The following is a 56,054-nucleotide window of genomic DNA, read 5'->3' as shown; positions in this document are numbered from 1 at the left end:
CTGGTCGACGATTGCCGCCATCGCGGCCTGAGCGAGATCTGGGGCTATGTGCTTCTGGAAAATCGCCCCATGCTGGAACTGTGCAGGGACCTGGGCTTCGTTCGCCGCCTGATCCCGGAAGAGCCCGGCGTGACGCAGATTTCGCTGCAGCTCTGAGAGCCAGGGCAACACTGATCAAGTCTCGCCGTCGTCATGATGCCTGGAAGGTCCGCAGGCGGAGGTGCGCGGCGCAGGGAAGACTGGCCGTCTTGCCAAGCCGCGCGCCTTCGTCTGCGGACCTTCCAGGCATCACCCCTTTCATTGAAATGCTTATGTGGGGCCGTCCCTGTCTGCCCGCATCTCTTCGGGGCGTCGACTCGACAGACGGCCAGTCTGCCTTCGCCGCCGCCCCTGTGATCTGCAGGCAGACAGGGACGGTGACGACGGCGAGACTTGATCAGTGTTGCCCTAGCCCCACACGCTGATGTGAACCACCGCCCCGGTCTTCCGGGGCGGTCGCGTTACACTTGCCCGCTTTCCAGGTGTGGCCAGGCCATGCCCCTCGAATCCAGCGTCCGCATGGCTAATACGATTCCTCATCCGTCCCTGCCCTCCACCCCCAAGCAGCGCCGTTTCTGGACGTCGCCGCACGGCTCGTCGCGCGCGCTGCTGGTGGCCGAAGCCGCCCGCTCGCACCAGGGCCTGCTGGTTGCGGTGACCCGCGACACCCAGCGTGCCCATGCGCTGGAGGACGAACTGCGCGTATTCGCGGGCAATCTGCCGGTGCTGCATTTCCCGGACTGGGAAACCCTGCCCTACGACGTGTTCAGTCCGCACCCGGATATCGTTTCGCAACGCGTCGCCACCCTGTACCAGTTGCCCAGCACCGAACGCGGCGTGCTGGTGGTGCCCATTGCCACGCTGATGCAGCGCATTGCGCCGCGCAGCCATATCACTGGCGCCGGGCTGGTGATGAAAAAGAAACAGAAGCTGGATCTCGCCGCCGAACAGCGTCGGCTGGAAGCAGCCGGTTACCGCAACGTGCCGCAGGTGGCCGAACCGGGCGACTTCGCCGTGCGTGGCGCACTGATCGATATTTTTCCTATGGGCGCCGGCGAGCCGTATCGCATCGAGCTGTTCGATGACGAAGTGGAGTCCATTCGCAGCTTCGACCCGGAAACCCAGCGTTCGCAGCAGCAAGTGGAGAGCATCGAGCTGCTGCCGGCGCGCGAATTTCCGCTCACCGAGAACGCGGCGAAAGATTTCCGCACGCAGCTGCGCGAGCGCTTCCCCATCGACGTGCGCCGCTGCCCGCTCTACCAGGACATGAAGGAAGGCGTCACGCCGGGCGGCATCGAGTATTACCTGCCGCTGTTCTTCGAGCAGACGGCCACGCTGTTCGACTACTTGTCCGACAACGCCGTGTTCCTGCTCACCGAAGGCGTGCTGGAATCGGCCGAGCAGTTCTGGACACAGACTGGCGAGCGCTATGAACAACGGGCGCACGATATCGAGCGCCCGGTGCTGCCGCCAGCCGAGCTGTATCTGCCGACCGAGTTGCTTCGCGAACAGCTCAACAGGCGCTTGCGCGTGGAAGTGGTGGAAGGTGGCCACGAACACGCGATGTCTGTCGGCACGCAGCCTGCGCCCGAGTTGCCGCTCAACCGCAAGGGCGAGGAGCCGGGCACGTCGCTGCGTCACTTTCTGACCAGCTATCCGGGGCGCGTACTCATCACCGCCGACTCGGCAGGCCGCCGCGAGGCGCTGATCGAGCAGTTGGCCAGTGCGGGTCTGAAGCCGGAAACGGTGGATGGATGGCAAGCCTTCCTGAGCGGGACGGACGAACCACGCCGGTTCGCCATCACCATCGCCGGTCTCGAACAAGGCTTCGCGCTCAACGAACCTGCAGTCACCGTGCTCACCGAGCGCGAGCTGTTCGGCGAGCGCGTGCGTACGGAACGCAAGCGCCGGCGCGGCGCGGCACGCGATCCCGAAAGCATCATCCGAGATCTCACCGAGCTGACCATCGGCGCGCCCATCGTGCACGTCGACCACGGCGTGGGCCGCTACCAGGGTCTGGTGTCGATGGAACTGGGCGGCATGGAGGGTGAGTTTCTCACCATCGAGTACGCCAAGGGCGACAAGCTCTACGTGCCGGTCGCCCAGCTCGGCCTGGTGAGCCGCTATACCGGCACCGCGCCGGAACTCGCTCCTTTGCACTCGCTGGGTGGCGATGCGTGGGAACGCGCGCGCCGCAAAGCCGCGGAGAAGGTTCGCGACGTGGCCGCCGAACTGCTGGCCATTTACGCGCAGCGCGAAGCACGCGGCGGCGAATCGATGCCGATCGACCGTCAACTTGTCGAGGAGTTCGGCGCCAGCTTCCCGTTCGAGGAAACGCCGGACCAACTGCACGCCATCGATTCCGTACTCAAGGACCTGGCCGCGCCGCGCGCGATGGATCGCGTGATCTGCGGCGACGTGGGTTTCGGCAAAACCGAAGTGGCGTTGCGCGCGGCTTTTGCGGCAGCCACCGCGGGCCGCCAGGTCGCCGTACTGGTGCCCACGACCCTGCTCGCTCAACAGCATTACCGTAACTTCGCGGACCGCTTTGCCGACTGGCCGGTACGCGTCGACGTGCTATCGCGCTTCAAATCCACCAAGGAAGTGAACGACGCACTCAAGCGCCTGGCCGATGGCCAGATCGACGTCATCGTGGGCACACACAAGCTGCTGGCCCCTGAGATCAAGTTCAAGAACCTTGGCTTGGTCGTGGTGGATGAAGAACAGCGCTTTGGTGTGCGCCAGAAGGAACAACTGAAGAAGCTGCGCGCGGAAGTTGATCTGCTGACCATGACCGCTACGCCGATTCCCCGCACGCTCAATATGGCAATGAGTGGCCTGCGCGATCTTTCGCTGATCGCCACGCCGCCCGCGCATCGCATGGCGGTGCGCACCTTTATCGCCGCATGGGAGCCCGCACTGATTCGCGAGGCGTTCCAGCGCGAGCTGGCGCGCGGTGGTCAGGTGTACTTCCTGCACAACGAGGTGGACACCATCGAGCGCACGGCGCGCGAACTGCAGGAACTGATTCCTGAAGCGCGCATAAGCATCGCCCACGGCCAGATGCCCGAGCGCGAACTCGAACGCGTGATGGCGGACTTCCACCGTCAGCGTTTCAACGTGCTGGTGTGCACCACCATCATCGAGACCGGCATCGACATCCCCACGGCCAACACCATCGTCATCAACCGCGCGGATCGTTTCGGTCTGGCCCAGCTGCATCAGCTGCGCGGGCGTGTGGGCCGTTCGCACCATCGCGCATACGCCTATCTGGTGGTGCCGGACCGCAAGGCCATGACGGCCGATGCCGAAAAACGTCTGGAAGCACTGGCCTCGCTGGAAGAGCTTGGCGCTGGCTTTACGCTGGCCACGCACGATCTGGAAATTCGTGGCGCAGGCGAGCTATTGGGCGACGAGCAATCCGGCCAGATCCAGGAGATCGGCTTCGGTCTCTACACCGAGCTGCTGGAACGTGCGGTACGAGCCCTGAAGTCAGGCAAGCTGCCCGACTTCGATCTGAGCAGCGAGCACGAAACCGAAGTGGAACTGCACCTGCCGGCGCGGATCCCCGACGACTACCTGCCCGACGTGCATACGCGTTTGACGCTGTACAAGCGCATCGCCAGCGCGCGTAACCCCGACCATCTACGCGACCTGCAGGTGGAAATGATCGACCGCTTCGGCCTGCTCCCTGATCCGGCCAAGCAGCTGTTCGCCGTTGCCAGCCTGAAGCTGATGGCCACCCCGCTGGGTATCCGCAAGCTCGATTTCGGCGCCAATGGCGGACGTATTACGTTCCGCGACAAGCCCGAGGTCGACCCGATGGCGATCATTCGCCTGATCCAGGGCCAGCCACGTGTCTACAAGTTGGATGGGCAGGACAAGCTCAAGGTGAACCTGGAGCTGCCCGGCGCCAGCGAACGCATTCGTTCCGCGCAGGAAGTGCTGGTGCAGTTGGGGGCGAGGCGTCCTGCCTAAGCTCCCGTCCGCGAGCTTTACATAGCTTCGTTGCTGCCTCATCGCGAGCACCCGCCCCTCACCCCGGCCCTCTCCCCGAAGGGGAGAGGGCGAAGTGGGGTGCCTCGCGAAAAGCCCAGGGTGGCGGTCAAGGGCGAGCGAAGCGACTACCTGCTTTAAGTCCTCTTCGCATTGGCGCGTTGCGAAGCGCATGGAAGTACCCGCTGTGTAGCGGCGGAGGTTGCCAAGCAACAACGCGCCTCGCGCGTTCGGGCTTATCCCTGCGCAATGCTGCCAGCTCTTCAGGCCATTTTCTTTGGGTTACTTTTCTTTGACTCCGGGCATCCTGCCCTACGCCCTTCGGGCCGGCTTCGCCGTTCGCACGCGCTCCTGCGCGTGCGTGGGCCAGCAAAAGAAAAGTGACTCGGCCTCAGGCAGGAGGTCGAAACGCCCGCCGCGTAGGCGGCACGCTGGCGGGATCGCATGAGGCGACAGCCGACAACTGCGGAAACTGGATCCCGGCCTGCGCCGGGATGACGGTGAGGCTCCACAGCGCATCTTGGAGAAACACCAAGAACCAGCCCTGCGCTCCAATGACGGTAGTCGAATCACCGACCAACCACGCGACATGCGCCAGAGTGGACACGCGACGCAGGACACCAGTGGCCACCGCTGGGTATTCTCACCCTCCATAGCCGATGCGAACCCAGCGACCCGGGGCGATGCCAGGCCGGCAATTCAGCAAGCAGGAGACCTTATGACGCACGACGCACTGTCATCCACCGAGGGACGCTGGCAGTTTCGGCCCAAGATGCTGATCCGCCCCATCGTCGCCTGGGGCACGGTCGGCCTGTTCCTGATCTTCGGCTCGGACTGGATGCAGCACCTGAGTCGCCATGAGATCGGCCTGTCCCTGTTTGCGTGGCTGTTCTTCGTGATCGTGTGGGGCTCGTTCGGCGTGGTGCACGAAGCGGAAGAACTCGCCGGCCTGCTCGGCGAACCGGTAGGCACACTGGTGCTGACGCTGTCGATTGTGCTCATCGAAGTGGTGCTGATCTCCGCCGTGATGCTTGGCGCCGGAGATACGGCGACCCTGGCACGCGACACCATGTTCGCGGTGCTGATGATTGTGCTCAACGGCGTCGTTGGACTTGGACTGCTGATCGGCGGCATTCGCCATCACGAACAGGCCTTCAACCTGCACGGTGCTTCGGCGTTTCTCGCGGTCATCATTCCGCTGGCGACCATCGCGCTGGTGTTACCCAACTTCACGACCTCAACCTCCGACGGCTCGCTGACATCGATACAGGCCGTCAGCTTCTCGATTCTCACCATCGCACTCTACGGCCTGTTCCTGTGGCTGCAGACGGGCCGCTACAAGGGCTACTTTGTCGCGCCGCGATCCGATTCGGATATGAATCTGCCGGAAGCCCCGCCGCCGCCGCCGCGCAAACCGCGCAAAGGCGAGCTGTTGTTTCACGTGCTGCTGTTGCTGGTCAACATTCTGCCGATCGTGATTTTGTCCAAGAGCCTGGCCAAGGTGCTGGACTACGGCATCGCCGCCACCGGTGCGCCGCATGCGCTGGGCGGCATCATCATTGCCATGCTGGTGTTCACACCGGAAGGCATCTCGGCGCTTATCGCCATTCGGCGCGACGAGCTCACCCGCGCGATCAACCTCTGCCTCGGCGGCGCGGCCTCCACGGTGGGCCTTACCGTGCCTGCGGTACTCGCCATTGGCCTGTTCACCGGCAAGCCGGTGGTGCTCGGCCTGCCACCCGCCAGCATCGTGCTGCTCGCCTCCACGCTCGTGTTGAGCTCGCTAACCTTCTCGGGCTGGCGCACCACCATGCTGGAAGGCGCCGTCCACCTGTCGATGTTCGCGGTATTTCTGGTGCTTGTATTCAGCCCCTGAGGGCTGGGCGATCAACCGTGCGGCGTCGCTCTGGCGCCAGCGCGCACAAGGTAATAGACGGCGAACATGTTCTGAGGGTCCGTCCATGACTGCGCCACGTCCAGACCGGCCTTGCCGGCCAGCGTGGCGAAGTCGTCGTGCGAATACTTGCAGCTGTATTCCACCTGCATGGCTTCCTCAGAGCCGAAGTTCACCTGCTGCTTGCCGATGCGTACCCTCTGGTCGCTCTTGCTGATCAGGAAGGTTTCGATACGGCCCGCCATGGCGTTGTAATGCGCCGCATGCCGGAACTGGCCAATATTGAAGTCACTACCGATTTCCCGGTTGAGGCGCACCAGCATGTTCAGAGTGAACTCGGCCGTGACGCCTGCGCGGTCGTTGTAGGCAGCCTCGATGGTCGCGACGTCTTTCTTCAGGTCCGCACCGATAAGGATGCCGCCGTTGTCACCCATCTCAGCGCGCATTTTGCGCAACAGCTCCGCCGCCTCGCGCGCCTCGAAGTTGCCAATGGTGGAACCGGGGAAATACAACACCGTGTGCCGCGGCACGCGCGGAGGAATCGGCAACCGCAGTGGCCGGGTGAAATCCCCCAGCAAGGGCTGTACCGGCAGCGCGGGGAACACTTCAGCAAGGTCCTGGACACAGCGGCGCAGTGGCTCAGGCGAAATTTCCACCGGCACATAGGACACCGGTGTGCGCAGGTGCTCCAGCAGCATGCGTGTTTTCACACCGCTACCGCTGCCGTATTCTACCAGCCGCACATCCTCGCCCAGCGCTCGCGCCATCTCGCCCGCATGCACGGACATCAGGTCGATTTCGCAACGCGTGAGGTAATACTCCGGCTGCTCGCAGATGGCCTCAAATAGTTGAGAACCACGCTCGTCGTAGAACAACCACGATGGCAAACGCTTGGGCTGCATACGCAGACCGCGCTGCACGATGCCGATGAGACTGTCGGCAGGTGGACGACGATTGTCGTCATGAAGTTCGAATGCTCGTACATTCATCGGTCTTGACCCAATCGAATCCCCATGAATTGCCAGCGTGCATGGGGCGGAAAGAAATTCCGGTAACTCGCGCGAATGTGTTCGCGCGGCGTGACACACGAGCCACCGCGCAGCACCCATTGCCCGCACATGAATTTGCCGTTGTATTCACCCAGTGAGCCCGAGAGCGGCCGAAACCCGGGATAGCTGACGTAGGGCGAAGCGGTCCACTCCCACACGTCGCCAAACATCTGCAGCAAGCCCGTCCCCGACGCAGCCGACTGCGGATGCAAGGCGTGCGCATCGAGAAGATTGCCCTGCACCGTCAACCCCGATGCCGCACTTTCCCACTCCGCTTCAGTGGGAAGACGCGCACCGGCCCAACGTGCGAAGGCATCGGCCTCGTAATAGCTGATATGACTTACCGGCGCGTCGGGGTCGATGGGTTGCACACCCGCGAGAGTGAACTCGCTGGACAGGTCTTCCTGCCAGTACAGCGGGCGTTGCCACTGCTCACGGCACACCGTGTCCCATCCATCGGAGAGCCACAGCGACGGTTCGCGATAACCGCCGTCGTGCACGAAGGCAGCGTATTCGGCATTGGTCACGAGCCGGTTCGCCAGCGCGTGCGGCGACAATAGTGCGCAATGCCGGGGCGACTCGTTGTCGAACGCAAAGTCTGCCCCTTCGTGACCGATGTCTGTCACGCCTTCGCGACCCGGCAAGAATTCCAGCGTCACCGGCGAACGGTTTTTCGCCGGTGCCAGTGGCGCCGTGTAAGCCGGCAGCAGCGGGTTGGAAGCAAACGCGTGCTTGATATCGGTGAGCAACAACTCCTGGTGTTGCTGCTCGTGTTCAAGACCCAGTTCGATGATCGCCTGAGTGGTTGCATCGACGCCACGCAACAGCCGCTCGCTCACGGCGTCGTCGACGCGCTCGCGATAGTCACGAATCTGCGACACACCGGGACGCGACAACAACCCGCGTCGCGGCCGCGCATGCATCGGCCCGACGGTCTGGTAGTACGAGTTGAACAGGTAGTGCCACTCCGGATGCAACGACCGATACGCAGGGTCGCGCTCGAGCACGAACTGTTCGAAGAACCATGTGGTATGGGCCAGGTGCCATTTGGCCGGACTCGCCTCCGGCATGGATTGCACCATCATGTCTTCGGCACTGAGCGGTGCGCATAAGGCGATGCTGCGGGAGCGGATTCGCCGGAATCGCAGCATCAGCGCCTCGGCTTGAACGGCCGATTGCGCCAATGTCATTGCCGCCTCCTGCTAAGGACGGCCTCGCACTCCGCACCATGGAGCGTATGCGCATAACTCGAACGGCGGACGTCGCACTGTGACATGCGCGCACCATGCCGCAGCGACCGTTCAAATCGTGTGATGTGAAGATGGCGGCTGGCTGACAATGCGCATCTCGTCATCCATCGAATCCGTTATCCGACCGGTGCATCGCATGGCATCGGCTGCCTCGGAAACGACGAAGCCCGGCATAAGCCGGGCTTCGTACCATGGGCGTATAACCCTGGCGCGGATCAGTGACCGTAGTGACGGTAACCGTCGCGATAGTAGTAGCGATCATGATCGTGACGGTAGTAGCCGCCGCGACCACCATAAATGACCGTGGCGCCTACGCCCGGGCCGTAATACACCGGGGCCGGAGCGTAATACACCGGAGCCGGCGCGTAGTAGACCGGCGGCGGCGGTGCATAGACCACCGGTGCCGGCGCGTAGTAACCAACGCCCACCGCTGGCAGACCCACGCCAATGTTCACGCTTACGTGGCCGGCGAAAGCTGGGGCAACGGCAGCACAGCCGACCAGCATGGCAGTTGCCACAACAACGCGCTTGACGATGGAAGTCTTTGTTTTGTTCATGAGGTTGTCTCCCTAGGGAGGCTTGATTCCGGTAGAAGGACTCGAACTGCCTTCCACCGCTCTTTGCCGTGCACCATGCTCTGACTTTCGCGCTGAATCCGCACTGAGTAGAACGCGTGAAAGCGTTTAGCGCCTACCCTGATTGCGGACGTGGTTCACACTGTCGCCCCAGGGCGACGCCTGGGCGTGCAAACGCAGCAACCAGCAGCCATGGATATCCGAACGCCGGGTGAAGTCGAACGGGATGCTTGGCGCGCTCCAGTCATCCACGCTGAACCGTTCAGCCAGCGCTTCATGATCCAGCTTGAAGCGTCGGAAATTGTTCGAAAACACGATGACGCCGTCTGCGGTGAGGCGGTCGGCACACGCCAGCAGCAACTGAACGTGATCGCGCTGAACGTCAAAATCCTCCGCTCTTTTGGAGTTGGAGAACGTCGGCGGATCGACGTAGATCAAGCCATAGCGTTCGCGGTCCCGTTGCAGGAACGTCATCGCATCCGCCTGCATCAGGCGGTGTCCCGCGCCGGTGTATCCGTTCAGCGACAGGTTACGCGAGGCCCAGTCCAGATAGGTGGCCGAGAGGTCCACGCTGGTGGTGTCGCGCGCCCCGCCAGCGGCCGCATAGACGCTCGCAGTCGCGGTATAGGCAAACAGGTTGAGGAAGCGCCGGCCGGACGCCAGCTCGCGCACCTTGGCGCGCACCAGCCGGTGATCGATGAACAATCCCGTATCCAGATAATCCGTGAGATTGACCAGGAAGCGCAGGCCGCCTTCGGCCACCTCGATGAACTCGCCGCGCTGGTCAAACTGGCCGTATTTGGAGCCGCCCTTGCCGCGCTCGCGCGTCTTCAGGGCGATGCGCTCGCGCGGCACCCCAAGCACCTCGCCTGCCACCCGTACGATCTCGCGCAGGCGGTGCCTGGCGGTTTCCGCCGGGATATCGGCCGGCGCGCGGTACTCCTGGATATGCAGCCAGGGCCCACCCTTCACCTGGCCGTACACGTCGATGGCCGCCGCGTATTCGGGCAGATCCTGATCGTAGGCGCGCCAGCAATGAATCTCTTCGCGCTCCAGCCGCTTGCGCAGGTGGCGCACGTTTTTCTCCAGGCGGTTGCGCAGCATCTGCGCGCCTTCGGACAACGGCTTCACTTCGCGCGGCGCTTCGCTGCGCGCATGCAGTTCGAAGACCAGCAACACGGTTTCCAGCGCGCCGTTGTAGAGCGCGTATTTCTTCTCGGCCCGGAGCGGGATGGCTTGGCCAAGCTCCGTGTCGCCCGCCAGCACAGCGGCGCGCCAGCCGGCGAAGCGTTCGCGCAACGTCTCGCCCAGTGCCCGGTAGAGGCGAGGCATGTCGGCCCGGTCGCCAAGGCGTTCGCCGTAAGGCGGATTGGTGATGACCAGACCCCGGCCACAGCCGGGCGGCGGTGACACGTGCGTGACGTCGTGCTTGTCCAGCGTGAAGAAGCCGGCCACGCCTGCTTCCTGCGCGTTGCGCTTGGCCGTCTGCACCATGCGCGGGTCGGCATCGCTGCCGAAGAAGCAGCTGCGCAGCGCGCGCAGACCGGCTTCGGCGCGTTGCCGCGCGTCGTCCAGCAAGGCACGCCACACGGCAATGTCGTGCTGGGCCCAGCCGAGGAAGCCGTAATACTCGCGATGCAGACCCGGCGCCACATCGGCAGCCATCCAGGCGCCCTCGATCAGCAGGGTGCCGGAGCCGCACATGGGGTCGAGCAAGGCGCCGCCCTCGGCATACACCTCCGGCCAACGCGCACGCAGCAGCATGGCGGCGGCCAGGTTTTCCTTGAGCGGTGCCTCGCCCTGTAGTTCGCGCCAGCCACGGCGATGTAAAGGCGCACCTGCGAGATCAATCGACAGCGTGGCGCGATCGCGGCGCAAGCGCAGGTTGATGCGTACGTCGGGCTCGTCGGTGTCCACACCCGGGCGCGAACCGTCGCGCTGCCGGAACTGATCGACTACGGCATCCTTCACGCGCTGCGCAATGAACTGACTGTGCGTCAGCTTGCTCTGCGCCGAGTTGGCGTCCACCGCCAGGGTGGCGTGCGAGGCGAGGTGTTGCGACCAGTCGATGGCTTGCACGCCGGCATAAAGCGCGTCATCCGTGGCTGCATCGAACTCCGCCAGCGGCATCAGCACGCGACTGGCCAGACGCGACCACAAACAGGCGCGATAAGCGGTTTCCAGTGTGCCGGAGAAATGCACGCCAGCCAGCGCTTCCCTGACGTCCGCTGCGCCCATGGCAGCCAGTTCGTCGCGCAGCAGGTATTCCAGCCCCTTCGGGCAAGTGGCGAAGAAGGCGCTCATGCGGCATCCAGCTGGGTAAGGAACAAGCCGAACTGCTCGACAATGCGCTCGACGCTGTCGCCCAGACGATGGTCGTCATCGACCATGATCAGCGGCAAACGGCGGCGGCCGGCGAAAGCCAGCACGCCCTCCGGCGGACACACGTCATCCTTCCAGCCGTGATAGAGCATGGTAGGCACGCCTTCACTCAGGTCGAAAGGTTGGCGGTAACCCGGTATCTCGCTTGGGGTCGCCAGCAGGAACAGACCGGCCACAGGACGCTGCAGCGAGACCAGGCCGGACACGAACGAGCCCATGCTCGAGCCCACCAGTACGGGTGGCGCATCCAGGCTATCGATGGCCGCTGTGAGGCGTTCAAGGCGCGGATCGACCGAACCGGCGAAGCCCCGGACATCATCGTTGCGGTAATCCGGGCGCAGGGTCTTCCAGCCCAGCGACTCGGCGAAAGCGGCCAGCACGCTGACCTTGGTGGCGTCCGGACCGGAGTCCGAACCGTGCGAAAGAATGATCTGGCCGCGCATAGCGGTCTCCGAAACTGCATCCATCAGGCCGCGCATCGTAACAGGCGAGCATGAGAGACTCCCTGTATGACCGTGAACGTTATCGACCAGCCCCTGCCCTACGTTCCCCTGTTGCCCGAGCGCCCTGCCAGCGCGGTGGAGATGGTGGTTATCCACTGCACTGAGCTGCCCGATCTCGCCACGGCCCGTGAGTACGGTGAGCGCGTGCTGTACGAAAGCGGCGCGGGGGCCAGCGGCCACTACTACATCGACCGCGACGGCAGTATTTACCGCTATGTGCCGGGTACCCGGGTGGCCCACCATGTGCGCGGCCACAACCCCAACTCGATCGGCATCGAGCTGGTGAATCTGGGCCGGTACCCGGACTGGTGGCACGCCGGGCGCCAGACCATGACCGAGCCGTACCCCCCGGCTCAGCTCGCCGCCCTGCGCGCCCTGCTCGCGCAGCTCCGCCAGGACTACCCGCAGCTGCGCCTGATCGCCGGCCACGAAGATCTGGACCTCGCCCGCCTGCCCGCCACCGACGACCCGTCAGTGGAGGTGCCGCGCAAGCTCGACCCGGGCCCGATGTTCCCCTGGGCCGAGGTGCTGGATGGCAGCGGATTGCAGCGGATCACCGCCGCGGGTCTCTGACGCGGCACCATGGGCCGCCCGCTATAATCGCGCGTCTTCTTTGCCCCGAGCACCTTTCCATGACGGAAACCCACGTCCGCGAACTCGTCGACCTGCTTGAACTGGAGCGGTTGGAGGACAACCTGTTCCGCGGCCAGAGCCGGGATATCGGCACGCATTTCGTGTTCGGCGGCCAGGTGCTGGGCCAGGCTCTGGCGGCCGCGCAGCAGACGGTAGAACCGGAACGCGAAGCGCACTCCATGCACGCTTATTTCCTGCGTGCCGGCGACATCAACGCGCCCATCGTCTACAACGTGGAACGCGCCCGTGACGGCGGCACGTTCTCCGCCCGGCGCGTAGTGGCGATCCAGCATGGCCAGCCCATTCTCAATGGCTCCATCTCGTTCCAGGTGCCTGAGACCGGTTTCGAGCACCAGTCGTCCATGCCCGAAGTGCCCATGCCCGAGGACATCGACCCAATGAGCCCGTTGCCGCCGGAACAGCTGGCCAAGCTGCCCGAAAAGCTGCAGCGCTGGCTGGGCGTGGACGCACCGTTCGAGTTCCGCCATGTGTGGCCGCAGGACAAGCTGCATCCGGTGAAGCGCCCGCCGTTCCAGCACATCTGGTTCCGCCTGACCGCGCCGATCGGCGACTCGCCGGGCCTGCACCGCGCCATGCTGGCCTACGCCTCGGACTTCAACCTGATTGGCACGGCCACCCTGCCGCACGGCATCTCGTACTACACCCACAACGTGCAGATGGCGAGCCTGGACCATGCGCTCTGGTTCCACCGGCCGTTCCGCGTGGACGACTGGCTGCTCTACTCCTTCGACAGCCCGACCGCCCAGGGTGCCCGTGGCCTAGCCCGCGGCCAGATCTTCAGCCGTGACGGCCGCCTGGTGGCCTCGACCGCGCAGGAAGGCCTCATCCGTCTGCGCAACTGAGGCGAGAGCCCAGCGTAGTAAAATCGGCCCATGCCATAGGCGCGACCACCGTCGCGCCATGAGGCTGGCCGGGCCAGCACATCCCCGCCACGCGCCCCGGCGACGAACGAAAGGCTTTCACCATGCGTCAGCTCTACACCTCGCCCCGCCCGGAAAACATCGATCGCGTTGTCGCGCTGCTCACTGAGAAAGGCATCGACTGCACGGTCGAGAACCGCTCCAACTGGAAAAAGGCCAGCTACCAGCGCTTCAGCTACTCGCAGCGTCAGGAGAACCGCGACAACTGGGCCCAGGTATGGGTGAGCAAGGCGGACGACTACACGGCGGCTCGCGCCGTGCTCAAGGAGCTGGGTATCGAGCCGGTCATCCGCCACGGCGAAGAGCTGGCCCTGGCCCGCAACCCCTCGCCGGACTTGAAACGCCAGAGCGTCGCCAACCGGATCCGCCGCATTGTCATGCTGGCCGTTGCGGGCGCTTTCGTCGTTCTCATGCTCCGTTACATGGGTGTCATCTAGTCGCCGCCCCAGCCGACTCTATTTATCGGCATTTTCCTACTCACACGTCGACCCTTTACGGACATAGAATCGGACCATGCGATCCGACCGTGTCCGCCTCTTCCAAACCCTGCCGCACACCTGCGGTTATTTTGCTGAGCGCACGGCACAGAACCTGGTGATCGACCCGGCCGCGCCGCAGCTCGACCAGCTGTATGGCCCGGCTCTGGAGCGTGGATTCCGCCGCGCTGGCGGTCACCTCTACTACCCCTATTGCAGCAACTGCCGGGCCTGCACACCGTGTCGCATTGACGTCACCGGTTTCACCCCCGACCGCAGCCAGCGCCGCTGCCTCAAGCGCAATGCCGATCTGCAGGTGGTGGAGTCCATGGCGGGCTACAACGCTGAGCGGCATGCGCTGTATGAGCGCTACTTGCGGCAGCGTCATCCCGGTGGCGGCATGGACGAGGCCGACGCCAGTGACTTCCGCCGGTTTCTTACCGCGCCGTGGAGTCCCACGATGTTTCTGGAATTCCGCAAGGGCTCGCACTTGCTCGGTGTGGCGGTGACCGACGTGTGCCAGCAAGGCCTTTCGGCCGTCTATACGTTCTACGACCCGGAAGAAACGGAGCGTGGCCTGGGCACGTTTGCCATCCTGCAGCAAGTCGCCATGGCCAGGCGCCGAGGCCTGCCCTGGATCTATTTGGGGTTCTGGATCGCCGGGCACCCGAAGATGGATTACAAGCGCCGGTTCCGCCCTCTGCAGATCCGCACCAGCGAGGGCTGGGTGGAGATGGCGGACGACTGACATCGTCGCACCCTGCAGTAGCAGCTAAGCGAACTCTCCGCTGAAGTCCTGGCACGTCGACGCCGCGTCGCCATGCATCACCGATGCGAGTGCGGTCGACTCAAACGGCCGGCATGACGCCGGCCGTTTTCTCTACCTGATCAAGCTTGCGGTGTTGGCACCTGCGGCGCCACCGGATACGGATACAGCTTGACCAGCGGCACGGAGAGACCGTCGTCGCCCACCACGCGGCAATGCGTGCGATTGAGCTGACGCGGCTCGTCAACACCGCAGCTGTGCGCGATGATGCCGACCTCGTGCATCACATTGGTGGCGTAGTTGGCCACGCGCTCGCTCTTGTCGGTCACCACCAGTCCGCGCTGCAGCTTGGGATTCTGCGTGGTAATGCCGGTGGGGCACGTATTGCGGTTGCATTGCAGCGACTGGATGCAGCCCAGCGCCAGCATGAAGCCACGCGCGGAATTGACGAAGTCCGCACCCATCGACAACGCCCATGCCACGTCGTAGGCGGTGATGCACTTGCCCGAGCAGATCACCTTGATGCGATCGCGCAAACCCTTCACCACCAGCAGGTCGATCAATGCCGGCAAGGCCTCATGCAAGGGCAGGCCCACACCTTCCATCAGCGTTTGCGGCGCGGCGCCCGTGCCACCCTCCGAACCGTCGACGATGATGAAGTCGGGCGCGCTTTCAATGCCGCGCTTCTTCACTTCCTCGCACAGGTCAGAGATCCAGTCGACGCCGCCGAACACCGCTTTGAACCCGACCGGCTTGCCGGTGAGTTCGCGAATATGGCGAATAGCATCCATCAACTCCTGCACGTTGCCGATGTCCAGGTGGCGATTGGGACTCTGCGAATCCTGGCCCACGGGAATGCCGCGGATCGCGGCAATCTCCGGCGTCACCTTCACCGCCGGCAGCAAGCCACCCATGCCGGGCTTAGCGCCCTGGCCCAGCTTGATGCTGACCATCTTCACCTGCTTGTGCGCGCAGATGGCCAGCAGCTTCTGATCATCGAGCTTTCCATCGGGCGTACGCACGCCGTATTTAGCCGTGCCGATCTCGAAGATGATGTCGCAACCACCCTCGAGGTGATACGGCGCCAGTCCGCCTTCACCCGTGTCCATCCAGATACCGGCCTTGGCAGCACCACGCGAAAGCGCGCGCACGGCCGGTGCGGACAGTGCGCCGAAGCTCATCGCCGAAATATTGAAGAACGCCGAATGCTCGTACGGCTCGCGCGAGTACGGCCCCAACGTGACCGGCCGCGGCTTGACGTGCCGGTCGCCCAACGAGGGAAACGGCGCGTTGACGAAGAACGGCACGCCCTCACCGCGCAGGTCGCGCGTGGAGCCGAACGCATTGGTGTTGTCGACGTTCTTGGCCGCGCGATACACCCACATGCGTTGCGCGCGATTGAACGGCAACTCTTCACGATCGCTGGAATACAGGTATTGGCGAAAGAACTCGCCAAGATGCAGGAACCAGTAACGAAAATGGCCGATGACCGGATAGTTGCGCAACACCGAGTTGGTGGTCTGGTTGCGATCGACAAACCACACCACCAGCACCACCATGACCAGCAGCACCAGCAACAGCAGAAACAGGGCGGCAAAGGTTTCCACCACCACCACGAGCCAGTGCGCAAATCCCGACGATTCCATCATTGTCTCCGATTGTCATGTAGGTCGCCCTCTCCCCTTTGGAGTGAGCGCGGGGGTGAGGAGGCCTTCGTGCAACAGGGCCCGACGCCGGCAGGCTCGACGAACATCCTTTCGCGAGCACCACCCCTCCGTTCAATACTCACCCCAGAGGGGAGAGGAAGCAAAGCATTCAGATCTCTACGCGCAGCGCTTTCGCCGCCTTGATGGCTTTGGCCTTCGCAGCATCGATGGATTCATCACGCGCCAGTGTGACTGCCATGCGACGACGGCCTTTCACCGTGGGCTTACCGAAGATACGCAGCTGCGTATCGGGCTCGATGAGCGCATCGGCCACGTTGAAGTAACGCGGCGCCTCACCCTCGCCCTCGACCAGTACAGCGCAGGATGCTGACGGTCCCAGCTGCCGGATCACCGGAATGGGCAGGCCAAGGATGGCACGTGCATGCAGCGCGAATTCGGAGAGTTCCTGCGAGATCAGCGTCACCAGACCGGTGTCGTGCGGACGCGGACTCACTTCGGAAAAGATCACGTGATCGCCCTTGACGAAGAACTCCACGCCAAACACGCCCCAGCCACCCAGAGCAGCCGTAATCGCCGCCGCCTGACGCTGCGCTTCGATCCATGCCATCTCACTCATGGGTTGCGGCTGCCATGACTCGCGATAGTCGCCATCTTCCTGACGATGACCGATGGGGGCGCAGAAGCTCACGCCGTCCTTGTGGCGCACGGTAAGCAGCGTGATCTCGTAATCGAAATCCACGAAGCCTTCGACAATCACCCGTCCCTTGCCCGCGCGGCCGCCGGATTGCGCGTATTCCCACGCGTGCTGCAACTCGCTTTCCTGTCGCACCACGCTCTGACCCTTGCCCGAGGAACTCATCACCGGCTTGATCACAAACGGCAGGCCGATCTCGGTCGCAGCATCGCGGTACTCGGCTTCGGTTTCGCAGAAGCGGTAGCGCGAGGTGGGGAGCATCAGCTCTTCCGCGGCCAGCCGGCGAATGCCTTCGCGATCCATGGTGAGCCAGGCGGCTCGCGCGGTCGGAATGACACGCAGGCCTTCTTTCTCCAGCTCGATCAGGGTCGGCGTGTGGATCGCCTCGATTTCTGGCACCACCAGGTCCGGCTGCTCCTGTTCGATCAACTTGCGCAGTGCCACGCCATCGAGCATGTCAATGACATGGCTGCGATGCGCCACCTGCATCGCGGGCGCATCGGCGTAGCGATCCACTGCGATGACTTCCACGGCGTAGCGTTGCAACTCGATCGCTACCTCTTTGCCAAGTTCGCCGGAGCCCAGCAACAGCACCCGCAGGGCATGGTCGGAATAAGGCGTGCCAAACGGCTTCATCAGGATCTCCGGACGTCACAAAACGCCATTGTAAGCGGCCCGTGTCACCGGTGCGCCAGACGCGTGCGTCTTGCCCAAAATGGTGATTGACGGGTGGCGCGAATCGGCATTGACTGTGATCGTCACCGTCCCCGCGGAGCGACCATGAGCAAGCGGATTGCCATGCTTTCGCTTGTGTTGACCACATGCCTCTTTCCTGGACCTGACGTCCGGGCTGCGGAGGGTGCGTCGGCCGATACCACCTGGATGACCGTACGGCTCGGTGGTCATCGGGTGGGTCACCTGCGTATCGATCGTCAGCTCGAAGGGAATGTGGTCACCACCTCGCAGGATCTGCTGATCGAGCTGGACCGTGAGGACAAGAACCTCCCCTTGAGCGTCTTTACACGCAGCGTGGAAACCGCCGACGGACAGCCCTTGGCGTTCTACTCGCGCAGCACGCTGTCGACCTCTGACAGCATGGTCGATGGCCGTCGCGAGCCGGACGGCACGTACGCGGTGACCACCACCGTCGCCGGGGCCGTACATCACACCTCGCTCACATGGCCCTCCGGTGCCCTGCTCAGCGAGGGGCAGCGTCTCGCAATGGTCAGGGCGGCCAGCCACCCCGGAGGGCATTACTTGATGAGCATGTTCGACCCCGCCAGCCAGGTGGTGTCCGCTGTGGATATGGACGTACTCGGTGATGAACGCGTCGCGCTGCCCGAAGGCACCCTACTGTTGAACCACCAACGCGAAGTGCTACAGACCCCGCGTGGCTCACAAAGCATGGATGTCTGGCTCGACGACCGCGGCGTGGTCCGCAAGAGCACGCTGACCATGCTGGGGCAGCCCCTGGAAATGCTTGCGTGCAGCAAGACCTGCGCGATGGCCCCCTTGCAAGGCATCGATATGTTTCATGCTGCCTTGCTCGCCTCGCCGCGTCCGATACCCCAGGAACAGCGCGATACCTTTTTGCGCTACCGCATCCATGTTCCCGACAACGCGCCGCAACCGGCCATCACCACCGATGAACAACATGTCGCCGAGCTTGGGCATGGCGACTGGATCATCGATATCGGTCCCGCCCAGGCCGGCGCCGAGGCAGCACCCGTCCCGGCCGACACCCTGCCCAACGACTGGGTGCAGTCCGATGCGCCCATCATCCGCCGGATGGCCAACGGAGCGGTGGGCGGGGCCCACGATGACCTGGAAAAAATGCGCCGCCTGCGCAACTTCGTCAGTCACTATGTGACCGGCCACAGCCTGGATGTCGGCTACGCCTCCGCGCTGGAGGTGGTGCGTACCCGCGAGGGTGACTGCACCGAATACTCGGTACTGCTGACGGCGCTGGCGCGAGCTCAGGGCATTCCCGCGCGGGTTGTCACCGGCCTGGTCTACGTCTCCCGCTACGCGGACAGCGCTCATGTCTTTGTGCCGCACGCCTGGATGCAAGCCTGGGTGCAAGGGCGCTGGCAGAGCTTCGACGCCGCACTTGAGCACTTCGACAGCACGCATATTGCGCTGGACGTTGGCGATGGCGACCCATGGCATTTCTTCAATCTCTCCGACCTGCTGGGCCGGATCCGCATCGATGAGATCACCTCGTCGCCGGTACTGGCTGGCCACGCCGAGCCAACCTCCAGCGCCCCTGCCGGCGGCTTCCATCGCTGACCCTTGCGATTAGATATCAATTTGATATCTAATCTTCCCACCAAGGGAGGGTCACCCATGAACGAACGGCAAGGCTTCTCGGTCCCCGGCATTCCGACCGTCTTTTTCTTCATCCTGCTGGCGCTGGCTGGCCTGGCCTGCGAGGCGATGGCTCTGCTCGGCAGCGAGGCCAGCCTGGGCGCGCTCGGCGTATTCATCCACGTGGTTACCCTGTTCATGCTGAAAGGCTTCTTCCAGGTGGCGCCCAACGAGGGCCAGGTGCAGCAGCTGTTCGGCAAATACGCCGGCACGGTGCGCGAGGAAGGCCTGCGCTGGACCAACCCCTTCTACGCCCGCAGCCGCATCTCGCTGCGTGTGCGCAACTTTGAAAGCAGCAAGCTCAAGGTCAATGACAGCGACGGCAACCCGATCGAGATCGCCTCGGTGGTGGTGTGGCAGGTGATCGATACTGCCGAAGCGGTGTTCTGCGTGGATGACTACGAGAACTTCGTCACCATTCAGAGCGAATCCGCCCTGCGTCAGATGGCGCAGAACTATCCCTACGACGCACATGACGATGGCAAGCCTGCCCTGCGCAGCCACGGCGAAGTGATCAACAACCACCTGCGTGACGAAATCCAGGCCCGTCTGGACAAGGCTGGCGTGCGTGTCATCGAGGCCCGCATCAGTCATCTGGCCTACGCGCAGGAAATCGCCCAGGCCATGCTGCAGCGCCAGCAAGCGAATGCCATCGTCGCGGCGCGCGAGCGCATCGTCGAAGGTGCCGTAGGCATGGTGGCCATGGCGCTGGACAAGCTGCGCCAGCAAGGCGTGGTAGAACTGGACGAAGAGCGCAAGGCCGCCATGGTGAGCAACCTGCTGGTCGTGTTGTGCGGTGATCGCGCCACTCAGCCGGTGGTGAATGCCGGCACGCTCTATGGCGGCTGACAAAAAAGCCTACCCCTTACGCATCAGCGCTGCAGTACTCGAAGCCATGCAGCGCTGGGCCGACGACGATCTGCGCAGCGTCAATGCGCAGATCGAGTTCGTTTTGCGCGAAGCGTTGCGCAAGCAAGGGCGACTCACGCGCGAGACGTCCGATCCTGTCGCGGATGACGAAACGGATTGAAGGCGCGGTAACGCGCATCGGCAAACGTGTTCGCGTTTTCACCGGCCGCAAGATCCGGATGGCCGCTCTCTCACGTCAGCAGCAAGCTTGAGGCTCCTTCCACCGGGAGCATCACATGTCCTTCCGCATTACCGGCCTGCCCGCCGAACCATTCGACGCATTGTTCTCGCTATCTGACGACGCTTTGGCTGCACGCCGTGCCATGCGCGTGGTAGCTGAGGAGGGTCACGGCTACCCCTGCCGTATCAGCCTCACCGACGCCGAACCGGGCCAGACGCTGATTCTGCTCAATTACGAGCATCAGCCGGCAGACTCACCCTTTCGCTCCAACTATGCGATCTACATCCGCGAGGGCGAGCAGCAATTCGATCGCATCGACGAAGTACCCGATCAACTGCGTCGCAGACTGTTATCCGTGCGCGGTTTCGACAAGCACGGCATGCTGTGTGATGCCGATGTAGCACAGGGCACGGCGCTGGAACCACTCATCGAGCGGCTGTTTGCCGACGACCGCGTGGCCTGCCTGCACATCCACTTTGCCCGTCCCGGCTGCTATGCCGCGCGGGTTGACCAGGCTTAGCCTGCGCTATCGGTGGAGGCCTTCCTCGTCAGCGCGACGCCCATGGCGATCCAGCCGACGATGAAGGCCACGCCACCGATGGGTGTGATGGCGCCAAACCAGCGCGGCGCACCCAGCGCCAGCCCATACAAGCTGCCGCAGAAAATCACGATACCCGTCGCGAAGCCGGCCATGGCCACACGGCGCGCCCTGCCCCGCGCGATCAGCGCGGTCAACGCAAGCGCCAGCGCATGCCAGAAGTGGTAGCTCACCGCGGTGTGCCATAGCTCGCTGCCACGCGCATCGAGCACGTCTCGCAGCGCGTGCGCACCGAAGGCACCGAGCACCACCGCACTGGCGCCTGCCAGCCCCACCAGCACGCCCGTCATGGAAGCAGGTTGTCGCATATGCGGTGTCCTTGGGCTCCGCCGGAGCGGCCAGTGTCGTATGCTGAGGAAATGACTCGCACCGATTCTCGCATGAAGCTTCGTCGCGTCCGCTCCGCCCTGGTGGCGCTGACGCTCGCCGTCTGCATGACGCTGCTGACCGCCTGCCATGGCGGTGACTCGACAGAATGGCGGCTCACCAATGTCACCGACCACATGCCCGACCTGGACTTCCGTCTGGTGGACGATCAGGGCAAGGCCGTTACCGGTCAGAACTATCGCGGCAAAGTGGTGCTGCTCTACTTCGGCTATACCCACTGCCCCGATGTCTGCCCGCTGACCCTGGCCCAGCTGCACGCGATCCTGCAGAAGCTGGGTCCGCTTGCCGACAGTGCACGCATCCTGTTCGTCAGCGTCGACCCCGCACGCGATACACCTGACGTTATGCACGCCTACGTCAATGCCTTTGATCCTCGCGCGGTTGGCCTGTCTGGCCCGGCACGCGATATCGAGGCATTGAGCAAGCGCTACCGCTCGGCGTTTACGCGCGAACCCGACAAGGGCGATGGGCAGTACGAGGTGAGCCACAGTTCGGCCATCTATGTATTCGACCGCGACGGCAAAGCACGTCTGCTGGCCACGCCGGCCAATCAACAGGATGATCTTGTCCACGATCTGCAGCAGCTGCTGAGCCAGGGAACCGGAGCATGAGTTGTCGTTTTGCAAACACCCTGCTCTTGCTCGCTGCTGGCTTGCTATTGACCACCGGCGCGTATGCCACCGAGGCCGAACATATTCGTGCCAGCCAGGCATGGCTCCGCGTATTGCCGGGAGATCTGCCGGCGGGCGCCTATGTCACGCTGGAAAACACCGGCGACCAACCCGCCAGCCTGCGTAGTGCCCGAAGCACCACCTATGCCAGCGTGATGTTGCATAAGAGCAGCGACGAGGGCGGCGTGAGCCGCATGGCCATGGTCGAAACGCTGGTGATTCCTGCGCATGGCAAGGCCGAACTGGCACCAGGCGGTTACCATCTGATGCTGACCAAGGCCGCTTCATCGGTAAAACCCGGCGATACCGTCAAGGTCACGCTGGGCTTTGGCGACGGCAGTACGCTGGAAACGGACTTCGTCGCGCGGCCGGCCAACGCTACCGACGCCGGTACGGGCCACGACCACTAAGCCCAACTCAATCCTGCGTCGCCGGGACCTGAGGACGCCGTACCGGCCATGGCTTGCGGCGGATGCGCCCGCTGCGTGACAACCGGAGCCATTGGCGCATGGCCAGCAGGCCACCGATGGATTCGATGATGGCGGCTGGCACCCACATGATCACACCGCCCACCAACTGCGCGGTTAGCACGTTGAAGGTGAACGCGCGGCCGCAGATCTCGAAGATCGGATAGAGATCGGCCTTGGAGAAAGTGACGATGGCGCCCACCAGGATCTGCGGCGTCATGGTGATACCCGGCGACAGGACGCGGATGCCCGGCGTCATGCGGCCCGGCGGCCGCGGACGATGATCCAGCACCAGCCACCAGTAGCTGAACCCGCTGACCAGCATCGACCAGTTCATGAAGCGGTAGATGCGCCAGTCCAGCATGGCCAGCGTCTGCATCGACGGTATCAGCCAGATCACGATGAACACGACGAACAGCACGGTCGCGATGGCCGGATTGAGCAGCACCGCACTCACCGCACGCCACGGCCATGAACGCAGCACCGGCCGCAGCAGCCGCAAGCGCCACGAGAACGGCAATCCCTTGTGCAAAACCGTGCCGGGATACGAAGCGATGATCAGCAGCGGCGCCAGATGGTGCAGCAAAATCTGCTGGATGCGATGCATGAAGAATTCATGCTCGAAGAAATAATCCAGATAGGTATGCAGCGACACGTAGATCATCGCCATGCCGATCCAGAACGCGAGGCGGCGACCGAAGCTGACCGACAGGCGACGGCAGCCGCGCACGTACAGCACGCTGCAGGCCACGAAGGTCAGCAAAAAGACCCAGGAAAATTCCCAGGGCACGATCCATTTGAGCACGCTTGCCATCATCGGTCAGGTTCGGCTCGACTCACAGCGACCGCCCATCATAGTCCGATACGGCACCCATGATCTTTCGAACCGAGTCATGCACGTCGCCGGCTGCGCCGCGAACGACGCCATCCGTAGAGCAAGCCCACCAGGATCACCAGCGAGGGCACCAGCACGATATTGATGAACTTCAGGCGCAATCCCAGTGCATCGATTTCCGCGTTGAACTGGTGCTGCACATCGCGCAACGCCTTATTGATGGCCAGCTGACGCTGCAGGAACTGCTCTATCTCCGCGCGCTGCTCCGAACTCACCGTGTCGCCGCGGCCGGCCTTGGAAGGCTGCAATTCGCTAAGACGCGTGCGCGTAACGGCCAGCTCGCGCTGCAGCTCCTGCATCTTGGAGAGATATTTCTGGTCCGCTGCAGCCCGCAATGCCTGCACCCGCGTAAACGGGCGCTGCGAGCTGACCCTGCCGCGAATCGACAGCAGCGCTGACGAACCACTGAGGTTGTCGGCGATGTTGGTCAGCAGATCACCGTTGTTGGCCAATGCGCTCAACTGCGGCTGGCCCAGCAAACTTTGCGTATACGACACCCACAGTCGATCGCTGAGCAGGTCCGTATCGGCCACCAGAATCACTTCGGCATTACCCGCAGCAGCAGCCACATGACCCGGCTGCCCCGCCCGCTCCGGGAACGCACTGCCGAACTGTCCGCGCAGACGGGCCGCGATCACGTAGCGGTTGTTGTCCGGCCGGTAATTGTCGAGCAGCGCCGCAGGGTTGTTGATGGATTCACGTACCCGCTGGCTGGACACCACCTCGGCATCGGTGGTGCTTTGCATGAGCGGGAACATGCGGGACAAAGTACCCGGCATCAGATCGAAATAGCCCGCGCTGGATACATTGATCCGCTGCAAGCTGGCCGTGATCACATCGTCGTGATTGAGCTCCTGCTGCCCCAGGGCCAGCATGGCCGGATGGCTCATCGACGAGCTGTCCGCCAGCTCGATGCGCAACCCCCGCGACCGATCCAGCACCACCTTCTGCGGGTCGTACTGCACACCCCAGGCAGCGAACAACCTGGAAAGATTGGAGTTGTGGTCATCCGTGACGCCGTTGCTGTCCACAAACGGCGTGTTGTCCATCTCTGCTACAGGGTCGACGAAGATCACGAGATGCCCGCCGCCCAACACATACTGGTCGACCGCATATTGCGCATCGGGCGGCAGATGCTTGGGATGAATCAGCAATAGCGCCTTGATATGGCTGTCGATGCGGGTGAGCTTGGCCGGATCAAGCGTCTTGACATCGAACTGCTGCCCCAGCTGGCGCATCACCGTCCACGGCTCTTCGCCGATCACCGGATTACCTTCCACCGGCAGGCTGCTGATCAGGCCGATCGGCGGTTTGGACGGCTGATCGAGCTCGAACAACAGCTTGGCGATGTCGTACTCGAGAAAGGTTTCGCGCGAGGGATCGAACAATGGGATGGCCAGCGTCTTACCCGGGACGTGCTCATCGCCATCGCCATCGTTATCCGCATTGGCCGGCAGCGTGCTGCCCACCAGGCCGAAGAACACACGCTCGCCGTTGGTGCCGCCATTGATCGGCGTCAGACCGTAGCCCTCGGCGCTGGCCTCGTCATCGGAATAAGGCACCGGGTCCACGATCTGCAGGCGCAGACGCCCGTGCGCACGAGCCACCATTTCCTGCAGCATTTCGCTGACGCGTTGCTCGTAGCTGCGCAACTGCGGCAGGTCGCGCGCCGCGTGGCTGGAGAAATACAGCGTCAGGCGAAGCGGCGCACGCAAACCGCCGACGATGTGCGTTGTACCCGGCGTCAACGTGTACAACTTGTCGGCAGTGAGATCGACGCGCCCCATGCGCAACCAGCGGCTGCTGCCAAGCGTAACGAGCACGAATGCCGCTGCCAGCAACACCAGCAAACCCAACAGCACCGTGCGACGGCTGAAATGAATGCGCGCCATGGTCATGGCGTCCGCTTGAGGTCGAGCACCAGCACGCCGGCAGTGAGCCAGGCAGCCATGCTCAACACAAAGAACAGCAGATCACGCAGATCGAGCACGCCGCGCGAGATCGCCTCGAAGTGCCGCAGCATGCTCAGGTGGGCCAGACCGTTGATCAGTTTGCGTGGCACCGCTCCCTGGAAGAACTCCATCACCTGCGACTGTCCCACCAGAATCAACAGGAAGCACACCACCACCGTCAGCACGAAGGCCACCACCTGACTCTGCGTGACCGCCGACAGGCACGCACCGATGGCCAGAAACGAGCCCGCCATCAGCCAGCTGCCGATATAGCCGGCGAGAATCACGCCGTTGTCCGGCGAGCCCAGATAATTCACGGTGATCCAGATCGGAAAGGTAAGCACCAGCGCCAGACCGACGAACAGCCAGGCCGCGACGAACTTGCCCAGCATGGCCTGAGCCAGATTCAACGGCAGGCTCAGCAGCAACTCCAGCGTGCCGCCCTTGGCTTCTTCAGCCCACATGCGCATCGACACCGCTGGTACCAATACCAGGTACAGCCAGGGATGCATGACGAAGAACGGCTGCAGGTCCGCCTGCTGGCGATCGTAAAAGTCGCCCGCATAGAACGTGAGGATGCCTGACAGCACCAGAAAGATGACCAGGAAAACGTACGCCACCGGCGTAACGAAATAGCTGCGCAATTCGCGGCGCGCCACCGCTGCGATAGGACTCATGCCCCGCCCTCCGCGCCGGTGGTGATCTGGCGGAACACCTCATCCAGGCGTCCACGCTCCAGTTGAATTTCGGACACTTCCAACCCTTGCTGGCGCAACAGGGTCTCCACAGGTTCAAGGATGCGTTCGCCGGGGCGCGGGAACACGGTGATGCGCCCATCCAGCGGGTCCACCTCGATGGAAGACACCTGAGGCAAACGCCCCAGCATCTCCTGCGACACGCCGCTACCCGGGGCGCTGAACGACACCGCGCCGTGGTAACGCGAGCGCGCCTCCAGTTCCGCAGGCGTGGCGTCGGCCAGCAGACGACCATTGGCGATGATCACCACGCGGTTGCACAACGCATGCACTTCTTCCAACAGATGCGTCGAAATAAGAATGGTGCGATCACGCGCCATCGTATCGATGAGCTGGCGCACGGTGTGTTTTTGATTGGGGTCGAGACCATCCGTTGGCTCGTCGAGCATCAGCACCTGCGGGTTGTGCACGATGGCCTGCGCCAGACCCACGCGGCGGCGCAGACCCTTGGACAACGTATCAATGCACTGGTCGAGCACGCCTTCGAGCTGCAGCCCACCCACCACGCGCTCGAAACGCCGATAGCCCTCATCGCGCTGCAAACCACGCATGCGGATGATGAAGGTCAGAAACTCCCGCACGGTCAATTCGCCATAACTGGGTGCGCCCTCGGGCAGATAGCCAAGCGCACGCTTCGCCTTCAGCGGCTCCTTGCGCACATCGTGTCCGCACACGCGCGCCGTACCCGAGCTCGGGGCCAGGAATCCGGCAATCATGCGCATCGCGGTGGTTTTACCCGCGCCATTAGGGCCGAGCAGGCCGAGCACCTGTCCGGGTTCGGCCCGAATGCTCAGCGAGTCCACGGCAGTCAGGGCGCCATAACGGCGGGTGAGTTGTTCGGTTTCGATCATGTCCAGTCAGGGCAGTGGTCGGGCATTCGCGACGAGGATGTCGTCATCGGGAACGCGAAGTCGACCCGCAATGTAACCGAAAAGTTCGCCATTGCCGGGCAGTACGTCGCGCAAAAAAGAAAAGGCCCTTCACTGGGAAGGGCCCTTTCGATGCTTGCGGTACTGGCGGCTTACTTGGCGGCGCTGGAGGCGCTGGCCGGAGCGGCGGCAGTGCCTGCCGAAGCCGGAGCCTGCTCGCTGCTGTCGTCGAGCGACGGCGGCTTGATGCCAGCTTCCTGTTCCGGCGTCTGGTCCGGACCCCAGCTCAGCGGCAGATACACGTCGAACTCGGCGTACTGCTTCACTTCGTCGCCCTGCTTCACTTCCGGCTTGGCCTGGATGTCGTAGAAGCGGTTCACCACTTCGTCGAACTTGTAGCCGTGGGTCAGCGCATAGGCCTTCAGCAGGTCGCGGGTCTGCGGCACGCCGGCGGCGGTACCGTTCCACACGGCCTTGAGGGCCGGGCCACCGAAGGCCAGGAAGGCGCGCACGTCGTTGTCCACGATCAGACGGCCGAAGCGGTCATGGCCACCCGGGGTGGTGTCGGCGGGGGCGGTGCTGGCGGCAGCGTCGCCGCTGCTGCTGGCACTGGCCGCACCTGACAGGTCCGGCGACTTGGCGGCAGCCAACTCAACGGTCTGGCCGCCCACGGTCAGGCTGGTCGCGCTGATCGGCATGGCCACGTCGAAGGTGTAGGTCTGGTCGCCGTAGTTGGTGGTGTAGATGATGCGCGGACCCACCACGTTCACGCCGAGCTTCTTGGCGGCAGCCTGGATCTGGGCCACGGCCTTGTCAGTCGCGTCGTTCAGAGCCTCAAGACCACCCTTGCGCTCGATCGAGGAGGACACCAGCAGCACCGGGGTCGGCTGGGTCTGATCGATGTACGGGATCAGCTTGGTGTAGTCGACGTTCTGGACCGAGGCCAGCACGTTCTGCAGGTTGTTCAGGCTGAACTGGATGAAGGAATCCGGATCGCCGTGAATGTAGAGGTTGGAGTAACGGTTGATCAGGTTGAAACCGTAGTCCACGTCATACGACCAGGTGACCTTGGTCAGCTGACCACGGCTGCCCTGACGCTCGAGGTCGAGCGTGAAGTGCTTGTCGTTGCCGTGCCAGTCGTTGTCGACGTTCCAGACCACGGAAGACTTCTTGGCGGTGCTGTCGACCTTGTCGAAGCTCGGATCGGCCGAAGCGATGGTGAGCTTGCCGTTACCGACCTTGTCGTCACTGCTGGACCAGGTGAGCTCGGCGCCCGGGCCATAGGCCTTGCCCGAGAAATCGAACTTCACATTGCGGTCGTACTCGCGCTGCACCGAGTACTCGGGGAAGCGGCGGAGATTGTTCACGACGTCATAGACCTGACGCATGTCCTTGCCGATTACCACCGACCGTTCCACATGGCCGCTGCCAGGCATCACCACACCCACTACCACCGCCGCCACAGCGACAATGATCAGGGCCACAATAAATTCAAGAACACGCATCATTCCGGGGTTCTCCGCACGTCACTCTATACACGGCACAAGGGCAGTCGAGTCGCCGGAGACCGGCCAGCCACGGGAAATCCCGAAGAATCGAGTCGTGACAGGGGGTCGGCCAGCGCCGAAGCCACCGATACTACTTGCTCGCGCGCAGGAACGCCATCCGGCCGTGAAATGGCCTTCCAGACGCCTGCGAATGGCGTCCGGACAGGATTCGGCGGGGGTCAGACGATGCCCAGCTCCAGCGCCTTCAGCACAGCGCGGGTGCGGTCACGCACGCCCAGCTTGGAGAGGATGTTGGAGACGTGATTTTTCACCGTCCCCTCCGCCACTTTCAGGGAGTTGGCGATCTCCTTGTTGCTGTAACCGCCCGACAGCAGACGCAGGATCTCGGTCTCGCGCTCGGTCAGCGGATCGGGCTGCTCCAGGCTGGTGAACTGGTTTTGCATGCGCCCCACCCCGGCCAGCAGCCGCTGGGTGACCATGGGTGCTACCAGCGAGCCGCCGGCAGCGACGGTGCGCACCGCTTCCACCAGCTGTTCGAGCGAAACGTCCTTGAGCAGATAGCCACGAGCGCCGGCCTTGAGGCCTTGCAGCACCAGTTGGTCGTCATCGAAGGTCGTGAGGATGATGGTGGGCGGCAGCTCATTGCGGGCGGACAGCGCCTGCAACACTTCGAGCCCGCTCATGTTGGGCATACGCAGATCGAGCAGCACCACGTCGGGCTTGATCCGCGGTATGTCCTGCACCGCCTGGGCGCCATCGGCGCATTCAGCCACGACGCGGATATCCTCCGCCAGGTCCAGCAGTGAACGGACACCCTGGCGAACCAGGTTCTGGTCGTCGACAAGACAGACGGAAATCATCGCTAATCCTCGAAACGGTGATGGCCTGCGTGAAGCACTTGAGGCCAACGGGGAAGGACGATGCTGCTATCCAAGCAAGTCCCCATTTTGGCACGTCTTGTTGCCTCGGCGTGAATTCTTACAACATGCCGAGCGCGGGTGGCTCGAATCGTGACGGCGTATGCGCCAGCTCCTTGACCTCCCCCAGGGGGAGACGCACGGTGAGCGCAAAACCCTGGTTCAGGGCCGGGTCTACCATCACGCTGCCTTCGAACTCGGTAAGCCGTTCGCGCATACCTGAGAGTCCGTTGCCGGGCTTGAAGTTCGCCGCACCGCGGCCATCGTCGCGGGCGGCAAGCTCCAACAGGTTGGCGTTGATGTAGTCAAAGCGCAGCCAGAGATTTCGCGCGCCTGCGTGCTTGGCCGTGTTGGTGATGATTTCCTGCGCACAACGCAGCAGCACCTGGGCGCGACGGGGATCTTCCACGCTGAAGCGTGGTGGCGTTTCCATGTGCACACTGAGCCCCGGCACACCTTCGACCAGGCTGCGCAACGCCTGGGTGAGGTCGATGGCGTCGTCCTGGCGCAGCTCACTCACCACCTCGCGCACATCTGACAGCAGGTGCTTGGCGGTCACCTGCGCCTTCTGAACATGTTCGGCCGCCTGCGGATTGACCAGGTGGCTGGCCACTTCGAGATTGAGGCTGAGCGCGGTGAGGTGATGGCCCACCAGGTCATGCAGGTCGCGCGCAATACGCATGCGCTCGGCGATACGGGTGGATTCGGCCAGCAGCGCACGGGTGGCACGCAGCTCGGAATTGAGCCGGCGCTGGGCTTCGCGTTCCTCAGCCTGCAGGCTGGCGATCATCGAGGTGAAGAACACCAGCGCGGAAATGCCCAGGTACATGCATACCTGCAGGATGGCCGTCACCGTGGTCCAGCCTTTGTAGCTGGCGATGATGGGAATCAGCATCAGATTCTGCGTGAGCATCCACAACAGGCCCGCCCCTACCGGCAGTTGCCACGGCAACACCACGGCGATCACCAGCATCAGCATGGCCGACAGGCCGCTTTGGCTGAACCAACCCATGGCGATCGCCGAGCCGGTGAGGATAACCAGCCCAATCAGCCGCGATATAGGCGGCAAGCCCGTCTGACGGGTAATGCTGGAGCGGCGAGTCAACAGCAGGTAGGTCACTCCGAAGGTCAGGTAGGAAAAAATCCAGCCTGAGATATCAGGGTTGCTCCACCACGAATTGACCTGCGCAAGGCTCCAGCTGCCCGGAAGCAGCGGCAGCGCCACACAGAGGTAGGTGGTCAGCCCGGCATAACGAAGTAGCCGGATGTGATTGATATTGGACCATGACATAGGCGAATCATTAGCCAGTCGTCGGCGTGGTGCAATGCGTGAGAAGTCACTCCCCCACCCCTGCCAGAAGGCACTCCAGTTGGCGCTTTACAAAGGTTTTACATGGTGCGCCGTGTTATGTGCGGCCGCCAGACGCGTGTCATAATGGCGATGTCACGCGAGGCCGATCCAACGGTCTTACCCTCGAACCACAAGAATGCGGAGCAACGAATGGCCCTTGCCATCCGCGACGTGCGAGAGCACGACCTGGATGCCGTACTGGCGCTCAACAACGCCGCCGGCCGCACCATCCTCGCCCTGGACGCGGCGCAGCTGCGCTACTTCTTCGACCACGCGGACTATTTCCGCGTGGCCGAGATTGATGGCCATCTCGCCGGTTTCCTGATTGCCTTGCGCGAAGGCAGCGATTACGACAGCCCCAACTATCGCTGGTTCTCCGAGCACTACCCGCAGTTTGCCTACATCGACCGCATCGTCATCGCCAACGCCTACCGCCGCCACGGGCTGGGTCGCATTTTCTATTGCGACGTCACCAGCTACGCCGAAGTGCGCGTGCCGCTGTTGACCTGCGAAGTGTTTCTGGAGCCGCGCGACGACGTTGTAGTGCTGTTCCACGGCACCTACGGCTTCCAGGAAGTGGGCCAGCAGCGCATGGGTACCGAAGGTCCACAGGTCAGCCTGCTGGCCAAGGATCTGCCAAGCTACGTCTTTGTGCGCGACACTTATCTGGAACACGACGGCCTGCCCGACGTCCCCTGGCTGGCTGAACGCCAGCGGCCTTTCCACCCTGATACTACCCAGCGCCGCCTCGCTGGAGAGCGGCGCCCATGAACGCAAGAATGGATACTCAAGACGCCTGTGACCTGCGCTTCGGCCAGGTCGGCATAGCTAACGTGCGCATCAAGCGCGTGGACGCCGCCGCGCTTTGCGAAGAACTAGAGCGCCGCGTACGCACCGCTCCACAGATGTTTTCCCGCGCCGCCGTGGTGCTGGATCTGAGCCACCTGCTCGATCTGCCCGATGACGGCACGGTGGACGCGTTGCTCGAAGCCGTGCGCAGTGCCGGCATGCTGCCAGTGGGCCTGGCCTATGGCACCAGCGAAGTCGAAGCCCTGTCGCGCCGCATGGGTCTGCCGCTGATCGCCAAATTTCGCGCAGCCTACGAGCCCGCCGAAGGCGGCAGCGCCGCCCCGGTGGCAGCCGCCCCGGCTCCCGAGCCCGCGCGTCGCGCCGAACCGGTGCGCAGCGAACCCGTGGCCGCGGTGGCCACGCTCGGTGCGCAGCACGTCGACGGCACCGTGCGTTCCGGCCAGCAGGTTTATGCGCGCGACCGTGACCTCGTGGTGACGGGTGCCATCGCCAATGCCGCCGAAGTCATCGCGGATGGCAGCATTCACATTTACGGAAGCCTGCGCGGCCGCGCGATGGCCGGCGCACAGGGCGATGAGAAAGCGCGCATATACATTTCCGAATTCCGCGCGGAGCTGGTGGCCATCGCCGGTCACTACCGCGTGTTTGAAGAGATTCCGAAAGACCTCGAAGGCCAGTCTGTGCAATGCTGGCTCGACGGGGAAAAATTGCTGATCGCCAAGCTTTGACGAACAGCCCATTACTACAACAAAGCATTTTGCGGAGATGAGCCTTGACTGCTGAAATTATCGTTGTCACCTCGGGCAAGGGCGGCGTTGGCAAGACCACGACCAGTGCTTCGCTTGCCACGGGCCTCGCTATGGCCGGCAAGAAAGTCGCGGTGATCGATTTCGACGTCGGCCTGCGCAACCTCGATCTGATCATGGGCTGCGAACGGCGCGTGGTGTACGACTTCGTCAATGTCGTGCACGGCGAAGCCACGCTCAAGCAAGCCCTGATCAAGGACAAGCGCTACGAAAACCTCTACGTGCTGGCTGCCAGCCAGACGCGCGATAAAGACGCCCTCACCCAGGAAGGCGTGGAGAAAGTACTCGAGGACCTGAGCAAGGAAGGTTTCGATTACGTCCTCTGCGACTCGCCGGCCGGCATCGAAAAGGGTGCACACCTGGCGATGTACTTTGCTGACCACGCCGTGGTGGTGGTGAATCCGGAAGTATCCTCGGTGCGCGACTCCGATCGCATCCTAGGACTGCTGTCCAGCAAGACGCGTCGTGCCGAGCGTGGTGACGACGCCATCAAGCAGCACCTGCTACTGACTCGCTACAACCCCGCTCGCGTGGCTGTGGGCGAGATGCTCAGCGTGAAGGACGTCGAGGAAATTCTCGGCATCAACGTGGTGGGAGTCATTCCGGAATCGGAGAACGTGCTGGCCGCGTCCAACGCCGGTGTGCCGGTGATCCTGGATGACAACTCGCATGCCGGCCAGGCTTACAGTGATACGGTTGCCCGCATTCTCGGCGAGGAGCGCGCCATGCGCTTCCTCGAAGTGCCCAAGAAGGGTTTCCTCCAGCGCGTATTCGGGGGCTAATAGCGATGGGTATTCTTGATTTCCTGAAGCGCAAACCGGAACCCACCGCTTCCGTCGCCAAGGAGCGTCTTCGCATCATTGTGGCCCAGGAGCGCTCCACCCGTGGTGCGCCCGACTACCTCCCACTGCTGCGCAACGAACTGCTCGAAGTGATCAAGAAATACGTCCACGTCGACCTCGACGCCATCAACATCAACGTCGAGCGCGACAGCGGACACGAAATCCTCGAGCTTTCGGTGGCGCTGCCCGAACACGCAGAAGCCAAGCCGGGCTGATGCCGTGGCACGGAGTTTTCCGTGCCACGCTTCGCCAGCCTCGTCGCCGCCTGCGCGCGGCGACTCTCATCATTATGTCTTCACCGTCCACTACTCCTTCTCCTGAAGCCAGCGTCATGCGCGTCGGCCAGATCGGCTTTGCCGCGCCTGCAGCGCTGCTCGCGCGTTACGGGCTAAGCCTGGAACGGGTCGAATCCGGCACGCCTATTCCTGGCAGCTTCTGGGGCGACGATGAAGCCGGCATTATCGGCACCACGGTGTACGCACGTGACGACACGCCCGTGCATTCACTGCTGCACGAAGCGGGGCATCTCATTGTGCTTCCGCCGGAACGTCGCGCCTTTGTGCACACCGACGCTACCGATTCCATCGATGAAGAAGACGCTACCTGCTACCTGCAGATCGTCCTTGCCGATGAGTTCCCTGGCGTTGGGCGGGATCGGCTGATGCTGGATATGGACGCATGGGGATATACGTACCGGCTCGGTTCAACGCGGGCGTGGTTTGAGCAGGATGCAGCCAATGCGTTGCGGTGGCTGATCGAGCGCGGGCTGCTCGGTCGAGATGGACGTCCGATTTTTGGCTGAAAAGACCATCCGACGTGGTGCGCTTTAAGTCATATCCGCCGTGGATGCTTGCCTCACAGCCTCAGCCCGTCATCCCAGCGAAGGCTGGGATCCAGTGCCTTTGCTCTTAAGCTCTGGATGTGGCGCTTCCGCCAGCGTGCCGCCTACGCAGCGGGCGTTTCGACCTCCTGCCGGAGGCCGAGTCACTTTTCTTTTGCTGGCCCAAAAGAAAAGTAACCCAAAGAAAATGGCCTGAAAGGCTCGTAGCGTCGTGTTTAATACGAGCCTTGGGGCTCGAGGTAATCGGCACCTATCGATCCATCCGACACGCGGTACGGCTACACCGCAACGCGCCAATACGGAGAGGGCTTAAAGCGCCCCAGACGAGCGGCAGCGCGGGTTGCTCCTGTCGTGCATCCATCTCACACCGAAACAACAATCCTTGGCGCATTGTGTAGTCGTTCCCAAGGAGGCCGGTATGAGGCAATGGCTTGGGTCGATGGCAAGGGTTCTGCTGATCACCCTGCTTGCCGCAACCGCAGCGGCCCAACCGGCTGCTGAAGGGCCGACGCGCGCCAACGGATTTGTGGCGCGCATCGATCTCAATGGGCCCATCGGGCCAGCCGCGGCCGAATACGTCGACGACACCCTGCAACGCGCATCCCGTGATGGCGCCGTCGCTATCGTGGTGCAGTTGGACACGCCGGGCGGGCTCTCCGATTCGATGCGGCAGATCATCGCCAGCCTGCTTGCCGCCAAGCAACCGGTAATGGGTTACGTCGCGCCGAGCGGCGCGCGAGCGGCGTCAGCGGGCACTTATATCCTCTATGCCTGCCAGATCGCTGCGATGGCGCCAGCCACCCATCTCGGTGCCGCTACACCGGTGCCGTTAGGCGGGGAAAGTCCGCTGCCCGTGGGTAATGTGCCCTCGCCTGCAGGCACCGCCGCCAAGCCTCCCACGGATGCCGAAGCCAACAAGGTGCTCAACGACGCCATCGCGTCGATCCGCTCGCTCGCACAGCTCAATGGGCGCAATGCGGACTGGGCCGAACAGGCCGTACGCGGGGCCGCCACGCTGACGGCGGAGGAAGCGCTGAAACAACATGTGATCGACCTGATCGCCAACGACACCACGGCACTGCTCGCGCAAGCCGATGGCCGACATGTGCGCGTCGGGAGTAACGATGTCACGCTGCATGTCGCCGGCCTGTCCGTTCGCGACTACGCGCCAAACTGGCGCACGCGTTTTCTCGGCATCATTACCCACCCCACCATCGCCTACATGCTGCTGCTCGCCGGCATGTATGGCCTGATCATCGAAGCATTTCATCCTGGCGCGTTGCTACCGGGTGTCGCTGGCGCGATCTGCCTGCTGATTGGCCTGTATGCACTGCAGCTTTTGCCGGTGAACTATGCAGGCCTCGCCTTGATGGTACTTGGCATTGGTCTGATGCTTACCGAAGCGCTGATGCCATCGGTCGGTGCCATTGGCATCGGTGGCGTGATCGCTTTTGTCATTGGCTCGATCATGCTGTTCAGCAGCGGTGTGCCGGGCTATGCAGTGAATCTCGGCGTGATTGGCGGCATCGCCTGTTCCGCCATGGTTTTGCTTGCGCTGTTGCTCCGACTCGTGGCGCGATCGCGACGGGCCCGCGTGTTCAATGGCGACTCCCAGATGATGCTGGCCACCGGTGAGCTGCTACAAGCGGTGCCGGCGGGCGGCGAAGGCTGGGCGCGCATCAGCGGTGAACAATGGCGCGTGCATTGCGAGTCGGCGCTGCCTGCCGGTGCGCGCGTGCGTGTGGTGGGACGTGATGGCTTACTGCTGCGAGTCACGCCAGCCGGATAGCAAAGGAGAACCGTATGTTTGGCTTCTTCGGTGTCATTGTGGTGTGGGTAGCCGCACTGCTGTTTCTTTCGATCAAAGTACTGCCGGAATACCAGCGCGGCGTGGTGCTGACACTCGGCCGCTATACGGGCACCAAAGGACCGGGCCTGGTCATTCTGATACCCATCGTGCAACGGATGATGCGCGTCGATTTGCGCGTGGCCGTGATGGATGTGCCGCCGCAAGACGTTATCTCGCGCGATAACGTTTCCGTACGCGTCAATGCGGTGGTGTATTTCCGGGTGGTAGAGCCCGACAAGGCGATGCTGCAGGTGGCCGATTTCTATCAGGCGACCAGTCAGCTCGCACAGACGCGTTTGCGCTCCGTGCTGGGTCAGCACGAACTGGACGACATCCTTTCCCAGCGCGATTCCATCAATCGTAGCTTGCAGCAGATTCTCGACGAAGCCACGGACCCATGGGGCATCAAGGTCAGCAATGTCGAGATCAAGGACGTGGACCTCAACGAAACCATGGTGCGTGCCATCGCTCGCCAGGCCGAAGCGGAGCGTGAGCGCCGAGCCAAGGTGATCCATGCCGATGGCGAACTGCAGGCCGCCGAAAAGTTGCGCGACGCCGCCCAGCTGCTTGCACAGCAACCGCAGTCGCTGCAGCTTCGCTATATGCAGACCATGGCTGACATGGCCAACAGCGGCAAGGCGAGCACCATCGTATTTCCGCTGCCGCTGGATCTGATAAGGCCGCTGATCGACAAATTGAGCTGAGCCTCTCCCTACCCTGCGGGAGCGAACTTGTGCGCGGCCGCTACGCTAGGGTGTGCCTCGTACGCCGGTCTTCGCGATGGATTCGTTGCATCTTTGCAGCGCTTCGTGAGCGTGTCGTCTCCAATCGCGCACAAGGGCGCTCCTACAGAGGGAAAACGGCGTGGCGTGGGGCTGCCTGTACAATAGCGGGCCATTCGCCACGCAAACCGCCATGTCCTCCACTCCCACTCACGTCAGCCTGGCCATCATCGGTGGCGGCCCTGCCGGGCTGATGGCGGCTGAAACGGCGCGTGCTGCGGGCATCGACGTGGACGTTTTTGAGGCCAAGGGTTCGGTCGGCCGGAAATTCCTGATCGCCGGCAAAGGTGGCATGAACCTCACTCATGGCGAACCCAAGCCGGATTTCGTGCAGCGCTATGGGGCGCGTGCGAAAGAAGTCGGCGCCTGGCTCGACGACTTCGACGCTGACGCACTGCGCGCATGGGCGCGCGACCTTGGCGTGGAAACCTTTGTGGGCACCTCGGGCCGCGTGTTTCCCAGCGATCTGAAGGCGGCGCCGCTGTTGCGCGGCTGGGTGCATCGCCTACGCGAAAGCGGCGTGCGTTTCCACGTGCATCATCGCTGGGTGGGTTGGAGCGAGGACGGCACGCTGCGCATGGCCACCCCCGAGGGTGAACGCGCCATTCGCGCGGATGCGACGGTGCTGGCGCTTGGCGGCGGCAGCTGGCCGCAACTGGGCTCCGATGGCGCCTGGCAGCCCTGGCTGATGGCGCAAGGGGTAGACATAACGCCATTGGTTCCGTCCAACTGCGGGTTCGATATCGGCTGGAGCGAGCATCTCGCCAACCGATTCGCGGGAGCGCCACTCAAGCCGGTGGTGATCCACTTGCGTGACGCTATGGGCCGCGAGCACGCGCGCCAGGGCGAGTGCGTCATCACCGCCACAGGCATCGAAGGCAGCCTGATCTACGCTTTCTCCGGTGCCATGCGCGACGCCATCGCCGCGCATGGCACCACCACCATCGAACTCGATCTGGCACCCGACCGTACGCTGGAGCGTTTGCGCTCCGACCTGGCCCGACCGCATGGCAGCCGTTCGATGAGCGAGCACCTGCGGCGCCAGACCGGTCTCACCGGGGTGAAGGCCGCCCTGTTGCACGAGGTGCTCGACAAGGCCCAGTTCCACGATGTCGAAACCCTGGCCCGTACCATCAAGCACCTGCCGCTCCGGTTGCAGCGGGCTCGACCCATCGAAGAAGCCATCAGCAGCGCCGGCGGCGTGCGCCTGCAGGCGCTGGACGAACGCCTGATGCTTTCCGCCCTGCCCGGCGTGTTCTGCGCTGGCGAAATGCTGGACTGGGAAGCGCCGACGGGCGGCTACCTGCTCACCGCCTGCTTTGCCAGCGGGCGCCGCGCCGGCCTCGGCGCCGTCAGCTACCTGCACCCGCCATCGCAAGATTGAGCGCACCGTCGCAAGGCGGACGCCCGGCGCTACATGTTTCCCATACCGTGCCGATACAGCGGCGGAGCGGGGGCGTGAGCGAGGGAGCAGGCAACACGATGATGGGCAACTGGTGGCGATTCTTCGCACGAGACAGCGCGGCAACCACGTCGGCGCAGCGCCCGTCCGTGCCCCGGCAAGAAGTACCGATGGCCATCACGCCGCCGGCCGGCGTGGTGTCGGGCGACGACATCGCCCAGTGCTTCTTCCGCTTCATCCTCAATCAGCCGGTCAACGCCGGCGACAGCGCCCATGTCGCGCGCGAGCAGGCCATCCTCCAGCGGCTGAGGGACCTGTGCGACAGCGGCCGCTTCGACGTACGAAGCCTGCCGCGCATGCCTTCGGTGTTGCCGCAGCTGATGCGGGCCATGAAGAGCGACAACCTCAACGGCGCGCAACTGGCTAACCTGATCCGCCGCGACCCGGTGCTGGTCGGCGAAGTCATGCGGGTGACCGGCAGCGTCACCTACCGCACCGCACATCCGGTGGGCAGCCTGCAGCATGCGGTGGTGCTGCTCGGCCAGATCGGCTTGCGCCACGTGGTCTCTGTCTATGTGATGAAACCCATCCTGATGGCCAGCGCCGGCGCCAACGGCCAGGTGGTGGGGCAGCGGCTATGGGACCACGCAGAACGGTGTGCCCATGCCGCCGTATTCCTCAGCAAGGGCCAGTGCGACCCGTTCGAAGCCAATCTGGCGGCCCTGGTCTGCTACAGCGGCCTGGGTGCCGTGGCGCGGCTGCTCGACAAGGAAATAGGTACCACCCTGCCCGCCTGCTCGCCCGCCTTCATCGAGGGCTGCGCAAAACTCGCCGCACAGCTCAGCGTCGAGGCGGGGCGGCATTGGGATCTGCCACCTGCCGTACAGGACGCACTGCTGGAACACGCAGAACATGGCGACGCCGCTCTCGCCTTGCCCATGAGCCGCGTGCTGCATGCGGCCCAGCGGCTTGCGATGTGCCAGGTGCTGACGGAACAGGGCGTGCTCCATAGCGATGCCGGCTATGCCGATGACCCTGTCGCGCAGTTTCCGGCGCAGTTGCTCGCGCGCTGCCAGCAAGAGCTGCGGCAGAGTTTTGCCACCGCCGCGCTCTGAAGCAAACGCCTCCTCACCCCGTTACTTCGCTGCGATCCGTTCCCTCACTTCGGCCACGGTGGCGAACGACCTGCAACGCGCCTCGTGATCGAACACATTGGCGGTGACCATCAGCTCATCAGGGCGATGACGCGCCACGAATGCCTCAATACCTTCCTGCACCGTGTTCGCATCGCCCACGACAGCACACGCCAAAGCACGCTCGACACCGAATTTTTCCGTAGGCGTCCAGTAACTTTCGATATCGTCGATGGGCGGCGGAATCAGGCCGGGCATGCCACGCCGCAAATTGATGAAACTCTGCTGCTGCGTGGTGAACAAACGCTTCGCTTCGGTATCGCTGCCGGCGGCCACCACGTTGATGCCCAGCATGGCGTAGGGCGACGACAAACGACGCGATGGACGGAAATCGCGCCGGTACAGCGCCAACGCCTCGTCCATGGCATCCGGCGCAAAGTGCGAAGCGAATGCGAACGGCAAGCCCATCGCCGCTGCCAGTCGTGCGCTGAACAGGCTGGAGCCCAGCAACCACACCGGCACCTCGATACCTGCGCCGGGCACCGCACGCACTGGCTGATCGTTGGTGGCCGGCTCGAAATAAGCCAAGAGTTCCGTAACGTCCTGCGGGAACGCTTCCGCACTGTCGAAGTAACGGCGTAACGCACGTGCCGTGGGGTGATCCGTGCCCGGGGCGCGCCCCAACCCAAGATCGATGCGCCCCGGATACAGCGACGCCAGCGTGCCGAACTGCTCAGCCACCTGCAGCGGCGCATGGTTGGGCAGCATGATGCCGCCGGCGCCCACGCGAATCGTCGACGTACCGCCGGCCACGTGGCCGATCAGTACCGCGGTGGCCGCGCTGGCGATGCCCGGCATATTGTGGTGCTCCGCCAGCCAATAGCGCGTATAGCCGAGCTTTTCGGCGCGCCGCGCCAGATCCAGCGTGTTGGCGAATGCCTGGGTGATGGTGCTGCCCTGGGTCACGGGCGCCAGATCGAGTACAGAAAAGGGAATCATGTGACTTCCTCGACGGGGAAATCTTCACGTGGGGGCGGGGTTCCGAAATGCCAGCCCTCGCCCCAACGTGCCTTCTCACCGCCCCTATCGCGGGGATGACGGTTGGACTGGGTATTGATGTGAATACCTATCGCCCATTCAAGCCAGAAAGATCACACGGGTATGGACGTCCAAATAGCCTGGCACCCGACAAAGAATGATTCGCACACCCCACAGCGACCTGACCAGCATAGAATGGTGCACACGCCCTCCCTGCGTTCGCGGCTCAACGTCCCGCCACGATAAGCCCATGACCAAGACCAAGCTCTCCCCCTCCGTGCTGGCGGCGCTGCTTGCGGCCGCGCTGTTTGGTGCCAGCACGCCATTTGCTAAGCAACTGGTCGGCAATACGTCGCCGTTTCTGCTCGCCGGGCTGCTCTATCTAGGTAGCGGCGTGGGGCTGAATCTGGTGCGTGTCATCCGTGACAGAGCCATACGACTGCCGGCACTGCCGGCGAACGAATGGTGGTGGTGGCTGGGTGCGGTGGTATTTGGCGGCGTGCTTGGCCCACTACTGCTCATGGTGGGACTGGCGCAGACCACTGCGGCCACCGCTTCCATGCTGCTCAATCTCGAAGCGGTGCTCACCGCCGTGCTGGCCTGGGTGGTGTTCAAGGAGAATGCGGATCGACGTATCGTGGCTGGCATGCTGCTCATCGTGGCCGGTGGCGTGCTGCTCTCGTGGTCAGGCGCGCAGGGCGGCGCGGGCACGTGGGTCGGCCCGCTGGCCATCGCGGGTGCCTGCCTGTGCTGGGCCATCGACAACAACCTCACCCGCAACGTATCGGCGCAGGACGCGCTCTTTCTCGCCGGCAGCAAGGGCCTGGTCGCCGGCGTCATCAATACCGTGCTTGGACTGGCGATAGGCGCCGCAATGCCTGCGTGGACGCAGATCGCACCCGCCATGCTGATCGGCTTCCTCGGCTACGGGGTCAGCCTGGTGTTGTTTGTGCTGGCCTTGCGCGGCCTTGGCACTGCCCGAACCGGCGCGTATTTCTCCACTGCGCCATTCATCGGCGCTGCGCTGGCCATTCTGCTGTTCGGCGAACACGCCTCGCTCGCCTTCTGGTTGTCGGCTGCGGTGATGGGCCTTGGTGTATGGCTGCATCTCACCGAACGGCACGAGCATGAGCACACGCACGAGGCAATGCTCCACTCGCATCGCCACGTACACGATGAGCATCATCAGCACGATCACGACTTCGAATGGGACGGTACGGAACCGCACACGCACCCGCATCGCCACGAACCGATCACGCACACGCACCCGCACTATCCGGACATCCATCATCGTCATGGGCATGCTTGAGCAATCGTTGTAGTGGGTGAAAATTCGGGCACAAAAAAACGGCGGCCTCATCGAAGCCGCCGTTTCTGTTTGCAGCACAAGCTTTGGCTTAGCGCACGATGCCGGTGTGACCCAGCGAGTAGCGGCCCGGCTGCGGCCACACGGCCAGACCGTGCGGCTCCTGACCCACCTTGACGAAGTGCACTGCACCCGTAGTGGTGTCGAAGGCGTAGACCACATCGTCGAAGCGGCCGGACAGCCACAGTGTCTTGCCGTCGGCGCTCACGTTACCCATGTCCGGGCTGCCGCCGCCGGGCACCGGCCAGTTGGCCACGACCTTCTGCGTCGCAAAGTCGATCACCGACACGCTGCCCTTGCCCTTCGGCGCGCCATGCACCTTGTTGGAGCCGCGGTTGGCCACGTAGAGCTTGGTGCCGTCGCGGCTCGGGTACAGGCCATGCGTGCCCACACCGGTCTTGACGAAACCGACCTCCTTGAAGCTATCGCCATCCACCAGGTACACACCGTCGGCCATCATGTCGGCGACGAAGAACGTCTTGCCTTCGGGCGACACGCGGATGTCCTGCGGCATGCCCTTCTTGGACAGGTCGAGGTAGCCGAGCACCTTGCGGTTCACCATATCGATCTTCACCAGCTTGCCGGTGAATTCGCAGGTGAAGATGGCGTACTTGCCGTCGATGGAGAAGTCGGCGTGGTTGATGCCCTTGCACTCGGGCGCCTGGAGGCTCGAGTGCGGCGCCATGGTGTGCGCATCGCGGAAGTCCAGACGCGCAAACGCCTCGGCGACCACGATGGCTTCTTTGCCGTCCGGCGTGAAGTACATGTTGTACGGGTCGTCGACCGGCACGTTCGCACCGGCCTTGCCGGTACGCGCGTCGATCGGCGTCAGGCTGCCGGTCTTCTTGCGCTCGGCGTTGTTGGTCACCCACAGCGTGCGCATGTCCCACGACGGCACCACATGCTGGGGACCTTCGCCCACCTTGATCTTGTCCACCACCTTGTAGGTGGCCGGGTCGATCACGTAGACGTCGTTTGAACGCAGGTTGGGCACGTAGATGCGCGCAGGGTCTTTCGCCACTTCGGCGCTGAAGTGATTGACGCCCACTTCGCTGTACATGTTCGCGGGGTTGGTCACCGGCGGCATGCCGGGAACGGTGGTGACCGACGATGCCGCCAATGCGTTGCCGCCCACGCAAGCCGCGGCGAGCGCGAACGGGGCGAGACGGAACAGGCGGGAGAAGCGCTTGGTTTTAGCAATAGCCATGGGCAGACAACTTATGGGTGGAAGTCCAGGGGGACCCCGAGTGGGGCATCAGCGGCCCTGAGTATCTTTCTTCAGGGCGTCAACGGTATGTAACACAATAGCATCGATACCCATTTGACCGAGTTCAGCCGAGGCGCGGCGCGGGTCGCCGCCGTATACGCCATCGGCCTGCCCCAGCCTGGGACCGTGCTGCAATGAGTCGAGCCGCACCATTTGCGGCGCCACCGCCAGTTGCAGCGAGGTATCGGCCAGCCCGGCGTGGGTGCCGATCTCGTCATCCTTGAAGCCCTTCTGGCGCAATTGCTGCGCGAAGCCTTCGGACGAACTGGCGTAGTACTCGGGCGGCACAATGGCCTTGGCTTTGCCAGCCCATGCTTTGTTCAAGCGCGCCGCTACCTGCTCGAGATCTTTCTGATAGCCACCGTGATCGCCCAGGAACACGATGTTGCGGAAACCATGGACGGCGAAGCTCTGCGCCGCCGATTCCAGCATCTGCTCGAACACCGCGTCAGGCAGGGTGATGGTGCCGGGGAAACGCATGTGCGACGTCGGGGGCGCGGTGCCGCCCTCGGGCACATAGGCCACCACGGGGGCCACCAGCGCCGTGCCCAGTCGCTCGGCGATCTTCTGCGAGAGATAAGCCACGCGCGCATTGTGCTTGCCCACGGCGATGCCCGGGCCGCTCTGCTCGGTGCCGCCGATGGGAATGATGATGGTGGTTTTGCCGGCCTGCACCTGATCGCGGATTTCGGTCCAGGTGAGGTTTTCCAGGAGCACGGTGCGCGGCGCTTGCGCAAGGACAGCGGTGTGAGCGCTTAGCAGCACCAGTCCGCACAGCAGGGCTCGCAACGACGGGAAAGACATGGGTTCGTCCTGAAAAACCAGGCGCCGATTGTAAAACCCTCTCCTGTGCAAGCACACCCTGCGCGCGCCTGTCAGGCCACGATGCTGCCTTGCCATTCAGTTTTCACCGTGCGCGACAACCGGCTGACGAGGGATGTCGTTAATCCGCGATCGCGCACAGGGTGCGCTTCCACAAGGGACGATGTGCGCGGTTACGTGGGTGATTCGCCCGGATGCCGCTCTTTCCAAGCCGCCAGCTCTTCGCGGTAGCGCCCCATGGCTTCGTCGTAGAGATCGAAGATGCACGGCACGCAGCCCTGACCGCAACAGTCTTCGTCGTCGGGGCGTTGCGGTGGCGTCGGCGGCGGATCGTTGGAGGGCGCAGTTGCGCCCTCCACTACTTGAGGATGTTGTGTATCAGTCAAACCATTAACCAGGCTTACGGAAACGATAGACGAACTGGTCGGTATGACCACGAATCGACTTGTCGAATACCTTGATGTTGTGGGGATCGGCCGGATTGCGCAGCACGTCGCTCTCGCCATCGAACACGAAGCCCACCGATTCTACCTGCTTCTTCACAATGGCCGGGTCGATGCGATGCAGCGTGTCGGTATCACGCATGCCCGAGCCCGCTTCCGCCGCATGATCGATCACCACGAACAGGCCGCCCGGCTTGAGCGAGTCGAACACCTGCTTATCGAAGGCCACCGGATCGACCTTGCCCATGAACTTGTCGGGGTAGTCGTGGTAGTTCTGCGAGGTGAACACCAGATCCACCTTCTCCGGCGTCTTGAACGTCGCCGCGGGGCCCATCAAAACTCCCACGTTGGCGTAGTGCGGCTGGGCTACCAGCGCCTTGGACGCCTGCACATCCGTTTTCGATTCCTTCGCATATTCGTTGGGCCACACCGCATACACGTGCCCCTTGGGGCCCACCACAGCGCTGAACACGCGGGTGAAGTAGCCACTGCCGGGAATCAGATCCACCACGGCCTGGCCTGGCTTCACCTGAGCAAACGTCATCAGTTCGCCAACCTTGCGGCGCTCGTCGTCGGCGGTGTCGTCCTTACGGGCAGGGTCGTTGATGGCCGCGGTGACATACGCGGGAATGTCCGATGGCGCGGGCGGCGTCGCCAGCGCCGAGGTGACAGGGAAAGCAAGGGCTACCAGCACTGCAAGAACGGTCGGACGCATAACGAACTCCGTGATCAGAGGTGGGGGCGCCATTCTGCGCCCCCACAGGATAAACCGCATCAGGAGTTCCGGCACATCACGGAAGCGTGAACTGGCTCGCGGGCCGACTTACTTCGCCGGCGCCGGACCCGCCAGCGTCTTCAGCAAGACGTACCAGTAAGCCACGTCGTCATAGAACCCTTTGACTGGAACGCGCTCGTTGAGGCCGTGCGCAAAGTCATCGCTGTTCTTCATGAACATGCCGTTCACGCCATACGTGGGAATACCGGCGGCACGGAAATAGAGTCCATCCGTCGCACCCGACTCCTGCTCGGGCGTGATCGCCACGCCCGGCCGAATCGAATGCACCGCCTTGGTCACTGCCGCCATCACGTCAGGGCGCAACGGGGAGGCATCGCTGGCGATGGCTTTGCCAACCAGCATCACCTCCACCTTCGGGCCCACCGCATCCTGCAACGACTTGCGCACGGTATCGATGGCAACGCCCGGGAAAACGCGACAGTTGATGGTGGCCGTGGCCGACTGCGGCAACGCGTTGTCGGCGTGACCACCACGCAACAACGTCGCCACGCATGTGGTGCGCGTCTTGCCCACTTCGGACGGCTCGGCGGCGAGCACGCCAGCCGCCTCAGCGTCATGTGGATCTTTGGCGAACGCGCGCATGGCTTCGCCCACCTTGTCCTGTCGCTTCTCGCCCAGCGCCTTGAACGAGGCGATGGTGGTGTCGTTCCACATCACCGGGAACTGATAGGCCTGCACCTTCTTCAATGCATCGGCCAGCTCGTAGATGGCGTTATCGGCCCGCGGCAGCGAGCTGTGGCCGCCGGGGTTGCGCGTAGTCAATTCGAAGCTGGCATAAGCCTTCTCCGCCGTCTGCACGCCAAACACCAGTGGCTTGCCTGCCTCGCTCAATTCGCCGCCACCGGCGTCGGTATTGAGCGCGTACTCCACATCCACCAGGTCGCGATGGTTCTTGACCAGATCTTCCATCGTGTCCTGCGAGGTTTCCTCGTCGCCGGTGTAGACAATGATGAGATCGCGCGTGGGTACGAAACCTTCCTTCTTCAGCCGTATAAAGTTGGCGGCCAGCACCGTGACGCCACTCTTGATGTCTTCCGTGCCGCGCCCGTAGAAATAACCGTTCTCCTCGATCAGCTTGAACGGATCGCGCTGCCAGTCCTCCGGCTTGGCCGTCACCACGTCCATATGCGCCATCAGCGCAATCGGCTTGCCTCCGGTGCCATTGCCGCGATAGCGCACCACCATCGCCGCCGTTTCGCCATGCGGCACAATGTGAATGTCTTCATCCGGAAAGCCCGCCGCGCGGAACTGATCGGCCAGGTACCTGGCCATGACCGGTACCTGCCCCTGCCCGATTTCGGTCTTGAACGCGATCAAGTGGCTGAAAATATCGCGAGCCTGCGCTTGATGAGCATCCAGCGAGGCAGCCGTGGCGGGAAGCGCCACCGCGAAGGTCAGCAACGAAGCACACAGGGGTTTGAACATGTAACGTCTCGGCGGCGTCGGAAGGAGCCGTGAGTATGTCCTTATACCGGCCACCATGGCACCACCCACTTCAAGATATTTCTTGCGAGGTGGACGGCCATACGGCCAGGCACGGCAGGTCAGGCCGGCGCAAAACGCCATGCGTCGAGCATGCGATAGTCACCGCCGCCCACCACGCTATGCAGCAATGCAAAACCATCTACCCGCCACGTGATGGGTTCGACGGCCATCTCCTGCGGCGGTGCACCACGGCTATAGGCAAACGTGACGTGCGGCGTAAAGGTGCGGGAGAGATGCACGCCCTGCCCGGCCAGCGCCAACGCCTGCCGCAAGTCCTGCCACAGGCCGGTCAGTTCCGCCGGCACCTGCGAGCAACGCAATACGCAGGGCGGCTCGCGGCCATGAAAACCCGAAGCGCTGTCCAGCACCAGATCGAACGGCGCGCAACGGACTTTGCGAGCCGCGCCGACAGCCGCCTGCACGATGTCGTTGCGCAGCATCGGGTGGTCGCCAAGAAAATGCAGTGTGGCGTGATAGCGCGACGGGCGAATCATGCGTGCACGCAGATGCTGCGCCACCGCTACGCCGGCGGCCACCGTTTCGATCTGCCGCCGCACGGGTTCGCCCGGCAGCAAGGCGAAAAACAACCGATGGATCTCGGCAGGCGCGCCCGACCCGCCTCCCAGCAAGTCAGGTTGTATATCGGGCGACGGGGAACGACGGAAACTCATGCACGACATATCGAAGGAAAGGCGTTAGAGCCTACCGCAAATGCCTCTTGAGGTATCCGCATGAACCACATGGCGCCTTTATCGTATTCACCGTCGCGCCACCATGCATTCCGCAAGCGCGCACCGCGTGTTGCATTGGCAGGAGGGATTCATGAAAATCCGCAGCGTCTTCAGCACCAACGACCTCGATTCCGCGCGTGCAGCCATGGACGCTGCGCTGCAAGCAGGCATCCCCGACGACGACATCGCCCTGGTCGCCCGGGAGGACATCGAGCATGACCAGATTCCTGATCACTTGATGACGGGTTGCACCGATTTCTATCCGGCTGCCGTGCGCGGCATGGCCTGCGCTGGCGGCACCGGCGTGGTGCTGGGACTAGTCGCCGCCGCCATTCCACCGCTGGGCGTCACCCTGACAGGCGCGGGCGCGATGGCGCTGGCCGCAGCAGCCATCGGAGGCTGGACTGGCGCGCTGGTCGGCTCCGAAGTGCCTGATGTGGTCCATCGCCGCTTCAAGGGCGAGATCGATTCCGGCCATATTCTGGTGGTCATCGATGGCGATCGCGAGCTCTTGTCTATCGCCGAGCCCGCCATCGAAGAGGCCGGCGCGATACACCTGCCCTTCCGCGCGCATACGATGCTGACGTAATCGTGTTGAAAGGCCGTCCGGCTTAACGCAATACCGCTCGCGCACTTAGTGGTAGACGATGGTGACTGTGTAAAGGGCCAAACTGGCTGCGTGTATCGTAAGTTGCGTAATGCAGCTGCGTTATCGCCATCGGCATGGCAGGTGCGTCGATGCCGCCAAGCCTCTCCCGAATCACTTGCGCATCGACCCTGCGGCGATACAAACCCAGCGTGATGTGGGGGATGTAGGCCGATGGGCGCACCTCCTCACTGGCTTGTCCCAACAGCCGCCGCCAATGCGCCAGCCTGCCTTGCGGATCGCCGACGGGAATGAACGCTGCACTGGCAAAACTGTCTGGTGACGCCAACGGCAACGAACAGGGCGCACCGGTGCCGCTCTTCAGCAACGCAAGCTGTTGCTGCAATCGCTCCGGGGGAAAATCATCGTCAGCCACACGTTGCGGTTCGTGAAAGCCGCAAACGAACACCGTAAGATGCGGTTGCCTCTGCCCATCAGGATGAAGCAGATCCGCCAGTTGCCGGCGCACGTCGCCGATATAGCTCAGCAGAGCCGCATCATCGACCGGCACCATCCACACACCATAGCGCTCGCGCCCCCGATGCCATTCGGGATAATCGCGAAGCTCTGCTACCAGTGTTTCGGCAGGGCCAGCATGCAGGTCTGAAAAGCGCATGCCTGCGATGGTACCGGCACCGGCGGTCCATCGGCGATCCATGTGATAACGATCGTCACCTTGGTTGCATTAAGGTGTGGCCGCCCCACCCCACGGAGAGCATGGATGAAACCCAAGCATGTCGCCATTATCGGCGGCGGTGTTGCCGGGCTTGCTGCCGGCATTCGGCTGATCAGCCAGGGCGTGCGAGTAAGCCTGTTTGAAACCCGCGATACGTTAGGCGGCTGCTGTTCCACCACCCTGATCGATGGATACCGCTTCAACAACGGCGCCATGTTTCTCGCCGTTCCCGAGCTGCTGGACCATGCCTTTGCGCGTCTGGGTATCGACCGCGCCACGACGTTGCCGCTACGCCGCATTGCGACACCACAGGCCTCGCTGTTGCCGGACGATACGCTGATCACGCTCCGTGATCGCCATCATGTGCGCATCGAAGGCAAGAACGGCGAAGCACGCACGGCGACACTGCAAGATGAAATCGAACGATGCGTCAATCGGTGGAATCCGCTGCTCAACATCTTCGCGAATGATCTGCTCACGCAACCGATGTCGCTTTCGCGTGTTCTGATCAAGGCGTGGCGCCATTTGCCCAAGCTGCATGGCACGCTGGCCACTGAGCTCCGCCGCAGTTTCAGCGATCCACAAGCGCGCGCCGCGCTCGCCGCCGTGACGCTGTATACCGGCCTGCCCGCCGAGCGCACGCCGATCTTCCTGATCATCGGCCTGGTGTCGATGCTGCAGGATGGGCTGCACCTGCCAGTGGGTGGCATGGGCGCGATCAGCGACGTGCTGGAGAGCACGTTCCGACGCCTCGGCGGCGAAGTTCGCACAGGCGCAGGGGTATCGCGTATTCGCATCGACGGCGGGCGTGTGCGGGGGTTGTCGCTCAATAGTGGCGAAGTCATCGCGGCCGACGCGGTGATCTCCACCGCCAGCGGCATGACCACCTTCACGCAGCTGGTGGATCCCTCGCTCGTTCCCGGCACCTTGCAGCGACGCGTGCAGCGTGCACCGCTATCGCAGCGCACGCTCGGCATACAGCTCGGCTTGCGCAATCGCGTGCTGCCGCCGGCGCACTCGGTCAATCACATCCCCATGATGGAAGAGCAGCAGCTGTTTCTTACCTCGCAACCGCAAGGCGTCCACTGGTTCAACTACACCGTGCCCACCCTGCCTATGCCTGAACTGGCGCCGCCGGGCGGCAGCATCGTGGAGATGTTCGCCGCCGTGGATGAGAACATGCCCATGGAGGCCTGGACCGAACAGGCTACCTCCGACCTGGCAGACGCCAGCATTGCCGCACTGGGCAGGCACCAGCCACTGGATATCGCCACCACGCGACTGATCAGCCCGCGTGACTACGCCAACGAGTGGCATCTTTACCGAGGCGCTGTTTACGGCCTTTCGCCCGCTGCCCGGCCAGATCAACAGTTTCCGCACCGAACGCCGATCGAAGGCCTGTACCTGGCGGGGCAAACCACCTACCCCGGTTTTGGCGTCTCCACGTCCATGTTTTCCGGCGTGTTCGCCGCCGACGCGATGATGAACGCCTGACACCCTGCGGGAAGTCATGTCGCCTGCGGCCATGCCTGCCATTAGAGTGGCGCGGCCGAGTTCCTCCCTGCTGGACCACTGCGTACCTTCGGAGAACGTCATGTCTGGATCGCGTCACCCTGCTCTGGCCGCCACGCTCTGGGGCGGCCTTGTCGCCGGTACGTTGGATATCGGCGCGGCTTCGCTTATCAGCGGCTACAGCCCGGTGGTCATTCTCAAATACGTCGCCGGTGGCGTACTTGGCAAAGCATCGCTGGCCGGCGGCTTTTCCAATGCCGCGCTCGGCATGCTGCTGCAATGGATTATGTCGCTCATCATTGCAGCCGTGTTTGTGCTGATCACGCGCCGCCACATCGCGGCCAACCGGCGTTGGCCGGTTTGGGGTGTGGCTTATGGCGTCGTGGTGTTCTTCGTCATGAACTATGTGGTGGTGCCGCTTTCCGCGTTGCATGCCACCCCGCATTTCAGCGTCTTCAGCTTTGTCGCCAACCTGGCGGCCATGTTGCTGTTCGGCTGGATTGTGGCTTTTTTCGCCAAGTCGAAGCTGGCAGCCGCCACACGCTAAACTTCAGGCGAGTGCACCACCCATCGCGTACCCATGACTGTCGGCGAAAAACCCACCACACAACCAAATACCTGGTGGCTGTACTTGATCGAGTGCAAAGACGGCTCCTACTACGCCGGCATCACCAACGATCTTGAAGCACGTTATGAAGCGCACGTGGCTGGCAAAGGCGCGCGCTACACACGATCCCATCCGCCTTTGCGCATGATCGGCGCCCGGCCTTATGCCGACCGGGCCGCCGCTTCGCGTGCGGAATGGGAAATCAAGCAGCTGCCGAAGCAGCGCAAGATCGGGTTTCTCAAAGGCGACTAGGCGAAACAGCCCTCTACCTTTGCCGTCATCCCAGCGAAAGCTGGGATGACGATCATGACGGTTGACTAGTCCTTCAGCCGTATCACGACGCCTTCTTCAGCAACGCCGTCAACCGATCGAGCTGCGTGCTGTAACCGTCCAGTGTCTTTGCAGTTACCTGCGCATACCGGTTGGCTTCATCCCAGCGACGGGCTTCCAGCGCTTCGCGCACACCGGGCACCGTCTTCACGCCGTAACCGGTCAACATGCCGGGCGCATAGATCATGTGCTGGAACCACGGACGCTCTGGCAAGCCCGAGCGGTCGGACAGCGACTGCTCCATCTGGGCCATCAGCGCGTTCAGTTGCTGCTGCTGCGAAGCGGAGAAATGGAAGCCTGCCGCTGCACGCTCGTTGTAGGCCGCCTCGTAGGCCTGCGCGCTCTGCTTGAGCCGCTTTGCTGCATCATCCAGCGGGGCGAGCTTGATCTCCTGCATGTCGGAGTCGCGAGCCGGTGGTGCCATCGGCCGGGCCGGATCGGACACGAGCGCGTAAGCATGCTGATCCAGCAAGCGATGCTGCTTGTCGGTGGCCTCGCGGGTGTCGTCTACCAGCTTGTGCAGCTGATCGACATAGCGGCCCATGGTGTCGCTGAAATCGCTGAAGCGCATCGGCAGCACGTTCGCTTCGGCCGTGCGCAACACGATATGGCCGGCCACCTTTGAAAGCGTGACGCCATAGTCGAACGTCGGATCGCCAAAACGGGCGTAGTGATCGAACGAGTCGTAGCGCGAGTGATAGATGCCGTCGCTCTCGTCCTCGCCACCGAAGCCGAGATTGAGCGAGGCAATACCCAGGTGCTCAAGGAATGCGCTGTAGTCGGAGCCGGATCCCAATGCATCGATCGGCACGTCGCCACCTTCAGCGGCGAGTTTGGCGAACTCCTTCGCTTCGTCCTTAGCGCCCTTCGCATTACCCTCCACCAGGATGTGGGCACGCAGGCGCTCTAGCACGCTCACTTTCGTCTCGGGATCAGTCACACCTTCCGCCACCTGGTTCACCAGGTGCTGCAACGAATGACTGCCGCCGGCATCGAGGAAGCCGCGGCCGTTGGTGTCGGAGTTGAGATAAAGCACGGCTTTTTTCTTCAACTCGTCCGCATGCGTTTCGGCCCATTCCGTGGAACCGAGCAGACCCGCCTCTTCACCATCCCAGCTGGCGTAGACCAGCGTGCGCTGCGGACGCCATCCCTGCTTGTAGAGCGTGCCGATGGCCTTGGCTTCAGCCATCAGCGCAACGTTGCCGGAAAGCGGATCCCACGCACCGAACACCCAGCCGTCGTGATGATTGCCGCGCACGATCCACTGATCGGGCTCAGCCGATCCCTTGAGCACGGCAATGACGTCGTACACCGGCTTCTGTCCCCAGTCGGACTGCACGGTGAGGTGCACGGGCGCACTGCTCGGCCCCACGTGATAGGTCAGCGGCAGCGCACCACGCCAGCCGGAGGGCGCGACCGGGCCGGTCAGCGATTGCAACAGCGGCGTCGCGTCCGCGTAGGAAATCGGCAGCACCGGAATCTTCAGGATGGTTTTCGCATCCTTCAGGGCAAGACGTTTGGCATTGGGGGTGGAACCCACGCCTGGCGTCAGCGGATCACCGGGGTACTGCTGCATGTCGGCCACCGAGCCGCGCTGCACACCGTCTTCGGGACGCCAGCCGCCTTGCGGGTACGTGTCACCCTCGCCGTAGCCGTCATCGCGCGGGTCGGAGTAGATCAGGCAACCTATCGCGCCATGTTGCTGAGCCAGCTTGGGCTTCAGCCCACGCCAGCCAGCGCCATAACGGGCGATGACGATCTTGCCGCGCACATCGATACCGCGCCGTTCGAGCTCTTTGTAGTCGTCCGGCATGCCGTAATTCACGTAGACCAGCGGCGCCGTGACGTCGCCGTCGCCGCCATACACGTTGTACGGCGGCAACACGCCGTCGCGGATGCCGGAGGTGCTGTCGCCCTTCACTTGCGGTTCGTGCAGCTTGGCGGTGTACGGATGCGGGCCCGTCAGCTCCAGCCCGATTTTTTTCGGGGTGGGATACAGCACATTGAACGTCTCGATATGCGCATCCCAACCCCATTCCTTGAATTTGGCGAGCATGAACTCCGCATTGGCCTTATTGTGCGGCGCGCCCACCTGGTTGGGGCCGGACGACATTTGCTTCAGCCACTCGCGCTGATCGGCGGGATCAAGCAGTGCATCAAAGCGCTGTTCAAGGCTCTGTTGTGCGGCGGCGCCATCGGCGCTGAAACCGAGCATGCTGTGATTGCTCTGGCCGTTGTCGGCCGCAGCCATAGCGGAGCCCATCGAAGCAAGCAGGCAAGCCGCCAGCAGCGGACGAATCGTCAATCGGGTCATGCGGTTTCTCTCCCCAAAATGGTCATGCCATGTGGTGCTGCCAATGAGAGCCCGTCTCCACGACCTCCATCGTGGATGCCTCGGCACGTGTTGCCACGCCAGTCATGTCCTGTGTCGCCGGGGCAGCGAGCTCAAACGAGAAATCCTGTCGCGGCAGTTATAGCAAGCCCCGGCGCGTGGGCGCCTAGGACATAGGTCATGCATACGCCACCGTCAGGTGGATGCGCGACCGCCCTTCCACGCTTTCCACTGGGCCAACCGTTGCTCGATATAGCGATCGTAGTCGGCTTCCGTACCCAGCATGGGCAGTGCTGCCGGCGCACTATCTTTCGCATCGGACACCGGCAGCTGCGACACCAGCTCGGCATAAACCTGCTGCAGATGCGATGGCGTACCCGCCGCGGGGTTGGTGCCCTTCGACGTGGGCACGGTCACGCCGGCGAGCGGATCGTCGGTACGCGGAGAGGCCAGACTCAGCGCCGCGGCCACATCAGGTGCAGCAGCGTCACGCGCCGTCAGCGGGGCTGCGTTCCAGCGTTTCTCGATGGTGCGCAGGATGGAGGTGTGATCGAACGGCATACTCCCGCCCGGCACCCGCAACACGGTGTCCGCGGGAATCAATGGCGAAATCAGCACGGTAGGCACGCGAGGACCGAATCGCTTGAAGTCGAAACCGTTCTGTCCGGCCGAGGCATCCGGCGGTACCGCAGTGGTGGGTGGTGGTACGTGGTCGTAGCAGCCGCCGTGCTCGTCATACGTAACGATCAGCAGCGTCTGGGCCCAGGCCGGGCCATGGCGCAACGCGTAGTACACGTCGTGAATCAGTTGCTCGCCCAGCGCCACATCGTAGTTGGGGTGTTGGCTGTTGCCACTGGAACCCCAGCTTGGCTCAAGAAACGTATACGCAGCGAGCGTGCCGTTGGCGGCGGCCGTCTGGAAGTCCGCAAACTTGCCGAAATGGGTGTCGGGTGCGCTGGTCAGATCGGGGAACGACATGCGCGTCAGCGGATCGGCGTTGTAGCCGCAGATCATCCATGACACGCCGAGCTTGCTCAGCGACGCATAAATGCTCGGCGCGGCAAACGTCTTGGTGCTGTCGTCCATATGTCCCAGCGAGGTACCTGCCTGCACGAACGCGCGATTGGGCAAGGTTTCGGTGGGTGCAGACCCGAACCAGTGATCACACACGGCATAGCCACGCGCCAGCGCCGACAGCACCGGCAACGTTTGCGGTGTGTGCATGCCCATGATGTCCGATGCCGTGGTACCCGGCACGATCGGCCATTTTTGGGCCGCCTCGCGCGTCAGAGCGGCAGCGAAGTTGGTGACGAACCCCGCATTGGTGGCCACGGGTGGCGTAGGCGGCGTGCTGGTTCCAAACAGCTGGAGGTTGGTCGCCGTGTAACCCTCGCCCGGGTCGGCGCCCGGCATGAAATACGTCGCCGTGGTACCCGGCTGGATGGGAAACACCGTCACTGCGGCCCCGCCACTGGCGCCCGGATTGGTTTCCTTGCCCGTGAGCCCCTCAAACGGTTGCCCGGTGGGCGAAACGTTGCCGCTATCGGCATAGAGATAGCCCAGCATGTGATCGAAAGACCGGTTCTCCAGCATCAACACCACGATGTGGTTGATGGCCGTCAACGGGTTGGCGCTTGCCTTGGACATGATTTCCGCCTTCTGCTCGCGAGAACTGGGGTCCATTTCGCCGGGTGGCATGTCGTCATTCGATCATGGGCGCGTGTCGCTGACGTGACCTGCCGCACAGCCCGGATGACGCACATAAAAAACGTCCGGCGTCAGTGGCTTATCCGAGGCACTGAAGTTTCCCGGCCCACCGCCGATAAAGCGCATACCACCCGGCCGATGGCTTTGGTTACCGCCGGGCACACCCTTTACGGTGGGAAACCTATGCTGCAATCGGCGCCGAACATCGCCTATCTCAAAGCTGCCTGGGCCGCTTTTGCGGGTATCAGCGGCACCAACGCCACGCAGAGCTACGAGGCGGCAGGGCTGAGCTTCACGCGCATCAACCACTCCACCCTGGTGCGCATGAACGACATTCAGGTTTCCACCATGCCGGTGCACTACACGCGCCACGAGCTGCGTGCGGGCTTCCTGGGCCGCATCGAGAACGAAGTGCGCAAGGCCGTGGCCGAGATGGAAGCCATACTGCTTCGCGACCTTGGTATTCCCTATGGCCATCAGCTGGTGATTGAGCAGGATGAATGCCTGCGTCTGTTGCGCCGCCGCGGCCACCGGTCGCTCACCATCCTGGTGAAGCCGGTCGACGGAGAGCCACTCGATACCGTGGCGACCATCGAGATGCGCGTGTTTCTCGATTCCCCGCGCGCCTGCCTGTTCGCCTGCCTCTCCGACGCACGGGACACCAGGCGCGTCGATGTATTGACTCACGCGCCCAAGCGCGCGCGCGTACCGCGTGCTGCCACCTACGCAGAACTGGCGCATCAGATGGCCGCCACCCTCAACAGCGCCCTGTCGCCCTACCTCGCCGAGCGCCTCGCCGCCTGAGCCCCACCGAGATCTCGTAGAGGTGGCGTGAAACGCCCGCCATCGCAGGCAGGGCGAACGCGTCGAATTCATCGCATCCCGTTCGTCGTCATAGTGAAGCCGCTCCACACAGCAAGAACAGCGCCGTGGGGAGAATGCCTTGTGTCCCCTCACCCGCTGCCGAGGTCACCACCATGAACGACATCGCCCAACTCATTCCTGCCGCCGAGCTCGTGCGCCGCAATGGCATGCGCTTTGATCGCGAAAGCGACGACTACCGCCGCGCCCGCGATGCCTTGCTCGCTGAGGAAATCGAGTTGCGCCGGCATATTGAGCGCGTGGCCGAGCAGCGTCGT

The 56,054-nt window shown here is 63.3% G+C and carries 54 protein-coding genes (2 of these 54 running past the window's edge); 29 read left to right on the top strand and 25 right to left on the bottom strand.

The window, feature by feature from the left end:
* The 3 genes from OQE56_RS08365 to OQE56_RS08355 all read left to right on the top strand — a co-directional run.
* Positions 1-156: the end of a GNAT family N-acetyltransferase gene (locus OQE56_RS08365; RefSeq protein ID WP_267223347.1), read on the top strand. The gene continues 453 nt to the left of window position 1, outside the view; 156 of the gene's 609 nt are visible here — the last part of the coding sequence; its start codon lies beyond the left edge, outside the window; its stop codon occupies positions 154-156.
* A 402-nt stretch (positions 157-558) separates the two neighbouring features.
* On the top strand, positions 559-4,017 hold the full coding sequence (gene mfd / locus OQE56_RS08360; RefSeq protein ID WP_267223345.1) for a transcription-repair coupling factor: 3,459 nt from the start codon (positions 559-561) through the stop codon (positions 4,015-4,017).
* A 736-nt stretch (positions 4,018-4,753) separates the two neighbouring features.
* Positions 4,754-5,911 (top strand): calcium:cation antiporter, encoded by a 1,158-nt coding sequence (locus OQE56_RS08355; RefSeq protein ID WP_267223343.1) that lies wholly within the window; start codon positions 4,754-4,756, stop codon positions 5,909-5,911.
* An 11-nt stretch (positions 5,912-5,922) separates the two neighbouring features.
* On the opposite strand, the gene egtD is transcribed toward OQE56_RS08355, so the two are convergent.
* The 5 genes from egtD to OQE56_RS08330 all read right to left on the bottom strand — a co-directional run bounded on the left by egtD (position 5,923) and on the right by OQE56_RS08330 (position 11,628).
* Positions 5,923-6,918, bottom strand: coding sequence for an L-histidine N(alpha)-methyltransferase (gene egtD / locus OQE56_RS08350; protein WP_267223342.1), 996 nt, complete (start codon positions 6,916-6,918; stop codon positions 5,923-5,925).
* The gene (egtB, locus tag OQE56_RS08345; RefSeq protein WP_267223341.1) at positions 6,915-8,168 is read right to left on the bottom strand and encodes an ergothioneine biosynthesis protein EgtB; all 1,254 of its coding nucleotides are present in this window, start codon (positions 8,166-8,168) and stop codon (positions 6,915-6,917) included. Before egtB ends, egtD begins: the two co-directional genes overlap by 4 nt.
* Before the next feature lie 275 nt (positions 8,169-8,443).
* Entirely contained in the window at positions 8,444-8,785 is a 342-nt protein-coding gene (locus OQE56_RS08340; protein WP_267223339.1) for a hypothetical protein, read from the bottom strand.
* Between the two features lie 126 nt (positions 8,786-8,911).
* The gene (gene rlmKL / locus OQE56_RS08335; RefSeq protein WP_267223336.1) at positions 8,912-11,107 is read right to left on the bottom strand and encodes a bifunctional 23S rRNA (guanine(2069)-N(7))-methyltransferase RlmK/23S rRNA (guanine(2445)-N(2))-methyltransferase RlmL; all 2,196 of its coding nucleotides are present in this window, start codon (positions 11,105-11,107) and stop codon (positions 8,912-8,914) included.
* Positions 11,104-11,628, bottom strand: coding sequence for an alpha/beta hydrolase (locus tag OQE56_RS08330; RefSeq protein ID WP_267223334.1), 525 nt, complete (start codon positions 11,626-11,628; stop codon positions 11,104-11,106). The genes rlmKL and OQE56_RS08330 overlap by 4 nt, the downstream gene beginning before the upstream one ends.
* A gap of 66 nt (positions 11,629-11,694) precedes the next feature.
* Here OQE56_RS08330 and OQE56_RS08325 point away from each other — a divergent pair, with 66 nt between their 5' ends.
* The 4 genes from OQE56_RS08325 (at position 11,695) to OQE56_RS08310 (ending at position 14,486) form a co-directional block, all read left to right on the top strand.
* The gene (locus tag OQE56_RS08325) at positions 11,695-12,261 is read left to right on the top strand and encodes an N-acetylmuramoyl-L-alanine amidase (protein WP_267223333.1); all 567 of its coding nucleotides are present in this window, start codon (positions 11,695-11,697) and stop codon (positions 12,259-12,261) included.
* A 59-nt stretch (positions 12,262-12,320) separates the two neighbouring features.
* Positions 12,321-13,184, top strand: coding sequence for an acyl-CoA thioesterase II (gene tesB / locus OQE56_RS08320; RefSeq protein ID WP_267223331.1), 864 nt, complete (start codon positions 12,321-12,323; stop codon positions 13,182-13,184).
* 122 nt (positions 13,185-13,306) lie between these two features.
* Complete coding sequence (locus OQE56_RS08315; RefSeq protein WP_267223329.1) at positions 13,307-13,699, top strand: putative signal transducing protein; 393 nt, start codon at positions 13,307-13,309, stop codon at positions 13,697-13,699.
* Between the two features lie 76 nt (positions 13,700-13,775).
* Positions 13,776-14,486: an arginyltransferase gene (locus OQE56_RS08310; protein ID WP_267223327.1), complete on the top strand. Its 711-nt coding sequence runs from the start codon at positions 13,776-13,778 to the stop codon at positions 14,484-14,486.
* A 140-nt stretch (positions 14,487-14,626) separates the two neighbouring features.
* Here OQE56_RS08310 and OQE56_RS08305 read toward each other — a convergent pair whose 3' ends face one another.
* Positions 14,627-16,150, bottom strand: a complete 1,524-nt coding sequence (locus tag OQE56_RS08305) for an FMN-binding glutamate synthase family protein (RefSeq protein ID WP_267223326.1) — start codon at positions 16,148-16,150, stop codon at positions 14,627-14,629.
* A 169-nt stretch (positions 16,151-16,319) separates the two neighbouring features.
* Positions 16,320-17,501 (bottom strand): formate-dependent phosphoribosylglycinamide formyltransferase, encoded by a 1,182-nt coding sequence (gene purT / locus OQE56_RS08300; protein ID WP_267223325.1) that lies wholly within the window; start codon positions 17,499-17,501, stop codon positions 16,320-16,322.
* A gap of 144 nt (positions 17,502-17,645) precedes the next feature.
* Between purT and OQE56_RS08295 the strand changes: the two genes are divergently transcribed.
* The 4 genes from OQE56_RS08295 (at position 17,646) to OQE56_RS08280 (ending at position 20,842) form a co-directional block, all read left to right on the top strand.
* A complete protein-coding gene (locus OQE56_RS08295) occupies positions 17,646-19,154 on the top strand; it encodes a transglutaminase-like domain-containing protein (protein WP_267223323.1) in 1,509 nt (502 codons plus the stop codon).
* A 57-nt stretch (positions 19,155-19,211) separates the two neighbouring features.
* Entirely contained in the window at positions 19,212-20,081 is an 870-nt protein-coding gene (locus tag OQE56_RS08290) for an SPFH domain-containing protein (RefSeq protein WP_267223321.1), read from the top strand.
* A complete protein-coding gene (locus OQE56_RS08285; RefSeq protein ID WP_267223319.1) occupies positions 20,071-20,262 on the top strand; it encodes a type II toxin-antitoxin system antitoxin in 192 nt (63 codons plus the stop codon). The genes OQE56_RS08290 and OQE56_RS08285 overlap by 11 nt, the downstream gene beginning before the upstream one ends.
* Before the next feature lie 115 nt (positions 20,263-20,377).
* Positions 20,378-20,842: a DUF1203 domain-containing protein gene (locus OQE56_RS08280; protein ID WP_267223317.1), complete on the top strand. Its 465-nt coding sequence runs from the start codon at positions 20,378-20,380 to the stop codon at positions 20,840-20,842.
* On the opposite strand, the gene OQE56_RS08275 is transcribed toward OQE56_RS08280, so the two are convergent.
* A complete protein-coding gene (locus OQE56_RS08275; protein ID WP_267223315.1) occupies positions 20,839-21,228 on the bottom strand; it encodes a DUF423 domain-containing protein in 390 nt (129 codons plus the stop codon). The two genes, OQE56_RS08280 and OQE56_RS08275, sit on opposite strands and share 4 nt — an antisense overlap.
* 72 nt (positions 21,229-21,300) lie before the next feature.
* Here OQE56_RS08275 and OQE56_RS08270 point away from each other — a divergent pair, with 72 nt between their 5' ends.
* Together OQE56_RS08270 and OQE56_RS08265 are read left to right on the top strand one after the other, a co-directional pair.
* A complete protein-coding gene (locus tag OQE56_RS08270) occupies positions 21,301-21,918 on the top strand; it encodes an SCO family protein (RefSeq protein ID WP_267223313.1) in 618 nt (205 codons plus the stop codon).
* Positions 21,915-22,388, top strand: a complete 474-nt coding sequence (locus OQE56_RS08265) for a copper chaperone PCu(A)C (protein ID WP_267223311.1) — start codon at positions 21,915-21,917, stop codon at positions 22,386-22,388. The genes OQE56_RS08270 and OQE56_RS08265 overlap by 4 nt, the downstream gene beginning before the upstream one ends.
* A 7-nt stretch (positions 22,389-22,395) precedes the next feature.
* Here the strand turns inward: OQE56_RS08265 and OQE56_RS08260 are convergent, their stop codons facing one another.
* The 7 genes from OQE56_RS08260 to OQE56_RS08230 all read right to left on the bottom strand — a co-directional run bounded on the left by OQE56_RS08260 (position 22,396) and on the right by OQE56_RS08230 (position 30,632).
* Positions 22,396-23,262, bottom strand: coding sequence for a cytochrome c oxidase assembly protein (locus tag OQE56_RS08260; RefSeq protein WP_267223310.1), 867 nt, complete (start codon positions 23,260-23,262; stop codon positions 22,396-22,398).
* A 74-nt stretch (positions 23,263-23,336) separates the two neighbouring features.
* Positions 23,337-25,238 carry a GldG family protein gene (locus tag OQE56_RS08255; protein ID WP_267223308.1) on the bottom strand — a complete coding sequence of 634 codons (1,902 nt, stop codon included), beginning with the start codon at positions 25,236-25,238 and terminating at the stop codon, positions 23,337-23,339.
* Complete coding sequence (locus tag OQE56_RS08250) at positions 25,235-25,969, bottom strand: ABC transporter permease subunit (RefSeq protein WP_267223306.1); 735 nt, start codon at positions 25,967-25,969, stop codon at positions 25,235-25,237. The genes OQE56_RS08255 and OQE56_RS08250 overlap by 4 nt, the downstream gene beginning before the upstream one ends.
* Positions 25,966-26,898: an ABC transporter ATP-binding protein gene (locus tag OQE56_RS08245; protein WP_267223304.1), complete on the bottom strand. Its 933-nt coding sequence runs from the start codon at positions 26,896-26,898 to the stop codon at positions 25,966-25,968. The genes OQE56_RS08250 and OQE56_RS08245 overlap by 4 nt, the downstream gene beginning before the upstream one ends.
* A gap of 170 nt (positions 26,899-27,068) precedes the next feature.
* Positions 27,069-28,424, bottom strand: a complete 1,356-nt coding sequence (locus OQE56_RS08240; RefSeq protein ID WP_267223302.1) for an SRPBCC family protein — start codon at positions 28,422-28,424, stop codon at positions 27,069-27,071.
* Positions 28,425-28,642: 218 nt separating this feature from the next.
* Positions 28,643-29,284: a response regulator gene (locus OQE56_RS08235; RefSeq protein ID WP_026635939.1), complete on the bottom strand. Its 642-nt coding sequence runs from the start codon at positions 29,282-29,284 to the stop codon at positions 28,643-28,645.
* Positions 29,285-29,402: 118 nt separating this feature from the next.
* Positions 29,403-30,632 carry a sensor histidine kinase gene (locus tag OQE56_RS08230; RefSeq protein WP_267223298.1) on the bottom strand — a complete coding sequence of 410 codons (1,230 nt, stop codon included), beginning with the start codon at positions 30,630-30,632 and terminating at the stop codon, positions 29,403-29,405.
* A 210-nt stretch (positions 30,633-30,842) separates the two neighbouring features.
* On the opposite strand from OQE56_RS08230, the gene OQE56_RS08225 reads away from it, so the two are divergent.
* The 9 genes from OQE56_RS08225 to OQE56_RS08185 all read left to right on the top strand — a co-directional run bounded on the left by OQE56_RS08225 (position 30,843) and on the right by OQE56_RS08185 (position 39,139).
* Positions 30,843-31,463, top strand: a complete 621-nt coding sequence (locus tag OQE56_RS08225) for a GNAT family N-acetyltransferase (protein ID WP_267223296.1) — start codon at positions 30,843-30,845, stop codon at positions 31,461-31,463.
* On the top strand, positions 31,460-32,230 hold the full coding sequence (minC, locus tag OQE56_RS08220) for a septum site-determining protein MinC (RefSeq protein ID WP_267223295.1): 771 nt from the start codon (positions 31,460-31,462) through the stop codon (positions 32,228-32,230). The genes OQE56_RS08225 and minC overlap by 4 nt, the downstream gene beginning before the upstream one ends.
* Positions 32,231-32,274: 44 nt before the next feature.
* Positions 32,275-33,090, top strand: a complete 816-nt coding sequence (gene minD / locus OQE56_RS08215) for a septum site-determining protein MinD (protein ID WP_267223293.1) — start codon at positions 32,275-32,277, stop codon at positions 33,088-33,090.
* Positions 33,091-33,095: 5 nt separating this feature from the next.
* On the top strand, positions 33,096-33,365 hold the full coding sequence (gene minE, locus OQE56_RS08210; RefSeq protein WP_267223291.1) for a cell division topological specificity factor MinE: 270 nt from the start codon (positions 33,096-33,098) through the stop codon (positions 33,363-33,365).
* A gap of 74 nt (positions 33,366-33,439) precedes the next feature.
* A complete protein-coding gene (locus OQE56_RS08205) occupies positions 33,440-33,952 on the top strand; it encodes a hypothetical protein (protein WP_267223289.1) in 513 nt (170 codons plus the stop codon).
* Positions 33,953-34,409: 457 nt separating this feature from the next.
* Positions 34,410-35,780, top strand: coding sequence for an NfeD family protein (locus tag OQE56_RS08200; RefSeq protein ID WP_267223287.1), 1,371 nt, complete (start codon positions 34,410-34,412; stop codon positions 35,778-35,780).
* A gap of 14 nt (positions 35,781-35,794) precedes the next feature.
* Entirely contained in the window at positions 35,795-36,544 is a 750-nt protein-coding gene (locus OQE56_RS08195) for a slipin family protein (protein WP_267223285.1), read from the top strand.
* Positions 36,545-36,755: 211 nt separating this feature from the next.
* Positions 36,756-38,006, top strand: coding sequence for a TIGR03862 family flavoprotein (locus OQE56_RS08190; protein WP_267223283.1), 1,251 nt, complete (start codon positions 36,756-36,758; stop codon positions 38,004-38,006).
* Between the two features lie 74 nt (positions 38,007-38,080).
* Positions 38,081-39,139 carry an HDOD domain-containing protein gene (locus OQE56_RS08185; protein ID WP_267223281.1) on the top strand — a complete coding sequence of 353 codons (1,059 nt, stop codon included), beginning with the start codon at positions 38,081-38,083 and terminating at the stop codon, positions 39,137-39,139.
* A 21-nt stretch (positions 39,140-39,160) separates the two neighbouring features.
* On the opposite strand, the gene OQE56_RS08180 is transcribed toward OQE56_RS08185, so the two are convergent.
* On the bottom strand, positions 39,161-40,156 hold the full coding sequence (locus tag OQE56_RS08180; RefSeq protein WP_267223279.1) for an LLM class flavin-dependent oxidoreductase: 996 nt from the start codon (positions 40,154-40,156) through the stop codon (positions 39,161-39,163).
* Positions 40,157-40,445: 289 nt separating this feature from the next.
* On the opposite strand from OQE56_RS08180, the gene OQE56_RS08175 reads away from it, so the two are divergent.
* Positions 40,446-41,504, top strand: coding sequence for a DMT family transporter (locus tag OQE56_RS08175; RefSeq protein ID WP_267223277.1), 1,059 nt, complete (start codon positions 40,446-40,448; stop codon positions 41,502-41,504).
* Positions 41,505-41,592: 88 nt separating this feature from the next.
* Here the strand turns inward: OQE56_RS08175 and OQE56_RS08170 are convergent, their stop codons facing one another.
* The 6 genes from OQE56_RS08170 to thpR form a co-directional block, all read right to left on the bottom strand.
* Positions 41,593-42,768, bottom strand: a complete 1,176-nt coding sequence (locus OQE56_RS08170) for a YncE family protein (protein ID WP_267223275.1) — start codon at positions 42,766-42,768, stop codon at positions 41,593-41,595.
* 48 nt (positions 42,769-42,816) lie between these two features.
* Complete coding sequence (locus OQE56_RS08165; protein WP_267223273.1) at positions 42,817-43,632, bottom strand: creatininase family protein; 816 nt, start codon at positions 43,630-43,632, stop codon at positions 42,817-42,819.
* A 191-nt stretch (positions 43,633-43,823) separates the two neighbouring features.
* Entirely contained in the window at positions 43,824-44,036 is a 213-nt protein-coding gene (locus tag OQE56_RS08160) for an oxidoreductase-like domain-containing protein (RefSeq protein ID WP_267223272.1), read from the bottom strand.
* 4 nt (positions 44,037-44,040) lie between these two features.
* On the bottom strand, positions 44,041-44,808 hold the full coding sequence (locus OQE56_RS08155) for a class I SAM-dependent methyltransferase (protein WP_267223270.1): 768 nt from the start codon (positions 44,806-44,808) through the stop codon (positions 44,041-44,043).
* Between the two features lie 108 nt (positions 44,809-44,916).
* Positions 44,917-46,314: a M20/M25/M40 family metallo-hydrolase gene (locus tag OQE56_RS08150; protein ID WP_267223268.1), complete on the bottom strand. Its 1,398-nt coding sequence runs from the start codon at positions 46,312-46,314 to the stop codon at positions 44,917-44,919.
* A 119-nt stretch (positions 46,315-46,433) separates the two neighbouring features.
* On the bottom strand, positions 46,434-47,045 hold the full coding sequence (gene thpR, locus OQE56_RS08145; protein ID WP_267223266.1) for an RNA 2',3'-cyclic phosphodiesterase: 612 nt from the start codon (positions 47,043-47,045) through the stop codon (positions 46,434-46,436).
* 151 nt (positions 47,046-47,196) lie between these two features.
* Between thpR and OQE56_RS08140 the strand changes: the two genes are divergently transcribed.
* Positions 47,197-47,694 carry a hypothetical protein gene (locus tag OQE56_RS08140; protein WP_267223264.1) on the top strand — a complete coding sequence of 166 codons (498 nt, stop codon included), beginning with the start codon at positions 47,197-47,199 and terminating at the stop codon, positions 47,692-47,694.
* Between the two features lie 22 nt (positions 47,695-47,716).
* Here OQE56_RS08140 and OQE56_RS08135 read toward each other — a convergent pair whose 3' ends face one another.
* Positions 47,717-48,409, bottom strand: a complete 693-nt coding sequence (locus tag OQE56_RS08135) for a 2'-5' RNA ligase family protein (RefSeq protein ID WP_267223261.1) — start codon at positions 48,407-48,409, stop codon at positions 47,717-47,719.
* 63 nt (positions 48,410-48,472) lie between these two features.
* Between OQE56_RS08135 and OQE56_RS08130 the strand changes: the two genes are divergently transcribed.
* From OQE56_RS08130 to OQE56_RS08120, 3 genes are all read left to right on the top strand, one after another.
* Entirely contained in the window at positions 48,473-49,921 is a 1,449-nt protein-coding gene (locus OQE56_RS08130) for a phytoene desaturase family protein (protein WP_267223259.1), read from the top strand.
* Positions 49,922-50,021: 100 nt separating this feature from the next.
* Positions 50,022-50,486, top strand: coding sequence for a hypothetical protein (locus OQE56_RS08125; protein ID WP_267223256.1), 465 nt, complete (start codon positions 50,022-50,024; stop codon positions 50,484-50,486).
* A gap of 33 nt (positions 50,487-50,519) precedes the next feature.
* Complete coding sequence (locus tag OQE56_RS08120; RefSeq protein ID WP_267223254.1) at positions 50,520-50,798, top strand: GIY-YIG nuclease family protein; 279 nt, start codon at positions 50,520-50,522, stop codon at positions 50,796-50,798.
* Between the two features lie 82 nt (positions 50,799-50,880).
* Here OQE56_RS08120 and OQE56_RS08115 read toward each other — a convergent pair whose 3' ends face one another.
* The gene (locus OQE56_RS08115) at positions 50,881-53,190 is read right to left on the bottom strand and encodes a transferrin receptor-like dimerization domain-containing protein (RefSeq protein WP_267223252.1); all 2,310 of its coding nucleotides are present in this window, start codon (positions 53,188-53,190) and stop codon (positions 50,881-50,883) included.
* Between the two features lie 213 nt (positions 53,191-53,403).
* On the bottom strand, positions 53,404-54,855 hold the full coding sequence (locus OQE56_RS08110) for an alkaline phosphatase family protein (protein ID WP_267223250.1): 1,452 nt from the start codon (positions 54,853-54,855) through the stop codon (positions 53,404-53,406).
* A gap of 243 nt (positions 54,856-55,098) precedes the next feature.
* Between OQE56_RS08110 and OQE56_RS08105 the strand changes: the two genes are divergently transcribed.
* Positions 55,099-55,719, top strand: a complete 621-nt coding sequence (locus OQE56_RS08105) for a hypothetical protein (protein WP_267223248.1) — start codon at positions 55,099-55,101, stop codon at positions 55,717-55,719.
* A 173-nt stretch (positions 55,720-55,892) separates the two neighbouring features.
* On the top strand, positions 55,893-56,054 hold the start of the coding sequence (locus OQE56_RS08100; RefSeq protein ID WP_267223247.1) for a DUF899 family protein. The gene runs 549 nt beyond the window's last position; 162 of the gene's 711 nt are visible here — the first part of the coding sequence; it begins with the start codon at positions 55,893-55,895; its stop codon lies off the right edge, out of view.

The organism is Dyella silvae, from assembly GCF_026421305.1.
Classification (GTDB): Bacteria; Pseudomonadota; Gammaproteobacteria; order Xanthomonadales; family Rhodanobacteraceae; genus Dyella; species Dyella silvae.
This window is presented reverse-complemented; position numbering and strand designations above follow the sequence as displayed.

Excerpts from the sequence above, each read along its gene's own strand:
- mfd (WP_267223345.1), top strand. The coding sequence starts at position 559 with ATGGCTAATACGATTCCTCATCCGTCCCTGCCCTCCACCCCCAAGCAG.
- OQE56_RS08355 (WP_267223343.1), top strand. The coding sequence starts at position 4,754 with ATGACGCACGACGCACTGTCATCCACCGAGGGACGCTGGCAGTTTCGG.
- egtD (WP_267223342.1), bottom strand. The coding sequence starts at position 6,918 with ATGAATGTACGAGCATTCGAACTTCATGACGACAATCGTCGTCCACCT.
- egtB (WP_267223341.1), bottom strand. The coding sequence starts at position 8,168 with ATGACATTGGCGCAATCGGCCGTTCAAGCCGAGGCGCTGATGCTGCGA.
- OQE56_RS08340 (WP_267223339.1), bottom strand. The coding sequence starts at position 8,785 with ATGAACAAAACAAAGACTTCCATCGTCAAGCGCGTTGTTGTGGCAACT.
- rlmKL (WP_267223336.1), bottom strand. The coding sequence starts at position 11,107 with ATGAGCGCCTTCTTCGCCACTTGCCCGAAGGGGCTGGAATACCTGCTG.
- OQE56_RS08330 (WP_267223334.1), bottom strand. The coding sequence starts at position 11,628 with ATGCGCGGCCAGATCATTCTTTCGCACGGTTCGGACTCCGGTCCGGAC.
- OQE56_RS08325 (WP_267223333.1), top strand. The coding sequence starts at position 11,695 with ATGACCGTGAACGTTATCGACCAGCCCCTGCCCTACGTTCCCCTGTTG.
- tesB (WP_267223331.1), top strand. The coding sequence starts at position 12,321 with ATGACGGAAACCCACGTCCGCGAACTCGTCGACCTGCTTGAACTGGAG.
- OQE56_RS08315 (WP_267223329.1), top strand. The coding sequence starts at position 13,307 with ATGCGTCAGCTCTACACCTCGCCCCGCCCGGAAAACATCGATCGCGTT.
- OQE56_RS08310 (WP_267223327.1), top strand. The coding sequence starts at position 13,776 with ATGCGATCCGACCGTGTCCGCCTCTTCCAAACCCTGCCGCACACCTGC.
- OQE56_RS08305 (WP_267223326.1), bottom strand. The coding sequence starts at position 16,150 with ATGGAATCGTCGGGATTTGCGCACTGGCTCGTGGTGGTGGTGGAAACC.
- purT (WP_267223325.1), bottom strand. The coding sequence starts at position 17,501 with ATGAAGCCGTTTGGCACGCCTTATTCCGACCATGCCCTGCGGGTGCTG.
- OQE56_RS08295 (WP_267223323.1), top strand. The coding sequence starts at position 17,646 with ATGAGCAAGCGGATTGCCATGCTTTCGCTTGTGTTGACCACATGCCTC.
- OQE56_RS08290 (WP_267223321.1), top strand. The coding sequence starts at position 19,212 with ATGAACGAACGGCAAGGCTTCTCGGTCCCCGGCATTCCGACCGTCTTT.
- OQE56_RS08285 (WP_267223319.1), top strand. The coding sequence starts at position 20,071 with ATGGCGGCTGACAAAAAAGCCTACCCCTTACGCATCAGCGCTGCAGTA.
- OQE56_RS08280 (WP_267223317.1), top strand. The coding sequence starts at position 20,378 with ATGTCCTTCCGCATTACCGGCCTGCCCGCCGAACCATTCGACGCATTG.
- OQE56_RS08275 (WP_267223315.1), bottom strand. The coding sequence starts at position 21,228 with ATGCGACAACCTGCTTCCATGACGGGCGTGCTGGTGGGGCTGGCAGGC.
- OQE56_RS08270 (WP_267223313.1), top strand. The coding sequence starts at position 21,301 with ATGAAGCTTCGTCGCGTCCGCTCCGCCCTGGTGGCGCTGACGCTCGCC.
- OQE56_RS08265 (WP_267223311.1), top strand. The coding sequence starts at position 21,915 with ATGAGTTGTCGTTTTGCAAACACCCTGCTCTTGCTCGCTGCTGGCTTG.
- OQE56_RS08260 (WP_267223310.1), bottom strand. The coding sequence starts at position 23,262 with ATGATGGCAAGCGTGCTCAAATGGATCGTGCCCTGGGAATTTTCCTGG.
- OQE56_RS08255 (WP_267223308.1), bottom strand. The coding sequence starts at position 25,238 with ATGACCATGGCGCGCATTCATTTCAGCCGTCGCACGGTGCTGTTGGGT.
- OQE56_RS08250 (WP_267223306.1), bottom strand. The coding sequence starts at position 25,969 with ATGAGTCCTATCGCAGCGGTGGCGCGCCGCGAATTGCGCAGCTATTTC.
- OQE56_RS08245 (WP_267223304.1), bottom strand. The coding sequence starts at position 26,898 with ATGATCGAAACCGAACAACTCACCCGCCGTTATGGCGCCCTGACTGCC.
- OQE56_RS08240 (WP_267223302.1), bottom strand. The coding sequence starts at position 28,424 with ATGATGCGTGTTCTTGAATTTATTGTGGCCCTGATCATTGTCGCTGTG.
- OQE56_RS08235 (WP_026635939.1), bottom strand. The coding sequence starts at position 29,284 with ATGATTTCCGTCTGTCTTGTCGACGACCAGAACCTGGTTCGCCAGGGT.
- OQE56_RS08230 (WP_267223298.1), bottom strand. The coding sequence starts at position 30,632 with ATGTCATGGTCCAATATCAATCACATCCGGCTACTTCGTTATGCCGGG.
- OQE56_RS08225 (WP_267223296.1), top strand. The coding sequence starts at position 30,843 with ATGGCCCTTGCCATCCGCGACGTGCGAGAGCACGACCTGGATGCCGTA.
- minC (WP_267223295.1), top strand. The coding sequence starts at position 31,460 with ATGAACGCAAGAATGGATACTCAAGACGCCTGTGACCTGCGCTTCGGC.
- minE (WP_267223291.1), top strand. The coding sequence starts at position 33,096 with ATGGGTATTCTTGATTTCCTGAAGCGCAAACCGGAACCCACCGCTTCC.
- OQE56_RS08205 (WP_267223289.1), top strand. The coding sequence starts at position 33,440 with ATGTCTTCACCGTCCACTACTCCTTCTCCTGAAGCCAGCGTCATGCGC.
- OQE56_RS08200 (WP_267223287.1), top strand. The coding sequence starts at position 34,410 with ATGAGGCAATGGCTTGGGTCGATGGCAAGGGTTCTGCTGATCACCCTG.
- OQE56_RS08195 (WP_267223285.1), top strand. The coding sequence starts at position 35,795 with ATGTTTGGCTTCTTCGGTGTCATTGTGGTGTGGGTAGCCGCACTGCTG.
- OQE56_RS08190 (WP_267223283.1), top strand. The coding sequence starts at position 36,756 with ATGTCCTCCACTCCCACTCACGTCAGCCTGGCCATCATCGGTGGCGGC.
- OQE56_RS08180 (WP_267223279.1), bottom strand. The coding sequence starts at position 40,156 with ATGATTCCCTTTTCTGTACTCGATCTGGCGCCCGTGACCCAGGGCAGC.
- OQE56_RS08175 (WP_267223277.1), top strand. The coding sequence starts at position 40,446 with ATGACCAAGACCAAGCTCTCCCCCTCCGTGCTGGCGGCGCTGCTTGCG.
- OQE56_RS08170 (WP_267223275.1), bottom strand. The coding sequence starts at position 42,768 with ATGGCTATTGCTAAAACCAAGCGCTTCTCCCGCCTGTTCCGTCTCGCC.
- OQE56_RS08165 (WP_267223273.1), bottom strand. The coding sequence starts at position 43,632 with ATGTCTTTCCCGTCGTTGCGAGCCCTGCTGTGCGGACTGGTGCTGCTA.
- OQE56_RS08155 (WP_267223270.1), bottom strand. The coding sequence starts at position 44,808 with ATGCGTCCGACCGTTCTTGCAGTGCTGGTAGCCCTTGCTTTCCCTGTC.
- OQE56_RS08150 (WP_267223268.1), bottom strand. The coding sequence starts at position 46,314 with ATGTTCAAACCCCTGTGTGCTTCGTTGCTGACCTTCGCGGTGGCGCTT.
- thpR (WP_267223266.1), bottom strand. The coding sequence starts at position 47,045 with ATGAGTTTCCGTCGTTCCCCGTCGCCCGATATACAACCTGACTTGCTG.
- OQE56_RS08140 (WP_267223264.1), top strand. The coding sequence starts at position 47,197 with ATGAAAATCCGCAGCGTCTTCAGCACCAACGACCTCGATTCCGCGCGT.
- OQE56_RS08135 (WP_267223261.1), bottom strand. The coding sequence starts at position 48,409 with ATGGATCGCCGATGGACCGCCGGTGCCGGTACCATCGCAGGCATGCGC.
- OQE56_RS08130 (WP_267223259.1), top strand. The coding sequence starts at position 48,473 with ATGAAACCCAAGCATGTCGCCATTATCGGCGGCGGTGTTGCCGGGCTT.
- OQE56_RS08125 (WP_267223256.1), top strand. The coding sequence starts at position 50,022 with ATGTCTGGATCGCGTCACCCTGCTCTGGCCGCCACGCTCTGGGGCGGC.
- OQE56_RS08120 (WP_267223254.1), top strand. The coding sequence starts at position 50,520 with ATGACTGTCGGCGAAAAACCCACCACACAACCAAATACCTGGTGGCTG.
- OQE56_RS08115 (WP_267223252.1), bottom strand. The coding sequence starts at position 53,190 with ATGACCCGATTGACGATTCGTCCGCTGCTGGCGGCTTGCCTGCTTGCT.
- OQE56_RS08110 (WP_267223250.1), bottom strand. The coding sequence starts at position 54,855 with ATGTCCAAGGCAAGCGCCAACCCGTTGACGGCCATCAACCACATCGTG.
- OQE56_RS08105 (WP_267223248.1), top strand. The coding sequence starts at position 55,099 with ATGCTGCAATCGGCGCCGAACATCGCCTATCTCAAAGCTGCCTGGGCC.